Source organism: Shewanella sp. SR44-4 (assembly GCF_014163715.1).
GTDB lineage: Bacteria > Pseudomonadota > Gammaproteobacteria > Enterobacterales > Shewanellaceae > Shewanella.
This window is the reverse complement of sequence record NZ_JACJDU010000040.1, coordinates 1-47,576: the sequence shown is the minus strand read 5'-3', so window position 1 is coordinate 47,576 and position 47,576 is coordinate 1. Positions and strand designations below refer to the sequence as shown.

Genomic DNA, 47,576 nt, shown 5'->3' with positions numbered 1-47,576 from the left:
CAGCCAACGAATGCATTCATACCTTGACTACCAAAGTCCCAATGAATTTGAGCGTATGGATAAGCAGATAAAAGAAGTCGCTTAACGAACTTAACTAGGGTGACCGAATTCAGTTGACCAGGTCAGACACTAACCATAAGTTAAAAATCAAACGGGTCTAGTGCTGAGCAAAAAACAAATGACGAATTCAATTTTCTGGTTTCTCTTTAGTTATTTTATTTAATCGTCAGCAAACTTCTACGACTTTATTCTTAGCGATTAACACTTACAAACTACTTTTAGCGTTAAAAATCGATAAAAAACCACCAGTTTGCACATTAACTAGCCGAACGAGTAAAAACATTTGAAAAACCACTTGCACGATAAAAACCATCACTATACTATGTGCGCACTCCAGACGAGACGGGCATTGATTACCAAGTTAATACCTAGTCTGCAGTGATTAACTAACGCTTAGTTAGTTGCCCGAATAGCTCAGTCGGTAGAGCAGAGGATTGAAAATCCTCGTGTCCCTGGTTCGATTCCGGGTTCGGGCACCATATTTAGCCGGCATAGCTCAGTTGGTAGAGCAACTGACTTGTAATCAGTAGGTCCCGAGTTCGACTCTTGGTGCCGGCACCATAAAAACAAAAAAGCCACTCAATGAGTGGCTTTTTTGCATCTGCTATTTAGTCAAAGCTAAACATCTTAATTCAGATATTGTATTTAGCTTCCCCAAACAAAACAGGCACTCAATTGAGTGCCTGTTTTGTTTGGGGAAGCCCGAAGACTATCTACCGAGTACTTCAACACGGGCTAAACGATTAACTTGGTTTAAAGAACCCAAATGACCATAAATTGGGCCTAGTAGACCGCGCTTTTTAAGCTCGATAAACTCTTCGTCGCTTAGTGCATTTAATTTAGCTTCATCAATAAGGTATAAACCATTGATATTACGCTTCTCACCCGCTACATCAACAGTGAGAGTCTGATTAATCAACAGCCCTTTTTCATCTAGAAACCCTAAAATACCACGAGTAGCTTGATCTTGTTCATAGTGGCTAATCAAAGCTTGCTTACGCGCTTCTAAAAATGGAGTTTCTTTACCATCTTCAAATAATGCTTGGCCGTCTGTTTTAGTCACTTCTTTGGCATCTTCGCGTATACCAATCCATACTTTATCTTTAACGTCTGGATTAACCACTAAACCAAGGGGATAGTCACGAACAACAGCTGGAATATACAAACCTTGCCACTTACCATCTTTCACACTTAGATTTTGACCTGGTTTTAGGCCTAACATCGCAACTGACTGAAATTCGTTAGTGTCACTGTTTTTAACAAATACGATTGGATACTCAGTGGCAGCACGGTTAATTTCATGCAAGGTAACCGGCACGATGTGCTGCTCCGCCACGTGAGAAAAATCACTTGGAGTCAGTTTTAAATCACCATGCTTGGTTTGTTCTAATAATGTAATCTGGTTAGGCATCTTGGCTCCTTGAAGCACTGATTATCTTTTATGGTATAAGTACAACATCATTGTCATACGTTGTGTTAACAAATAATTAATAACTGAAACTACCAAGTTAAATCTTAAATTCAAGTAGATTTAAGTTAAATTGCGTCAATAAACGTCAAATGGCCAATTCTTGTGCAAAATAGGCTTTGTGTTTAACAAAGCCTATTCGTTTATATTGATAGTAGCTCAACTCTCTATGTGATTACTCGCCTAGTGTAACTTGAGCTTAGGGCGTTGCCAGCGCAGTAGCTTTTGGGCAATACGATATACAGAAGCCGAGAACCAGCCATACAAGCTGGCTAAATGACGCTGATACAGAGAGATGTACATCAAACGAGCAATGTGTCCTTCAACAAAAAAATCTCCTGAGCGGAGGCTTCCCATTAAGTTCCCAACCGCCGAAAAACGACTCAGTGATACTAGTGATCCATAGTCTTTATAAACGAAAGGCTTTTCTGGCTGCTGTTTCATCTTCAAACAAATATTGGCATAGAGACGATCTGCCATTTGAGCCGCTGCTTGGGCTCTTGGTGGTACCGGCTTACCTGATGGTAAGATTAATTGAGCACAGTCGCCTAAAGCATAAATATCATCAATGCCTTTTACACGCATGCAATCATCTACATCAATTTGATTACGTGGAGTGACGGGAAGTTGAGTGAAATTTTCAAATACTTTGGGACCTTTAACACCTGCCGCCCACACTTTGATATTGGCTTTTATCGTCTCCCCCGTCGCAGTAACAAAGCCTTCTTTGGTTACTTCTTTAACCTGCACACCTAAATGCAATTTAACCCCTAATTTTGACAGTACAGTTTGCGCTCTTGTACTGACTTGCTCTGGCAATTGAGGGAGTATTTTTGGGGATGCTTCTATTAAATTTATATCTAAATGATCTTTAGAGATGTTTTGATAACCGTACTCTCTTACTGATTCAATAACATGATGCAGTTCAGCGGCAAGCTCGACACCTGTAGCACCCGCACCAACAATGCCGATGCCTAATTGATCTTGGGTTTCATTAAGCTGTAACAGTGCATCCATCAGCTTATGATGAAACAGATTAGCACTGTCTAGACTGTCTAAAAAAATACAGTGTTTTTCGGCCCCTGGTGTATTAAAGCTATTTGATACGCCCCCTAAGGCTAGAACAAGAGTATCGTATTCAATATTACGCGCGGCAATGATCATCTCGCCTTCATCGTTATACACAGGAGCAAGTTGAATTTTCTTAGTCGTCGGATCGCATTGCTCAATGGCACCTCGAATATACCGGTAACCATTCTTTAATCCGTGATCTCGATATTGCAGGCCTTCGATTGATTGATCAATTACACCAACAGCGACTTCATGTAATTTAGGTTTCCATATGTGGACGGTATTTTTATCAATCAAACTAATATCGATTAACGGATTTTTACCAAATTTCCGGCCCAATTTTGAAGCCAATGCTAGCCCTGCAGCCCCACCACCCACGATAACAATTCGTTGCACCATACACTACCTCGGAATTACCTTATACCAACAACATAATCACACAATATTTACAGTTATAAAAAAAGGCCCTTATGGGCCTTATACTGCTTCTTCATTTTCTTCGCCAGTGCGAATACGAATCACGCGTTCGATATCAGTTACAAATATTTTACCGTCACCAATTTTACCTGTTCTGGCTATATCAACGATAACATCAATCGCACGTTCCAGAATGTCATCTTGGATCACTAATTCAATTTTTACCTTAGGTAAAAAATCAACCATATATTCTGCACCACGATAAAGCTCTGTGTGGCCTTTCTGACGCCCAAAGCCTTTAACCTCTGATACCGTCATACCCGTAATGCCAATTTCAGCAAGTGCCTCACGCACGTCATCAAGTTTAAACGGTTTAATAATCGCTTCGACTTTTTTCATTAAATACTCCTGTCATCGGCTAAGTTTTTGATTAACCTCAACTCGGGATAAGAGATGGGATAAATCGATAAGAAAATGGTTTATTTCAAATCTGCAATATCGAATTTGCCATTTGTTTTACTAACAAGTCACATTTGCACGTCAATATGGTGCCTATTGCAAGTCAATCCACTACAGCAAGCAGGAGCTATTTAATAACCATTTATAATTCCATACTGAAGTTGATTAAGCATATGTCCTCATTGCAATTTATATGCTTGCTAACATCATCCAAATATCTTACTTGAAAGCGAAGCTAATTGTCGCGGCTATTTTACGTATTTATGAAAAGATATTTCTCAGCAAAGCTGCTGGTTATTTTCTATACTAATTTAATCTTACTGCAGGACGCAGCTAACGACGTTTAAGGATGAACTAGTATGCCTAGCATTACTCACCTAAAAGGCTTTAGCCTTATCGAAGTTATCGTCACGACATTAATAGTGATGTTGATGTCACTTATTGCAGTCCCCTCTTTCACTGCGCTAAATGAACAAATTAGAGCAAATTGCAACATTAGGACAATTCAACAATCTATGCAATTTGCCAGAAATATGGCTATTAGCTACGGGATAAAGGTAACGGTATGTAATTTAGAAGCAAACAAATGCACTAATAAATGGCATAAGGGATATACCGTGTTTCTTGATACCTCAAAACTAAATGAACTATCAGCTTCCGATGTAATTCTACTTAATATCCCACCTTTTAACCAAAATGACACAGTTTACTACAACAGAAAATATGTACGATTTCAAACAGACGGGTTAGCTTCTGGAACAAATGGTACATTTAGATATTGTCCTGGTTTGATCAATAGCCCATATTCGAAAGCCATAATTATTAATCAATCAGGTAGAGTTCGATTTTCTAGGAAAAAAGTAACGTGTAAGTAAGAACATGTAAAATAAAAATGAGTAACATAGCCTGCTGACCATATCTATTTTCTGCCTGATGATTCAAAATAAAGGCATAGATAGACATGAGGATTAAAAATGAAAAACATGCATGGCTTTACTTTAATCGAACTAATGGTCACTGTTTCAGTTGCCGCTATTTTACTAGCAGTTGCTGTACCATCTTTAACATCTGTATATGAAAGAACTCGGAGCTCAACAGCAATCAACAATATTGAAAATTCAATCGCATTTGCAAGAAATCAAGCTATTAGCTATGGGAGAAAAATCGTTGTTTGTCCTGGTAGTGGATCAAGCTGTACTGGTGATTGGATTGATGGGTATTTTATTTTTATTGATGACGATAATGACAACAAAGTAGACAACAATACAAGCGTATTAAAAAAGGAACAACACCTTAATTTAAAAGATTTTATTAAAGTATCTCCAGATAAAGCAATAATATTTAATACTGATGGTATGTTATCTGGAGATAGCGAAATGAGTATTCACTACTGCCCATCGAGTAAAGATAGCGAATACTCAAAAGGAATTTCTATAAGTTTATCTGGAAAAATATCGACGATTACAACTAATGTCAATTGTGCGCCTAACTAGTTAGACCAGCAATCGCTGGGTGTTTTCTCTCCGTCAGAAGTAATCATTATCGATGTACATGCAGAATCTCTTGCCTTTTGGATATCATTAGCTTTAGCCTCAATAGTGTACCTATTATCATTAGCAACTGTTGCATCTATTTTATAAAATCCATTCTCGACAACAAAATTACCATCAACATCAACAGAAAAACCAAGTTTTTTCATATTTTTAGTGAACGTTTTATGATCTAAATAATATTGTTCTTGCCTGTTGGCCACATTCATCAAACCAGCTAGCGCATCAGCCCTAGCTCCCTTCGCAACAAATTTAGTATACGAGGGATATGCAATAGAAGCTAAAATCCCTACAATGACGACGGTAATCATTACCTCTATTAAGGTAAAACCAGAGTATGCTTTAGTGATTGTTACTTTCATTTTTAATTCTCTTTCATATGATAATAGATCTGATTAACGCCTAAGCCACCACCGACACATTTGTTATCGCCAGCAGCACAGCCATCATCACCCAAAAGATCTTTTTTGATCATATCATTTGCGGCATCGCCAATTCCGATTAAATACATATAGCTACTATCATCACCATTTTTAGGAATTACTAAGGTTGGAGTATCAGGAACCTGTTCGCTCATTTTAAAATAGTCTTGTGAGTTGCTGTAAACTTTCCCTCCTTTATGGAGATCTCGGCCGCGAAGACGTCCTTCACCTGGAACTAAACATGCATTTTCAGTTGCTCCGGTCTGAGGCACATAGGATGTAAAAAATACTTTTCCCTGCACAATTGTTGCGGCGGATAAAGATTTTTCACCAGCATCTGCGAAACGATAATACCAACCTCGCTTTAGGCCAAATGTGATTAATGCTGTTTCTTCGGTTGGGGACTCCGTAGTTACATCATATAAATCTGAAATAGTTAATGTATCTGGAACAGTATTCCCAGCAGCAGAGCTATAAGATTTAGAAATAATATTCCTATCTTGGAATACAAAAAACTTATCATTTCTACTTTTATTCAAAGGATTCGCTCTATGTCCACTCCCTACAACAACTGCATCGTAAGGGATGCTTTGGTATTGTTTTGAAGTGACACTATTATTGTTTATATCTGTATAAGTATGTTCAGCTACATTACTAAAAGCTGTTTGAGCTATTACTGGCTCAGAATAGAAACGAATATCAGATGCAAGATCCCCTCCTCCCATGCTCGCAAAATGATACGCACTCCATGGGTTTTGGGTGTCTGTCGGTAACCCCGGTAAATCTAAACGCCACACATTAGCACCAGTATCTGTTGCGTAAATGCGATCGGTTAATTGATCATTGTTACTATCTAATACTGCCACTTTGCTCGGAATACTATCAACAATGCCAGGCATAGATGTATCAGCTCCCGAACCGCCAAAGCTATGCAGTTTAGCTCCTGTTGCAGCATCCAAGATATAAATACCAGCACCTGTTGTGTCATTAGTACCAACACTGGCACCATCTTTTGTATTGGGGTTATATCCCGCACCCACAACTAGAACAGGTTTTGCCTTACCTTTAGAATCTTTCCAACCTGATATCTTCGTCACTACTGGCTCAGACCAAGACTGCCCTAATAACGAATAGTCACTGTTATTCTTAATCCACAGTAACGTTGGGGCTGCATCTTTATCTGTTACATCTAAGGCATAATATGAACTGCCTCCTCTTCGCATCCCCATAAATACCCAAGCTTTATTGATTTTACCATCTGCATCATATTCAAAATAAGGAACTGGAGAACCATCCATACCATAAACAGAATGAACACCTGTTTTAGGATTATCTCTTAAGCTTTTAATATTAGGTAATAATTCATGAGGAATAAAAGCCCATGATTCAGATACAGCACTGACACTTTCACCATTAACCTCTGACTCAGTGTCTTTAAACATATGAACAAAGCCATGGTTGGTTCCCATAATAATTCTTATATCAGGTGAAGCGGTTGTGCCATAATTTATGACCAGAGGTCTTGAATGAAGCGGGTCACCTAATATATCTTGTCTAAGATAGGGGGCTGTATCTAAATCATATTTTTCATTATCGACGTTCTGCCCCTTAGCCCAATTTAAAGTGCTTTCTATACTATCTTTATCGACATTTAAAAATGTTGCTAACTGTTGCTCTGTTAAACTGCCTTTAATTTGAGCATTAGTCTTAGTCAATGCTACAAGTTGACCTGAATTACCCGTGTTTGTAAGAACATTTCTTGTCGCTAATCCTGCAGAGTTTCGATAATTAGATCGTAATGCGGCAGCAACGCCACCGTCATTAACATCGTAACCTTCATAACTTGCGTTGGCGCAATCTGAGTCAGTTACCCACAAAGAGCATGCATCTTTAGCGATTCGACCATCGCTAGAGAAGGCTTTTACATCACGTTTATCTAAAATATCACCTGTTGAACTCACTTTAAATTTTTTAAGATTACCGGTCCACCTAGGACCTTCACCAGGTAAAAACATAGCAAAATAGGCAGAGTTACCAGTTTGAGTTTTATCAAGAACGACAGACGGCGAAGAAAAACTTGAGCTATCCAAGCTAATTGCTTCTATGGCGCTAATCAATGAAGCTTGTAACCCTGTGGTATCGGTCGCGTAGTATGCTTTCCCTTGACCTTGAGTTGCAGTTGCATTCAATAATGTTGTTGCGTTATTGACTCCCTCACTAAAACCAATGGTATATGTTTTAACTGTTTGTACACCAGGAGCATATGGATTAACGTCATTATTAGCTAACCAATTCGCGACTGAAGGTAATAAACTATAATGTTTATCGTAATTATAAGCTGTAACGTACTGGGATCCAGGAACATTTTCGTCATTTGTATTAGATGGTAAGCCTAACAAAGTTTTTATATTGCCATTTTCATGGGTATCATACTGTGGAGCACCATCTGTAATTAAAATAATAGATGCATTAGAGCCACATTCTTTGCCTATAAATGGACTTTTATAGGTTCCAGAAGGAGACTCTGCATTGGTGTCATAACTAGGATTAGTTGAAGAACCACTAGTTTTGTGGCCATTGACTACACTTTTTGCATGTAAATACTGAGCCGCTTCATATAACGTTTCACACAACGGTGTAGAGTTATTCTGAATTGAATTAGTATTGTTTACAGTATTAAGTAAACTATTTTTATTAGTTATATTCCCTGTTTTGATACTCGAAATAACACGACCACCATGTCGATCATAACCGTTTGAATTTACATTAAAAATCATCAAACCTAAATCAACACCCGGTGTATTCACGATAACTTCACTCAGCACTCGTTTAGCGACAGCCATACGGGTAGTCCAGCTATTTGAAGGCCTATTATGGTACCAATTAATATAATTTTCGGTAAATAAAGTAATAGGTTGTCCTAAACCAAAATCAGTTAATCTAGCATTACTTAAAGCATTTGAATCATTGCTATAAGCACTACTTAAACCATCAACAGGATAACCATTACTTTTACCACTGGCATTTTTATTATCAGATACGGCTATGTCCTCATAACAATCAACAGCAGAAATCCCGCTACCATCAGAGATTGGTAACGCTATCCATTTCCCATCTTGGTATTGTCTAAAATAACCAGTATAGATGCCGAAAGACTTGATAATACTTAACGACGAATTACAATTATTTTTGCTATATGTAAAGTAGTTCTGGCTTCCTGAGATCGGAACTTCATCGACACTTGTGGAATAATATAATTTGGTGCTAGTAGAAGGTGTAGGTTGGGTAAGAAATGGAGGGGAAAGCATATCGCCGCCATTTTTGTCCATACTACCTGAAGTATCTAAAATAATAAGAATCTGTGGATTATCATCACTACGCACAGATGACTCTAAAACATATAATTCGGTATCATCTGCAACGGCATTAGCTACAAAGCCCAATACAGAAAATAACATAATAAAAATCGGATACTTACTGAACATTTTAATTCTCCTTGAGCACTTCTTGCTCAACACCCATTGTCACAGACAGCTCTCCGTAACCACCTCGTCCGTAATTAACTGTGCTAGAAATTTCGACTCTTCGACAGTTAATTAAATTTGCAGCATTAGCCTTTTCAGTTCTTTGACAACTTACATTGATACCTGGATTATCTAGAGGCATAAGCGTAATATCTTGGCTACCGCTCAATTCCGCCACAGTTCTCTTTGGATCAGTAGTGGTACTAAATTGATACACCACACTTTTTGAAATAACAGTATTGAGTCCACCCAGAGCAAGCGATGTAGCAGCTAACCTATCACTACCAGCACCAGACATTCTTAAGGACTGTGTAGAACTAACCGCCAAAGCAACACCGATTATCGTCATTAATACTAAAACGATTAGAGAAAAAAACAGCACTATTCCTTGTTGATATTTATACGTCTTGATCATTTTCACACCTAAATTTGGTTTGACAACCTTACATTAATTTCTAATCAATACAGGATTCTCTAACACCACCGTTGTGGACAGCACCTTTCGTCGATAATGTTTATAATCAGTGTCGTTACTCTTATTTGGATTGACCGAACCCGATATTTCTTTATCACCTAATGTGTAGGTCACATCATTTTCATAACTACGATCAATCTGAATAGATCGAACCAATACGTACATTCTTAAAGCAACTAGACGTTGAAAACCTTGATTGTCCCACATAAAAGTTGACACATTTTTCGCGGGTATAAAGGTATCTGGTGTCGAGTCGCCATCATTATCAAAACCATATAAAAAGTGGATATTCTCTATACCCTCAACAAGTTGCTCTTCGTTTGACATGCCACCTGAAATATTAAGACTACGGCGTTTTAATACAGGGATACCTGAATCAGTTTCCACAAAATAGACTCTATGTTGATATTTCCACATACGACTATTTAATTTTACTGGCGGTGTAGCTACACTGCCATTAAAGAATTCAATTTCGTTAGCAGTAACTGAAGCATAATAACTGTTAGCATCTAACTGAGCGGCTAACACGGAAGGTCCAACAAGCCTCTTCACTTGTATAATGTCCGTTTTGCTGTCTGGAGTGAGAGGCGCACCACACACCATAGTTAACGCATTAGTATATTCATTTCCCCATAGCCTTCGAAAATGAGCAGGGACATTTTGAGGAAAAGTTGCATTATTAACCCCCTCACCAACACAGTCCGATGTTAAAACTGTCGCTGAGTTACTAGAATTAACATTCACAATAAGTTCTGTGCCAGTTATATCAGCAAAAAATCCCAGCTGGCTGATATCTCTTTCCATAATAGCCAGAGCTATACGCCCATTCTCTTGTAGCTGATTGAATTGACCGGTAGTTGTCACATTGCTTGACGACATATTAAACATAGTGAAGATACCCGCGGTTAAAAATAACCCAACAAGCATGGCTATCATTAATTCAACTAAAGACATTCCACGATGCTTTATAGAAATGTGATTCATCATATGTCTCATTAAAAAATTGCCGTTTTAATTTCAAAAACTCTTCGCGTTGCACCAGAGGAATCGCATGACTTTACTTCATCAGAATAATTCTCATTGGCACCATTAAATTTACGGACACTCTTCCACGTCATCACTATTACAACATCATTTGAATTAACATACACACATGCTGTTGGCGAAGGCAAACCTCCAATACTGCCATCACTATCAACTTCAGAATCGCCAATAAAAGCACTCTGCCACTCATATAAATCCCACGCCCTCAATTCAGTATTAGAACAGCGATAAACTCCAGAGCATTCTGTGGGTTTTGTTAATGATTCTCCACTATAGTGAGTACCGGAGGACGATCCATAATTGCTTAATTCACTTACGTTCAGGCGCATACGATTTATTATATCATTGGCAAAATATGACGCTTGAGTTTGCTGAAAAGACTCAAAACTACCCTGTTTCGACATAATATGAAGATTAAAAATCCCAATAAGGCCAATCACTAAGATAACCAGTGAGACCATTACTTCAATTAAGGAAAATCCATTCCTTTTGCATGACATGAGCGTAAAACCTCCAGATAAGATCAAAAGTAGATATTTTCACTCTTGAATATCGATTTTTTATACAGCACAACTATTAAACAAGTCTAAACATTCTGCATAGATAATAACTGACTTAAATGTAATCAGATAGTATCAATTTTGTATGATTAATAGAACAACATATTTTATCAGTATTATACTCGGTTTACTTTGTAAGCACAAAAAACCCGCAACTTAAATTAAGTTGCGGGTTAATATTTATAGATGATTGAAATTACTAACGTAATTCAGCTGGAACTGCAAATACAGTATCTTCTTTACGGCCTTCAACTTCAGTAATAATACTCGGTGCAAGTTTAGCTATCGCGTTAACAACTTGTTGCACTAAAACCTCAGGCGCTGAAGCACCAGCAGTTACTGCTACTTTTTTCACGCCATCAAACCACACAGCCTCAACGTCAGCAGCGGTATCAACGAGATAAGATTGCGTACCTGTTTTTTCAGCCAGCTCACGTAATCGATTTGAGTTAGAGCTATTTTTAGAACCGACAACAATCAATAAATCGACTTCTGAAGACATACTACGTACAGCATCTTGTCGATTTTGCGTCGCGTAGCAAATATCATCTTTACGCGGCCCCTCAATTGAAGGAAAGCGCTTTTGCAATGCAGTAATAATATCTAAGGTGTCATCAACAGAAAGTGTTGTTTGAGTGACAAAGCATAAGTTGTCTGGATTATTGACCTGAAGATTATTAACATCCTCTGGAGACTCAATAAGATAAACACCACCTTTAGGATTATCATATTGTCCCATAGTGCCTTCAACTTCTGGATGGCCTTCATGACCAATCAAAATGCACTCAATACCTTTACGACTTGCACGAGTCACTTGTAAATGTACTTTTGTCACTAAAGGACATGTCGCATCGAAGACTTTTAAACCACGATTTTTAGCTTCTTTACGCACAGCTTGTGATACACCGTGAGCACTAAAAATAACAATACTGTTGTCTGGTACTTGGTCAAGTTCATCAATAAAAAGAGCACCACGCTGTTTTAGGTTTTCAACCACATATCGGTTATGTACCACTTCATGGCGTACATAAATTGGTGGTTCAAATAACTCTAAAGCACGCTCAACAATACTGATAGCACGGTCAACACCGGCACAAAAACCACGAGGGTTGGCCAATAAAATACTCAGTTCTGGAGACGTCGGATCAACTTTTAGCATGTGCTACCTTTTTTACTCAGTTATGACACTAATCACTTCAAGTTCAAACGTAAGCGTGCGTCCTGCGAGTGGATGGTTTAAATCGACGGTAATTGAATCACCAGCAGTATCGCGAACGATACCCGGTATTTCACTGCCACCAGGACCCGCAAAACTCACAATAACACCGTCTTCAAGCTTCATATCTGCAGGAAATCGACTTCGGTCCATATAGTGAATCGCATCAGGGTTTGACTCACCAAAAGCGTCTTTTGCCGCTAAGGTAAATGTGTGCTTATCACCTTCTTTCAAGTCTTTTAGTTCGTCTTCAAAAGCCGGACTTAGACTACCGTCACCAATATTTAAACGTGAAGGTTTGCCAGATGATTTTGTACTGTCGGCTGTGGACCCGTCTTCCAGTACAATATTCATATGACATATTAATGAATGACTGTCTTGCTTATTTAAATCTGTCATAGTTAATCTTGCTCCTTCGATGGCTTTGCGTCGGGTCTAAATGATTCCCAAATGATCAGTACCGCACCAATAAAGATGCCTGCATCGGCAATATTAAATGCAGGGTAATGGCTGGTATTCCAGTAAAAATCGACAAAATCAATTACAAAACCATGCATTAAACGATCAACCAAATTACCTAATGCGCCGCCAATAACTAAGGTAAAGGCTAAATTACTGCGCCATAACGAATAAGATTGTTTACGCAACCATATTGTTAACAAGGTACTAAAACCAACCGCAATAATGGTAAACAACCAACGTTGCCAACCTCCTGCTTCACTTAAAAAACTGAACGCTGCACCGTAGTTTCGCACGTAAGTGAAGTTAAAAAACGGTAAAAGCTGTATAGACTCATACAATTCAAAATTGCTCAGGACCCATTGTTTAGACAGCTGATCGGCTAAAAACACCAATGCAGCTACCCAATACCAACGTAAGCCACTGTCTTTCCATGTTAATGGCACAGTACTCATTATCAATGTTTCCTTACGCGAATTCGCGTTGCTCGCCTTCACCTTCAATATTGGTCACACAACGCTGACACAATGTTGGGTGAGCTTCAATGGTGCCAACCTCTTCACGATAGTGCCAGCAACGCTCACACTTCTCGGCAGCACTTTTGGCAACCACTAGTTTAAGCGAACTTAATTCGGTTTCGATGGCATCGCTACCCGCTTGTGACATATCCGCCACGGCTGCTTTAGAGGTAATAAGAATAAATCGTAACTCATCACCCACTTTAGCTAACTCAGCAGCTAAATCAGCATCGGCGAACAATGTCACTTCAGCTTCTAATGAACCACCAATACGTTTATCACGACGCGCTTGTTCGAGTACTTTGTTAACTTCGTTACGGACTGTTAATAGTTTCTCCCAATAATCATCGCTTAAATCACTTTCAAGAGTGACGGCTTCTAAGCCTTGATACCATTCTTGGGTAAACACATACTTTTCACGTTTACCTGGTAACAATTGCCATACTTCATCAGCGGTAAAGCTTAAAATCGGTGTCATCCAACGAACCATCGCTTCGGCAATATGATAAAGAGCAGATTGACAGCTACGACGTGCATGTCCTTCTTGCTTAGCGGTGTACTGGCGATCTTTAATAATATCAAGATAGAAACTGCCTAGCTCTACAGAACAAAACTGCATCAGTTTTTGAGTCACTAAATGGAAGTTGTATTGATCATACGCTTCGATGATTTCTTGTTGCAGTACTGCTGCACGGCGAACAACCCAACGATCTAACGCGACCATATCTTCAGATGCGATCATATCCGTTTCTGGGTTAAAGCCATTCAAGTTAGCAAGCAAGAAACGGGCAGTATTACGAATACGACGATATGCATCAGCACTACGATTTAAAATCTCGTCAGATACCGTCATTTCGCCACTATAATCAGTTGCAGCAACCCACAGGCGTAAAATATCAGCACCTAGCTTATTAATTACTTGTAATGGAGCTATCACGTTACCAACAGATTTTGACATCTTACGGCCTTTACCATCAACGGTAAAACCATGAGTCAACACTTGCTTATAAGGTGCTTTACCATTCATAGCGGTTGAGATCATCAATGATGACATAAACCAACCACGATGCTGATCGCTTCCTTCTAGATACAAGTCAATGTCATGCCCATGAAACTCTGGACGCGCTGCGACAACAGATGAGAATGATGAACCTGAGTCAAACCATACATCCAATGTATCAGTCACTTTGCGGTATTGATCTGCCTCATCACCTAACAATTCACTGGCATCTAAATCCCACCAAGCTTGAATGCCTTGTTGTTCAATGCGATGCGCTACACGTTCCATTAATGAAACACTGTCTGGATGTAATTCATCCGTTTCACGATGCACAAACAACGTAATAGGTACGCCCCAAGTACGCTGACGTGAAATACACCAGTCTGGACGATTTTCTACCATTTTTTCAATACGGCTTTGGCCCCAATCAGGGATCCACTTCGTTTGTTCAATTTCTTTTAACGCTTGTGAACGCAAACCATGATTATCCATAGAGATAAACCATTGTGGCGTGGCACGGAAAATAATTGGTGTTTTGTGGCGCCAGCAATGTGGATAGCTATGGCGTATAGCAACATGCAGAAGTAATGCGCCCTTTTCTTCTAACAGCGCAACCACATTGGCGTTGGCTTTAAATACATGCTGACCAGCAAAAAACTCAGTGTCTGGCTTATAAACACCATTGTCGCCAACAGGGTTAGCGACTTCCAAACCGTATTTTTGGCCGACAATAAAATCGTCCTGACCGTGGCCTGGTGCTGTATGTACAATACCGGTACCTGCGTCAGTAGTAACGTGATCGGCTAAAATAGCAGGCACGTCAAACGCATAAAATGGGTGATTAAAACGCATTAACTCAAGTTCTGCGCCTTTTACTTCACCTAAAATAGTGTGTGACTCTGCACTGTAACGCTCAAGACATGACTCAACCAGAACTTGAGCTAATATCAAGGTAGTCGTTTCACCATTCTTAACAAATTCAACCAGGCTGTAATCTAACTCAGGGCTTAACGCTAATGCACGATTTGCAGGAATCGTCCATGGGGTCGTGGTCCAAATTGCCATTGCTACTGGTTTAGCATAATTTTCTACGCCAAATTTAGCTGCAACGGCTTGGCTATCAACCGCCACAAAAGCGACATCGATGGCTGGAGATGTTTTATCTTCGTATTCCACTTCAGCTTCAGCAAGTGCTGAACCACAGTCGGTACACCAATGCACAGGTTTAACACCTTTGTGTAAATGACCGCTTTCAATTACTTTTGCCAATGAACGGACAATATTCGCTTCGGTTGAAAAGTCCATGGTTAGGTAAGGGTTTTGCCAATCACCTAATACACCTAAACGAATGAAGTCATCACGTTGGCCATCAACTTGGATAGCGGCATATTTACGACATTCTTCACGAAACTCTGCCGCAGAAATTTTGACACCTGGCTTACCGACTTTTTGCTCAACTTTAAGCTCAATCGGTAATCCATGACAATCCCAGCCTGGAATATAAGGCGCGTCAAAACCTGACATGGTTTTAGACTTAATAATGATGTCTTTAAGGATTTTGTTTACCGAGTGACCAATATGAATGCTGCCATTGGCGTATGGAGGGCCATCATGAAGAATGAAAGGTTTACGGCCAGCACGGCTATCACGGATCTGTTGATACAGTCCGTCTTGCGTCCAGCTATTTAACATTTCTGGCTCGCGATTTGCCAAATTACCGCGCATCGGAAACTCTGTTTCCGGCAAGTTCAAAGTAAATTTATAGTCGCTCATTGATCCCATACCATTATTTAAAGCTGATTCATTTCAGCTAGCATCGTTGCTAAATAAAGCGCGAGCTTCATTTGCATCATTTAAAATCTGTTTTTTTAGCGCGTCCAATGACTCAAAAGGTTGTTCATCACGGATCTTTGCTACTAATTCTACTTCCACTCGTTTGCCGTATAAATCACCGCTAAAATCAAACAAATGGACTTCTAATCTGCAAGTTTGACCATTTACAGTGGGTCTAAAACCCACATTAGCCACACCGTCATAAATGTCACTGCCATCCCAGTACAAACGAACCGCAAACACCCCTCTTACAGGTACTACGTGTCGTTTTAAGGCAATATTTGCTGTTGGAAAACCAATTGTACGGCCTAATTTTTGCCCGTGTGCAACCTTACCACTTAAAATGAAAGGATGACCCAATAACCGCCTTGCTTGCTCTAAGTGCCCTAACGCTAGTTGTTCTCTCACTGCAGTAGAGCTTACTCGCAACGAACCAACAACAAAGCTTTGTGTACTGACCACAGTAAAGCCAAATTCTTTACCCGCAGCAACGAGCATATCGAAGTTGCCTAAGCGACCTTTACCAAAACAAAAATCATCTCCAACAACGAGATATTTAACCCCGAGTTTTTTAACCAGTAACTCTTCAATAAACGCTTCAGCAGGTTGACTAGCAAAGGCTTCAGTAAAATTGATACAAAGTAGCTGATCAATTTTAAGCTCATCTAACAATCTAATTTTATCACGTAGAAGACTCAAACGTGCCGGCGCATCTGTACCACGAAAACGTTCTTGCGGTTGCGGTTCAAAGGTCATTAACATTGCAGGCAGTTGAAAATGATGCGCTTTATTAACCAAGCTGCTGATCACCTGTGCATGGCCACGATGGACACCATCAAAATTCCCAATGGTCAAAACGCAACCATGATGAGAAGGTAAAATATTGTGTATACCGCGGATTAATTCCATTACGCTCAATACTGCCTATTGCAAATCGGCAGATTATATACCCAAACCAATGTCAGATGCGAGTTTCAACCTCAGATTATTACAGCGAATTTTGGATAATCAGCCGATATGCCTAAGTCTCTCACGTAGGATAAATTATCCCTGACGTTTAATTTTCCAAGGCCGTACACCCAATGCGAGTAAACTCAACAAATAAATAACCGCGCCACCAACAATGAGCTCAATCAACATAAACATCCGTTCAAAGGTGTGCCATTCGAGCCATGTACTTTGTTGCGGCATAAAATAAACAATGCCAATGGCCATTAAGGCTGTAGAAATAATCACTTTAAACGAGAAAAATAACGTTTGTCGGCTCATTTGATAAACGCCCGCTTTATGCAAACCTCGATATAACAAACCCGCATTTAATAGCGCAGACATTGAGGTCGCAATGGCTAAGCCCACATAACCAAATGGAATGGCAAAAATAAGGTTAAACACCATATTACTAACCATGGCAATAATGCCATATTTAACCGGCGTTTTAGTGTCTTGACGCGAATAATATCCTGGAGCTAACACTTTAATCATCATGAAACTTAACAAACCACAGCCATAAGCAACCAAGCTATACGAAGCCATTTCAACGTCATTTAGGCTAAATGCACCACGCATAAACAACACCATCAGCATTGGTTTAGCAAGAATAATCAGTCCTAACATAGCCGGTGTGCCTAAGAGTAAAATGGCTTTTACTCCCCAATCCATCGTTTGGTTAAAGCCACTGCCTTGGGCATTAACATGTTTTTGCGATAATGCAGGCAAAATCACTGTCGCGATGGCAATACCAAATAATCCTAAAGGGAACTCCAATAGGCGGTCTGCATAATACAACCAACTAATCGATCCGGTCATCAGGAAACTGGCTATAAAAGTGTCGAACAATAAATTAATTTGCGACACAGACACACCAAATAAAGCTGGGATCATCAAGGTTCTAATTTTTACCACACCAGGGTGATGCCATCCCCACGTAGGCCTAACAAGTGCTTTCTCACGAATTAAGAAAGGTATTTGGAATAAAAACTGAATCAATCCACCAACAAATACCCCCCAAGCCAAACCAATTTCAGGGTTTTCTAATGTGTGCGCATACCATAAAGCCACGGCAATAATCGCCACATTCAAAAATACTGGCGTAAAGGCTGAAACTGCAAAGCGTCCACGAGTATTAAGGATTGATCCTGCTAGGGCTGTGAAGGTGATAAACCATAAGTACGGAAAGGTAATTTTTAACATGACAGAAGCCAGTTCAAATTTTTCTGCATTAGGCCCGTCATTTAACCAATCGACAAACCAGCCACCACCAAAAAGAGCAGCTAATACTGGAGAACCAACAACACCAACCAAAGTAACAATTGTCACTAGTACACCTAAGGTACCAGCGACTTTACTTAATAACTCGCGTGTATCTTCTGGGGTCATTTTTTCCTGGTACTCGGTCAGTACCGGCACAAATGCCTGCGCAAAAGCCCCTTCGGCAAATAATCGCCTTAAAAAATTAGGTATCTTATTTGCAAAAAAGAACACGTCAGCACTACTGCCTGCTCCCATTAGGTTCGCAATCACTACATCTCGAACTAAACCTAATACTCGTGAAATCAGCGTCATAACGCTGACAATCAAGCCTGATTTAAATAATTTTTTGCTCAAACAGCCCCCCAGGCACAAACACACTTCAACGAAAATTAATGGGATATATTAATAAATATTCTATTATGGCCCTGTCACACAGACCAAAGAGCTGGTAGAATTGCGCCACATATTACACGAGTGGGTTGAAGTTAGGCATGTTAGGTTGGATTAATTTATCTTTATGATGATTATTCAACTGTAGTCGTTGACAAGACGACAAAAAGCAGGCATATTCCTCGGCCTTTAAAAGTATCAAATCCAGTTTTTAGGAGTTGCACCTTGGCTAATAGCAAGTCTGCAAAGAAGCGCGCGCTTCAGTCTGAAAAGCGTCGTCAGCATAATGCTAGTCGTCGCTCTATGTTACGTACATACGTTAAAAAAGTCATCGCTGCTATCAAAAGTGGTGACCATAAAGCGGCTACAGAAGCGTTCGCTATTGCACAACCAATTGTTGACCGTATGGCGACTAAAGGTCTTATTCATAAGAATAAAGCCGGTCGTCAGAAGGCTCGCTTAAATGCAAAAATCAAAGCTATCGCAGCTTAAGTTTTTGTAGATTAAGATTCAAAAAACCGGCTTAGGCCGGTTTTTTTATTACTAAATTTTACCTATCTATCTTTTTCATCTGCAACTTCCCCTATCTCAGCTCAACTCAACTCAACTCAACAGATTAGTATCAATATAATAATGTCAAAATTATTAATGATCTGACCCTGAAAAATAGTCTGATTAAAAGCAAGTTGCGCTTGAGAGCTGTTTTAACGTTTAATTTAATACTATTAATATTGGCGACTAACTAAGCCTGTAGAAAGACAGTATGAAAGCTTTCACTCATTTCAACGGGAGAACGATCAATTTTATGAAAGTTGAAAGTTGAAAGTTGATTGTTGGTGGTTTTGAAAATATTGATACATTGCAGGTTTGTGGTTTGAAGTGTCTTAATTGCGGCCAGTAAGCGGCATATGGCGTGTATATAATTTACAGAACTAAACGTCTTAACTTAAGACATCATCAATGAGATGCATCAGTTAAGACGTTTGTGGAGTCAATTTAATAACAATACATATTATTTAATACTTGAATTAACTCTTTTACCTCATTACTTTTTAATGAATAAAAAACGGTTTGTGCTTCTTTTCTAGTACAGACTAAATTGTCTTTACGAAGCCATGCCAAATGTTGAGATAATGCCGATTGACTCAACCCCAACTTCTTATTCATTTCACCAACACACATTTCACCTTCATTAAGAAGATGACACAAAATAAACAATCTACGTTCATTTGCTAATGCTTTTAGCAATACGACCGCATGATCTGCTTGCTGCTGCATTTTTTCTATATTCATCACGCGCTCTTCTCCTCATCTAACCCCGCTCTAATATAGCGTTCCCTTACAAATAGAGTCGGGACATAAAGCACACTTTTTGGTAGATTGTTGTAAAAAATGAGACTTAGCTAAAATAATCAAAGGAAACTCATGAAAAACTATCAAAGAGCCACTCTCGTCGGTGCCATTTTTGCAGCACTTATTGGCTGTCAAACAACGTCACCAACTAAAGCCACTGCACCACAATTAGTGATTAATGATTCTGATGATGCAAAAATCAGTCAACAATTAGCTAAACAAGCTTTATCGTCTCGCTTAAGTTATGACATAGTCGAATCACTCACCGTTGAAGTTGGACCAAGATTAGCTGGCACGGATAAAGATATAGTTGCGGTTGATTGGGCAATGGAAAAATTGTGGCTGCTCGGATTTGATAAAGTGTACAAGGAGTCTGTTCAAGTTCCTGCATGGTCAAGAGGTAGCGCCCACGCAAGTATCGTGGCGCCTTATGATCAGCCATTAGTCGTTACCGCCTTAGGTGGAAGCGTGGCAACACCGGTTAACGGTATTCAAGCATTAATTGTACGCTTTGACAGCTTAGAAGAGTTATCTAATGCATCACCTGGACGCATCGAAGGCAAAATTGTATTCATCGACCACAAAACTGAACGCCATATTACAGGTAAAGGTTATGGCGAAGCTGTAGGTGGTCGCTCTCAAGGAGCTATAGTGGCTGCACAAAAAGGAGCGGTTGCCATCGTTATCCGCTCTATTGGGACGGATCATGACAGAATGGCCCATACTGGTATGATGCGATATGAAGAAGGAACGCCTAAAATTCCTGCGGCAGCAATGTCGAATCCAGATGCCGATTTAATTAATGCGATGTTAAAGCGCGATCCAAACATCACACTATCATTAAATTTGACCTCAGAAAATCTAGGGATAGCCACATCTTATAATGTCATTGCAGAAGTCACAGGTAGCAGTAAGCCTGACGAAATCGTCCTTATTGGTGCTCATCTTGATTCGTGGGATGAAGGTACAGGTGCGATTGATGATGGCGCTGGTGTGGCGATTGTCACCACCGCTGCTAAACTTATCCAAGACTTACCACAAAAGCCAGCACGCACTATTCGAGTGGTATTATACGCTGCAGAAGAAGTCGGTTTAGTTGGCGGTAAAGCCTATGCGGCACAACATGCTGATGAATTAGATAAACACTATATTGCCGCAGAATCTGATTTTGGTGCAGGACCCGTATATAAAATTGATTTTAACGTTAATGCCGCGACATTTGAGCAGGTCAAACAAGAACATTCAGCTATGACCTTAAACGGCGTTGAGCTAGGCAATAATGAAGCGTCTGGTGGCCCAGATGTTTCAATTCTACCAGCATTAGGCGTTCCAGTTGCGTCGTTAAATCAAGATGGTTCAGATTATTTTGATTATCACCACACTCCTAACGACACCTTGGATAAAATTGATCCCAAGAAACTAGCGCAAAGTGCCGCTGCTTATGCACAATTTGCTTATATGATGGCGCAATCAGAAATCGATTTAAGGCCTGTTACTCAGCAAAAAGAACAACACTAATCGGTTTATCTCAATCGAGCTTAACACTCAGACATTAAAAAGCCCTTATTCAAGGGCTTTTTATCAAGCTGGTTTTATTATTTCAGAGAGCGTTATTTTTGTTCGTCTCGTAAAAACACTGGCGCTGTAGGGGTCGATTGCACTTCGTTATAATAATAACCTTCAAGATCAAACTCGGTTAATTGTTCAACACTAGTAGGTTTAGTATCCACAATGTAACGAGCCATCAATCCGCGCGCTTTTTTAGCATAAAAGCTAATCACTTTAAATTGACCTTTTTTACAGTCTTTAAATACTGGTGTAATCAACTGTCCTTCAAGCTGCTTAACGTTGACCGATTTAAAGTATTCATTCGACGCTAAATTGACAATGATATCGTCACCCTGCTCTTTCAAGGCCTTATTCACTTCAGCAGTGATAGTCTCGCCCCAAAAAGCATATAAATTGCTACCCTGTGAGTTTGTTAGTTTGGTACCCATTTCTAACCGGTACGGTTGAATTAAATCCAACGGTTTAAGTAAACCATACAAACCAGACAAAATACGCAGATGCTTTTGACTAGAAGCTATTTGTGACTCAGATAAATGATCGGCATCAAAACCGGTGTAGACATCACCTCGAAATGCGAATATAGCTTGTTTAGCATTATCAAGGCTAAACGGTGGCTGCCAGTCAGCAAAACGAGCAGCATTAAGCCCGGCAATTTTATCGCTTACTTTCATTAAACTGGCAATATCCATTGGTGTTAATTCACGGCATACATCAATCAATGCTTGGCTTTGTTTAAGTAAACACGGCTGAGAATGGGTGTTAGTTATAGGTGGATTTTCGAAATCTAATGTTTTCGCGGGTGAAACTAAAACCAGCATAAGTACGCTCCAGGTAAAATCATAATGTCATCATACTGAACTGATAAAAAAAAACCATGCTGCTGTAGCATGGTTTTTTCGATTACCCTAATAGGTAAATGCTATTTTTTTACAGGCTCTGCTGAGTTAGGCCAAATTTTTTCTTCTAATTGATCGGCTAGCTCCGGAAACTTACTAGTATCAAATACCGGATCAATACCAGCGTCTATCTGTTCACGGTAGTCATTGATCACTCTAACCGCCAAACCAGACAACAAGACTAATGCCACTAAGTTAACAATGGCCATTAGCCCCATCGACACATCCGCTAAATCCCAAACCAAACTAATTTTAGCGAGAGAACCAAACATCACCATACCTAAAACCACTAAACGAAATAAAGGTAAGGCTTTTTTACTATTGCCAGACAAGAACATTACATTGGTTTCTGCATAAGAATAGTTGGCAATAATAGACGTAAAGCAGAAGAGTAAAATGGCAAAAGCAATAAATGCTCCACCCCAATCACCCACATGACTGGTTAATGCACTAATGGTTTTGGCAATACCATCCGAGCTAGAAGCTGCATCTCCAGATAATAAAATAATCGCTGCGGTTGCGGTACAAATAACAATAGTATCAACAAACACGCCCATCATTTGCACAAAACCTTGCGATGCTGGATGGTTAGGATTTGGAGATGCACTTGCAGCAACATTTGCGGCACTCCCCATACCCGCTTCGTTTGAAAACAATCCTCGGGCAATACCAGCTTGCATTGCTTGCGAAACACTAAATGCAACACCACCAGCAGCAGCTTCTTGCCAACCAAATGCACTATTGATAACCAACATGAATATGTCGGGTAATTTTTCAATGTTCATACCCACAACGACAAAAGCAATGGCAATATAAGCAATAGCCATCACAGGCACAATTAACTCAGATGCTTTAGCAACCTTCTTAAGGCCTCCAACAATCACAAAGGCACTGCAAATAACAATACCAATTCCAATATAGACAGGCTCAAAACCAAACACCTGAGTCATAGCACCAGTTATGGTGTTAGCCTGGACTGCATTAAACACTAAACCAAAGGCTATAATTAAAAATATCGAGAACAGCACACCCATCCAGCGTTGACCAAGACCTTTCTCCATATAATAAGCAGGCCCGCCACGGTACTGACCATCACCATCTTTCACTTTATAAACTTGGGCAAGGGTCGACTCAATCATTGCGGTTGCCATACCAAGTACCGCAATAGCCCACATCCAGAACACGGCACCTGGTCCTGCGGTACCAATTGCAACAGCCACACCGGCCATGTTACCAGCACCTACACGTGCTGCCATACTGGTACAAAAAACCTGAAATGATGATAAACCATGCTTACCTGGACGACGGCTAATAGCCAATACTTTAATGCCATGAACAAAATGAGTGGCTTGAATAAAACCGAGACGAATGGTGAAAAATAATCCAGCGCCTACCAGTCCATAAACTAATAGCTTGCCCCAAAGTAGGCTATTCATAAAATTAATAATCGTTTCTAACATTGCCATATTGTCTAATCTTCCCCGTTATAAGGTTATTTTTTTGTATCAGGCTATTGCGCTGAATGTTAAAGCACATAATGGACAGACCTGGCACTTCATATGCGAGCTGCTATGTGTCAAACGGTAAAACAAATAAAAGTGCCAAATAAAGGCGCCATTATAAAAGCTAATGATGGTGGATTAATAGGTATAGATCACCAAGGGCTGTGAATGCTAAAACAACGTTACCTACCTGATACATTGCCTAAGTAAATGACACGTTGAAGCAACACAAATAAAACAAAAAGCAACAAGTGACATCCATCACACTTTATCACTTCTATTATTAATGCTCTATGCTTAAAGCACTGGCAAATCGTTATTAAATTTCAAGTAATTATCGACATATCAACCAAAAATGCGATCTGAACTAAAAGTGACTCGTCAAAAATTAGATAAAGGCCACATTATTGTAATAAAATTACAGATACAGTGTTCTCAAAGAAAGTTAAATAATTATTTTCACTTTTAATCGAGGTCACAATGACTAACTCAAATGAAATAACTGCACTAAAAAAATACGTACGAGCGACTAACTTCTTGGCGACATCGCAAATTTATCTGAAGCAAAACGTACTTTTTAAGCGTCCTTTACAACATACTGATATCAAGCCTCGTTTACTTGGTCACTGGGGAACGTGTCCTGGTATCAACTTTGTCTACGCTAACGTTAACCGTCTTATTGTTAAGCATAATCGTGAATTCATTTACCTTGTTGGCCCTGGCCACGGTTTCCCAGCAGTACAAGCTAACTTATTTGTAGAAGGTTCATTAAGCCATTTCTACCCAGAGACCATACCTTATACAGAAACGGGTATCGAAGATATCTGTAAAAAATTCTCAGCAGCTTACGGTTATCCATCACATGCGAATCCTGAAGCACCAGGCCAAATATTAGAAGGTGGTGAGCTTGGTTATTCACTTTCAGTTGCTTGGGGCTCTGTATTAGATAACCCAAATCTTATTGCCGCCTGTTTAATTGGTGACGGTGAAGCAGAAACAGGTCCATTAGCTGCATCTTGGTATGCCAACCGTTTAGTCTCACCAGATAACAACGGGGCAGTGCTACCAATCGTACATATTAACGGTTACAAAATTTCAGGCCCTACTCGTATGGGCCGAATGAGCCATGAAGAGCTAGATTTAGAATTCCGTGGTCTTGGTTATCACCCAATCATCGTTGATGATGCAATGGAAACCGATATTTTTGAACAAATGACCGTAGCAATGGACTTGTCATATGACATGATCAATGACATCCAACGTCGCGCACGTTCAGGTGAAGATGTCGTTAAACCACGCTGGCCAGTTATTTTAATGAGAACCGCAAAAGGTTGGACTGGTACTTCTGAATACGATGGTAAGAAACTTGCTGGTAACTGTGAATCTCATCAAGTAATAGTGAGCAACTGCGCCAAAGATAAAGGCCATCTTGAAGCTCTTGATAAGTGGTTGGCTAGCTATAAGTTTGACGAATTAGTGCAAACCACTGAAAGCGGTGAATTGATATTTGATAAAGACATTATGTCTTTGATGCCGCCAAAAGAGTTATGTTGTGGTCGTCAACGTCTGAGTTACGGCGGTGAAGTTGTACGTGCTTTAGCAAATCCAGATTTAAACAAATTGGGTTACGGTTCAGAAACAGCTCGTGGTCAACGTGGTTTCTCAATGTTGAAAATGGGTGAGTGGATGCGTGATGCTTTCAAACTAAACCGCGATCAACGTAACTTACGTATCTTCAGCCCTGATGAAACATACTCAAACCAACTACAAGCTGTGTTTGAAGAAACCGACCGCGCATGGCAGTGGCCAATCGAAAGCTGGGATCAAGATATGTCTCGCGATGGCCGCGTGATTGAGCTCCTATCTGAAAATTTACTTTTCGGTATGTTACACGGTTACACAGTAACAGGTCGTCACGGTATGTTCCCTACCTACGAATCTTTCTCTCAGGTAGTGTCATCAATGGCAGATCAATATTGTAAATATGTTCATGCAAGCCAAGGCATCCATTTCCGTAAGCCTATCCCTGCATGTAACGTCGTATTGTCTTCACTATTAGAACGTCAAGATCACAACGGTTATTCTCACCAGAATCCGTCTTTCCTAGGCGCTATGTTAGAGAAACATCCGAACATTATTTCTGCTTATTTACCTGCAGATGCTAACAGTACCTTGGTTTACACTGAACGTGCTTACGCTGATCGCGATAAACTGAATATTATCGTTGCGGGTAAAAAGTCGTTACCACAGTGGTTATCACTTGATGAAGCCCGTAAGCAAGCTAAAGACGGTATCATGGTGTGGGATTTCGCCTCTGATGACAAACCAGATGTAGTACTTGCAGGTTGTGGTGACTACGCGACGCAAGAATGTATGGCCTCACTGGTATTAATTCGTGAGATTTTACCAAGAGTGCGCATCCGCTTTGTAAGTGTCTCAGAACTTCACAGCAGCGGTTTAGGTAGTCTTAAATTCCAAAGCAAGCCTTGGATGATGGATGAAGTCTTCACTGAAGATAAAGGCGTGGTATTCAACTACCATGGATACCCAAACACCATCAAAAAGCTTGTATTTGATTATAAAGGTAACCGTCGCTTCCGTATTAAAGGTTATGAAGAAGAAGGTTCAACGACTACACCATTTGATATGGGTGTGCGTAATGGTACTTCTCGCTATCATTTAGTTATCGATATGGCATATAAGTTGTTCCAGCAAGGCGTAATTGATGAATCACAACATGTGACCATCACGACCGATATGTTACAACGCTTGGTAGACCACAAAAACTACATCAAAGCAAACGGTGTCGACCCTGAAGAGATCGAAAACTGGGTGTGGACACGTTAACAGCTACCACTCACGTAAAATACGTCCTAATTGGACGTATTTTTGTTTTTAACCCTCAAAAAAAATAACTAACCATGTTTCTTGAGTAACTCATTAAAAATATTAACAATATTTTTATAATAAATCTAATCGTTCAGAGCGTCAAACAATTAACATTACCTTCTGTTTTTATTCATATTTTTAAGATTTCACTTATATGGCAACGAGGTAGCATAGTGAACTATTACAAAATATTAATCCTTTTTACTATGGAAAAACATCTAATTACCGACCATAATTGCGCCGCTGACTAAAATACAAAGAAACACCACATTAAGCGTCAGTAATGCATGAAAATAACAACTCCGTTACATGCATATTTGGTGGAGTAAAATAACAATGGATGTATATATGATGAAGAACACATTAAAAGTAGTATTACTCACCTCTATGTTGCCTTTTGCTGCATCAGCTGCAGAAGAACTAACACCTTGGTATATCGGTGGTGGTGTAGGCGTCAATAACTATGAACCTAGCTGCGACCAAAAAACCATGAAAGTATGTGGTGAAGATGACCCATATGCTTGGGACTTGTTCGGCGGTTATTTATTCAACGAATACATTGGTATCGAATTAGGTTATCGTGACCTAGGCCGTGCTGAATGGACTAATTACGATACTAAAAGCTACGATGTCGGAGCTACCGGCGTTAGTCTAGGTTTAGTTGGTTTTTACCCACTTGCTGACAAGTGGAGCTTATCATCAGAAATAGGTACTTATAGTTACCTATTAGAAAACCAACAAACAGTTAATGGTCAGAAATTAAGTGATTCTGGCGTAGGATTATTTGCTGGCGCTGGTGTTGGTTATAACTTTACCGACAATCTTAAGTTAGAAGCGAAATATCGTCGTTACGAAAATTTAGACGCTGACGCATTAAACAACTTAAAAATGGAAAGTAACTATTGGGGTCTAGCTCTAAGCTACCGTTTTGGTACGATTACTCCAGCTCCAGTTGCTGCTCCAGTTGTTGTTGCACCCGTTGTTGTTGCTCTAGGTGATGATGACAAAGATGGCGTAACAAACAACATCGACAAATGTCCAGACACACCATCAACTCACAAAGTTGATGCGACTGGTTGTAGTGTTTATGAAAACGTTACAACTAAGTATGACTTAGGTGGTATTTTATTTGCTAATGATTCAGCTGAAATCCGTGCTGGTTCGTTTGCTGATTTAGAAAAACTTGCTGACCACTTAACTAAATACCCACAACACACTGTATCTGTTCAAGGCCATGCGTCTAACGTAGGTAAAGCAGAATACAACATGAAGCTTTCTGAGCGTCGTGCGATTTCTGTTGCTAGTGCACTAAATAAAAAGTATGGCATTAGCATGAGCCGTATCAATTCTGTTGGTTACGGTGTCACTAAACCAGTTATGCAAGGTAGCTCAGCTGAAGCTAACCGTGTTAACCGTCGTATCGAAGCTATCGTGACGGGTACTGAAAAGCGCGTAGTATTACGTTAATTGTAATATAGATACGCTATACTTTAGAAGTCGCTGCTTGCAGCGACTTTTTTATTTTCAGAACAACGTAAAAACTAGTACACCAGTGGCTGCCACTGACGTAGCGGTAATAGAATTGGAAGTATGTACCGTATAAACTGACCAATTCTGTCTATTTAGCAACAATAATGGCTTTAAATAAGCGAAAACAGCGGATAATTTCGTAATTTTTTTACAAATAAAGTTGGAATAATTCCTAAAATCGCTTCTAATAAAGGCATTGATCTATATTCATTGCTTAACGAGAGGAAATTTCCATGGCCAATGCACTCGCGCAACTCAAATCATTCACGACCATCGTTGCTGATACCGGCGACATAGAAGCTATTAAGCGTTACCAGCCTGAAGATGCAACAACCAATCCATCACTCATTTTAAAAGCTTCTCAGATCCCTGAATATGCTTTTCTTATCGAGAATGCAATTGAATGGGCTAAAACTCAAAGCCAAAGTATTGAACAACAGATTGAAGATGCAGGCGACAAACTTGCAGTCAATATTGGCGTAGAAATTTTAAAGCTAGTACCAGGTCGTATCTCAACAGAAGTCGATGCTCGCTTATCATTTGACAAGCAACGCTCAATCGACAAAGCTCATAAGCTAATCAAATTATATAAAGAAGCCGGAATTGATAAATCACGAATTTTGATCAAACTAGCTTCGACTTGGGAAGGTATTTGCGCAGCAAAAGTACTTGAACAAGAAGGCATCAACTGTAACCTAACATTGCTATTTAGCTTTGCTCAAGCAAGAGCCTGTGCAGAAGCTGGCGTATACCTTATTTCGCCTTTTGTGGGTCGCATCCTAGATTGGTATAAAAAAGACACAGGCCAAGATTACACTGCAGAAACCGATCCTGGTGTGGTCTCTGTTACTGAGATTTACAACTACTATAAGCAACATGGTTATAACACTGTTGTAATGGGTGCGAGTTTCAGAAATATTGGTGAGATTATTGAATTATCAGGTTGCGACCGTCTAACGATTGGCCCTGCATTACTAGAAGAATTAGCCAATACTGATGTAGAAATCATTCAGAAATTGGTTGCGACACCAGCAACACAGTCGGCTCCAACAGCACTCACTGAAGAACAATTCCGCTGGGCATTTAACGAAGACCCAATGGCAGTAGATAAGTTGGCAGAAGGCATTCGTAATTTTGCCATCGATCAAGGCAAACTAGAAGTTATGCTAAAAACAAACTTAAGCTAGTTGGAGGCTTTACTCGTGACTACACTGACTCAAAGCACGACTTGGAAGGCGCTACAAACCCATTCAAGTCAACTACCTCACATGCGCGAATTATTTGCCCAAAACCCACAACGTTTTGAGCAAATGAGCGTTGCGGCTTGTGGTCTGTTTTTAGATTACTCTAAAAACCGTGTGAACGATGAAACACTTAAGCTGCTATTCTCTCTCGCTAAAGAAGCAAAACTGAGTGAAAAAATTACTGCAATGTTTAATGGTGATGTGATTAACAACACCGAACAGCGCTCAGTATTGCACACTGCATTACGCAGTAAAGCAACTCAAACGATTATTGCTGAAGGAGCGAATATCGTTCCTGAAGTGCAACAAACATTAGCTAAAATGGCTAAGTTTGTTGGCACGGTGCAATCAGGCGAGTGGAAAGGTTATACCGGTAAAGCGATTACAGATATCGTCAGTATCGGCATTGGAGGTTCATTTCTTGGACCTAAAATTGTTTCACAAGCGCTTAGACCATATTGGCAAGCAGGGCTTAATTGCCATTTTGTCGCCAACGTTGATGCAACTTCAATCTGTGAAAAATTAAAAAATCTCAATGCTGAGACCACATTGTTTGTGATGTCGTCAAAATCATTCAGTACTCAAGAGACTCTTACCAATACCCTTAGCGCTAAAGATTGGTTTTTAGGCCAAGGTGCAAGTCAACAAGATGTGGCGAAACACTTTGTTGCTGTAACATCAAATGTGGCTAAGGCAACTGAGTTTGGTATGGACGCTAACAACATATTCCCAATGTGGGATTGGGTTGGCGGACGCTACTCATTATGGTCAGCCATTGGTTTACCAATCGCGCTACTTATTGGTATGGATAACTTTAAAGACTTGTTAGATGGCGCGCATCAAATGGATGAGCATTTTACTAACACGCTTATCGAACAAAATATGCCCGTCATCATGGCTATGTTGTCTGTATTGTATGGTAATTTTCATGGTGCTCAATCACATGTCATTTTAACCTACGATCATTACTTACGTGGTCTTCCGGCTTATTTTCAACAACTCGACATGGAAAGTAATGGTAAATCAGTGACACTCGATGGCACTGACGTCGATTACAGCACCGGTCCCGTCATTTGGGGCGGTGAAGGTACCAACGGTCAACATGCCTATCATCAGTTGCTACATCAAGGCACAGCACTTATTCCTGCCGACTTTATTATGCCGTTGCAAAGCCACAATCCGTTGGGTGAACATCATGACCAACTTGCATCAAACTGCTTTGGGCAAACCCAAGCCTTAATGCAAGGTCGTACCTACGATGAAGCACTGGCTGAACTAAGCAATAGCCAGCTTGATGAGCAACAAAAACCGCTTATAGCAAAACATAAGGTAATGGTTGGTAACAAGCCAAGTAATACCTTATTGATGGATAAGCTAACGCCAACAACATTAGGTGCGTTAATCGCGCTATATGAGCACAGAACCTTTGTTCAGGGTGCTATATGGCAGATAAACTCATTTGATCAATGGGGTGTAGAGCTAGGTAAGCAATTAGGCAATGATGTGCTTGAACGAATTGGTGCCGACCAAGATGCTACCGATTTAGATGCATCGAGCAATGCATTAGTGAACCTGTATCGTAAAGGTAAGCTATAGAACAAATACTAGCCTTAAATAAAAACCTCAGCTTGCTGAGGTTTTTTTATGCGTTTTTGATATCAAATTCACTAAACTGTGATTTATTAGTAACGTAAATGCAACACAACTATTGCACCCTATAGCTGAAATATGGTACTTATTTGTGCAGAGACATCATAATAACAAGGGAGGTTACCATGGATCGATTAGACTATGGTGGTGCGCTAGACGAAGTTGTTGAAAGACCAACCCGCTCAAAAAGCTCGTCAAAAAAACGCAAATGGCGTGAAATTGAAACCATTAAGGATAAACAGCGTTTACTCAAGGAATTGCAAGATATTGATGATTCATTCGATTTTGATGTTAATACATTAGTGCTTTAATTGAATCCCACCACATTTAACACTTAACGATAAAATCGATTAAAAGAGCGCATAGAGCGCATAGAGCGCTCTTTTTGTTTGCCAAAATTTATAGGTTGGTTATGAATGTACATCACAACCCTCTAGCCCAGAATAATCACATCATTTGTTATCTGAATGTTCAATATAGGTCCGTAAATCTTCAAAAATCGTTTTATCATTATCATTAAATAACGGATCTTCAATTAAGCGATTTTGACATAACACGTTGATTTTTTGCCAATCGTTATTGTCTAATGCCTTAACAAAATTAGGAAATACTTCCCGTTCTTCATACTGCATATGCAATTGTTGTAGGTCAATATATTCTTGCAGATCGTTAATCAACTTGTCGCGCGAGATAACCACATCCGAAAGAATCATATTCAAGCTATAAACTAAAGCACCCGATGCCTCAGCCAAACGATGATGTTCATTATAAAGTTGGCCACAATTCGCTAAACCCGTTTTATTACTGTAATAATCGAAAATAATATCTTCCAACGGGTGATGACTATGCTCAGCATAGCCTTGCATATACTCAACGATATCCCTAACCAGATTAAAATTAACTCCGTTACCTTCAGCCAATCGAGTCAATTTATTCGAAAGGATATTCAACAAAATGGCAATATGCTTATGATCGCGCATTAAACGTTGCAACATAACCTTCTCCCGTCATCTATCTACAAAACACCAATGTATAAATAATAGCCAATAATGCGTCTTTTACTAATCTACACTGTGATAAGCATTATGAGGTATGACCAAGATCATAATATTGAAATATAAAAAAACACCTAATGCCAATCTCATTGATATTAGGTGTTAGATATTTGAAGCTAAGGGGTTACTTTAACACAGCAAACATATGAGCCTTAAGCTGACCAAAATCAGCATCTAATTCTGCTGACAGAATCGTTTTGTGTGCCACTGCAGCTAATTCAGGAGGTAACGGCAAATTAATGGCCAACTCACGGTCAACCACATCTTTAAACTTCGCAGGATGCGCTGTACCTAGAAATACACCAGTTTCGTTACCTCTTAGGCCAAGCGTTAATGCATGAGCTGCAATCGCCGCATGAGGCTCTGATTGATAACCCAACTGATAAAGTTCTGCTAAAGCGCCAGCGGTATCATCTTCAGAAAGAGCCACGCCAGCTACCAATGATAACGGCCAGCCCATTTGCTCACAAATCGCTTCAACACGAGGCCAATTACTTGGCTCTGACACATCCATAGCATTTGACATAGTCGCTACCGTTTTATGTGGCTGCCATTCTCCACCAGTGAGATAACGCGGTACAGTGTCATTGCTATTGGTTGCTGCAATAAAACGTTTAATAGGTAACCCCATGGCTTTAGCAAATAACCCGGCCGTTAAGTTACCAAAATTACCGCTGGGTACAGACATCACAAGCTCATTATGTCCAGCTTGCTTTGCTTGCGCTACCGCTTCAAAGTAATAACATATCTGAGCTAATAAACGGCTGATATTAATCGAATTAGCAGAATTTAACGCTAAGCCATCGCGAACATCACTGTCATCAAAAGCTTGTTTTACCAGATGCTGACACGCATCAAAGTCAGACGTTACTGCCACAGTATGAATATTTTTACCTAAGGTGGTAAACATCTTCTCTTGTAGTTCGCTAATTTTACCTTTTGGGTATAACACCATTACATTAACGTTATCTAAACCATAGAATGCATCCGCTACTGCAGCGCCAGTATCACCCGATGTTGCGGTTAAAATGGTCAGTTTTTTATTGCCAGCAAGTAAATCAACACATTGGGCCATAAACCGTGCGCCAAAATCTTTAAACGCTAATGTAGGGCCATGAAAAAGCTCTAAACAAGCGCGTTTATCATCAACCTTAACGAGTGGTACATCGAAGGTAAATGCCTTATCAACGAGCTTATCAACACTTTCCTGCCCTAGTTCATCCGCTAACCAAGCACCCAAGACTTTTTTGCTTCGCTCAGCAAAGGGTAATGCCAGCAATGCATCTATATTGGATAGTACAGGAATGGACTTTGGGAAAAACAATCCTCTATCTTTACCTAAACCCAGCTGAACCGCTTGACTGAAGTTAACTACCTGCGATGGGTGTTTTAAGTTATATAATTCCATTGCGACTGCCTTTTAAATTTCAATATCAATAATGTGAAAGAGAGCGTTACACGCAGCGCGTGCCTAGTTTATCTAATTTACAAACGTGTGCAAAACCACCTTGCTCCGAAATATAATGCTGCATCAACCAGTTTTTGGCTTTTTCTGCAGTGGCTAAATCGTCGGTTACACTAAACAATGTTGGGCCGCTGCCAGAAATACCACTAGTCAGCATGCCTAATTCAGCTAATGCTGATCGCGCTTCGGTATAACCAGGAATTGCGGATGCACGATAAGGTTCAGCCAAAACATCTTTTAGCATCTCAATCGCTAATGCGGCATCTTGCTGATAACTCGCGTGAACAAATGCACTTAAGTAACGTCCAAAATCGATGGCTACAGACTTATCATATTGCTGCGGCAGCAATTCGCGCATTTTGGCAGTAGATAATGAAATTCCCGGGTAAGCGATAACCCAATACCAGCTATCAAAACTTGGAATAGCAGCGCATGCTTTGTTGCTGGCATTAAGCATTAGCTGCATGCCGCCTAAATAGCATGGCGCTACATTGTCATAATGCACGCTGCCAGATATCTTCCCTTCAAACTCGCCCATCAATGCTAATAAGGCTTGCTGGTTAAAAGGCTGTCCAAAATGTTCATTTAAGGCATATAACGCAGCGACTACAGAGCTGGCACTAGAGCCTAACCCACTGCCGACTGGCAGGTTTTTCTCTAGACAAACAGTGACACCATCTTGTCGTTGTAATTTATTTAAAAAAAACTCAGCACATTGGTAAACAATATTATCCTTACCATCGCTCGGTAATTTATGTGCCCATTCACCTGTTTGGCTATATTCAACCCCGCTGGCAGCAGCGCTAATCATCACTCTATCGCCCAATAATGAGCCATCAATTGGCGCTAATGCTGCGCCAAGCAAATCAAAGCCAACACCAACATTGCCCATAGACGCTGGAGCATACACAGTAAGCGTGTCTTGGCTTACTTTTAACGTTTGATTCATAACCCAACCTCACGAGTCCAGTTTAAGGTTCTTAATACGTCAGCAAAGGCCCCAGCAGCAGTAACATCGGTACCGGCACCATAGCCTCTTAATACAAAGGGAATTGGTTGATAATATCGGCTATAGAATGCCAGCGCATTCTCGCCACCTTTTACGCTGTATAATGGATCAGTTGCATCGACTTCAATAATTCTGACATGGCATTGCCCCTCTTCAATTTGGCCAACATAACGCAGTACTTTACCTTCGGTTTTAGCCGCCGCTACTCGAGCTGAGATAACCTCATCTAATGAAGCAAGATTGGCCATAAATTGATTAACATCGCCAGAGTCATCAAAATCAGCAGGCAATACCGATTCCACATTAATGTCGTCTAACTCCAAAGGTAAACCCACTTCGCGAGCAAGAATTAAGACTTTACGGGCGACATCCATACCACTTAAATCATCACGAGGATCAGGCTCAGTAAAACACTTATCACGGGCAATTGCTGTCGCTTGCGATAAACTCATACCGTCATCTAACATACCAAAAATGTAAGATAATGACCCAGATAAAATACCATTAAACTTATGTAGCTTATCACCGGCATACATTAATTTTTTCAAGTTATCGATAACCGGTAAACCAGCTCCTACCGTCGTTTCATACAAAAACTGTCGACGCTGAGTTAAAGCCGTTTTACGCAATGCTTGATAGTAAGCATAATCACGAGTGTTCGATTTTTTGTTTGGGGTGACGACATGGAAACCGGCATTCATCACATCAAGGTAACGGTCTGACACTAACTCGCTTGATGTACAATCAACCAGTACAGGATTAAGTAATTGCTGCTCTTGCCCCCACTCAAGTAGCTTAGCTAAATCATACGCTTGACCCTTCTCGGCCAACAATGACTGCCACTCACTAAGTTCAATGCCTTCACTATTCAACAACATTTGGCGTGAATTGGCGATACCACAAACTCTGACACTAATGTGCTGCTCTTTTAACATCGCACTTTGCTGTTTGATTTGATCGAGTAATCCAGCCCCCACATTACCGCTACCGACTAAAAAAACATCAAGATACTGCTGAACATCGAAAAATGCTTGATGACATGCTCCAATAGCATGCTTGGTTTTTTTCTGTTGAATAACAGTAGAAATAGAACGCTCAGATGACCCTTGCGCAATGGCAACGATGTTGACACTGGCTTTAGCTAGCGCAGTAAAAAACTTAGCCGCTACGCCCTTGTGGGTTTTCATGCCATCACCGATCAAAGACACAATCGACAGGTCATGACGTAACTCAATCGGTTCAAGTAATTCACTCTTAATTTCTAGCTCGAACTCCTGCTCTAATGCCCATTTCGCTTTATTGGCATCTGAAGTTGCCACACAAAAACTGATACTGTACTCAGATGAGCTTTGGGTAATAAGCGATACCGAGATACCACTACGAGAAATAACCGCTAATGTTCGGCTTGCCATACCGACCATGCCTTTCATACCAGGGCCCGATACGTTAAACATGGTTTGATTATCAAGATTGGAAATTGCTTTAACTTGTAAACCGGTTTTATCATCGTCATTAGACACTAGCGTGCCGGGAGCGGATGGATTAAAACTATTTTTGATGTAACAAGGAATATGATACTGAGCAATCGGCGCAATCGTTTTAGGATGCAATACTTTGGCACCAAAGTACGAGAGCTCCATCGCTTCTTGGTAGCTTAACTGTGATAACAATTTAGCATCAGCAACCACTCGAGGATCTGTGTTATAAACCCCATCAACGTCAGTCCAAATTTCACAACTTGATGCATCTAAACATGCCGCCAGTACCGCAGCTGAATAATCAGAACCATTGCGGCCTAATGTGACGATCTTGCCCTGAGCATCTGCAGCAGTAAAACCAGGCATCACCCATACTCGATATTGATCAAGCGGTAATAAGGTAAAGCGAGGTTTGCTCACCGCAATATCAACGACCGACTCCAACGGCTGACCATGAGCTAAAAATAACGCCACTGGATCTAATTGTGCTGAAGTGATGTCTTTCGCTAACATAACTTGTTCCATTAATACCGCAGATAAACGCTCACCCGTCACCACTATTTCAGCACGAACACTATCAGGGCATTCGCCTAGCAGTTTAATACCGTAAAGTTTATCTTTCCAAACTTGCATTTGTGCCGTTAATTTCCCAATCAGCAGCTCATGTTGAAGAGCCGTAATAAGTGATGCCGCCGCGTCAGAAAACAGCCCGCTATAGACCAAATGAATGTGATCTAATACCGGTTGATAATCATGTTGTTCAACTGCTATATCTACCATTTCTAAAAGCGCATTGGTCACTGTGGCAGGAGCTGAAAGCACTGTAGCAACAGATTCTGTCAAAGCCGTATCAGCAATAATATCTGCCGCCATCGAAAAACGAGGCCAATTCGCTAGCGATGTTCCACCAAATTTCATTACTTTCATGTCGCTCTCCTTGTCACTCATAAAGTGACAACATTAAATTAAAATCAAATGATTAGAATAAAAACAAAAAAGCCCGCTTCAGTTGTTAGAAGCGGGCTTTTTATGCAAAATCTTTTAGGGTGTAATCAGCCCGCCCCCACTATGGTAATAGTGGTGGTTGTAATGGTTGTAATTACAACGAGCATGAGGGTAAACATTTGATGATTCTCTTCGTTAAGTTAAATGTTAACTGCCGATAATATTTAATTAGATTAAATAGCTGATCCACGTTGGCTAACAGAATTGCTTTTTTAACCTAAGGTTGTCAACCCCTCATTACAGTTTATTTACTAGTTATTTTTTAAGTTGAGTTGATTTTTTTAATAATTAAGTTGTTAAAAATCGATAATGAGTAGTGATAACCATTATTGATTGCCTTATCCAACGTTAACGTAGACGTAAGAGTAATAAATAAAGTTAAGTAAATACAACAATTTCATAATGATAGAAGTAGTAACTTAATATGTATTCATAAAAAGATTGCCAATAAATGTGTAACCAAGATGATTTATCCGCCTTAGCTATTTCCTACACCAATTAAATGATTTATTTTCACCATCAGTCGATGTAAAACATGCAGCATAAGACAAAACAAAAAAAGCTGTGATTCAATAACCAAAAACTGATGTTAGTCATCGCAGCCTTATATCAAAATACGGTATGATACTCACATCACAATTGGAGGCGATATGAAAATTACAAAACATGCGGCGGTCACTATTCATTACCGCTTATCTGATGAGCAAGGTCTATTAGTAGAAAGTTCATTTGAAAGTGAACCAATGGTTTACTTACATGGCACTGAAAATTTAATTCCTGGACTTGAATCAGTTTTGGAAGGTAAAACTGTTGGTGAAAATATCGAGGCAAAGATCCCTGCGGAACAAGCCTATGGCGAATATCACCCAGGTTTAAAGCAAGAAGTTCCTGTCAGTGCATTTGGTGATGTCGAAGATATCGTTCCAGGTATGCGTTTTATCGCTGAAACTGAAATGGGTCAACGCCCTGTTCAAGTAATTGAAGTGAAAGATGATGTCATCGTTGTTGATGGTAATCACCCTCTAGCGGGTCAGTCACTGCATTTTAGTGTCGAAGTTATTGCTGTAAGAGAAGCAACAGCAGAAGAGCTATCTCATGGACATATCCATGCAGAAGGCGGCTGTGGTAGCCATGGACACGATCACGGACACGACCATGAATCATGTGGCACAGAGAAACCTGGCTGTGATGGGAATGGCGGCTGTGGCTGTCGTTAATTCATTATTGATTAAATAGATAAGTGACTCATTCTATTTTTAATGTCTATTTGTCAGTAAAAAGGTTGAAACATCGTAAGGCACTGTCTAGTTACTAGGCAGTGCCTTTTTGTTTAGGTTATAGTTAGTTCGTTAGTCACATCAATTAGTCAGATTTATTGTATCGACCGTTAAGGATAACTAGGCGGTACAATCCTCACTAATTGACAACCAATATAATAATTAATACCTAGCGACGGAGTGCTTATGTTAATTAAACCGCTGTATGAATTACTGCCGTTCACTTACATGCTTGTAGGCAGTGTCAGTATTTTTCTTCTTGAACCTAATTATGCACTTATTGCTTCAATTGTAGTGTATTTATATGGTGCACATATTTACAACTTACGTTCCAAGAACCGTAGAACCGATCCCAAACGTAAACGCAAATCAGGATTCATTCCCGAAACGATTTATGGTTTATTACCCTTTATTTACGTATTAAGTGCCGTGAGCCTTTATCGTTTTTACCCTAGAGATTCGAGCACACTTTTTGCTCTGTGCCTAACCACGTATGGTGGATACCTATTTTTAAGACGCTTAAGTTATCGTCATCACAGATTACCGCGTGGAGTTAGCCAATAGTCAGATTTATTATTGCAATGAGGATGAAAAAGGTTAACTGAACAAAACAGCATAATGAATTGATTAGCAAGTGTTAATAGTGAACCTAATTTAATTAAAATCGATGGGTGTCTATTTGATTTTATGAGCAATGCTTTAGGCTCGATAGGTAACAAAAGAGACCTATCGAGTCAGTTATATTGGTGATTTATCAGCACTGAATTATGAGCACTGAATTGTCAGCATTGAGGACTGAAATATTGTGTCGATGCGAATCGATGACCAATTGCTTAGCCTAAAATCAATTGTTAATCTAGAATCAATTGTTAATCTAGAATCAATTGTTAATCTAGAATCAATTTTTTAACTAAGTCCCTTTGATTTACTGGCATATTTTTTAAATAATTTGAACACCGTGTAATCGTTGCAATACTCACTTGATGTTCTGCAGCAATTTGTCTCTGACTCAATTCCCCTGCTAATAACGTTTGGAACACCTGTAAACGCCCAGAAACTGCACTCCGCTCTTCTTCGGTTAATAATAAATGAAACAACACCGACAAATCATCTTCATTTGCATGGGTTAATATTTTTTCTACCACTAAATTCCAATTGGCACGCATTATTTTTCTCTTTTTAGTAATGCCCAGACATTACAAGTGTACCAAGGAACGACGTCGATTAGCAAAATTGCTACCGATAAACTTGTAATGAAAAATGAAAAATAACTGCTGGATGCTATTGATGAAAGATATCGCAAAGTGCTTATAAAATTGTGTAGAATGAGATGTAATACCCTCATAACTAAGCGCTAAAAACTCGACTAAGCAGTAGGCTGAACATTTAATGGTTAGCACTTTAGTTAAAATTTAGCATAATTATGTGGATATCAGTGCTTATGGAACCGGTACCACCCACAAAAAAGTGAAGGATGACGATGAAAAAGATATTACTAACGGTTGCGGCAACCGCAATGATGATCCCTGCTGTGTTTGCGAATAATTTTGAAGAACCTGCAGATGCCATTGAATACCGCCAAGCTGCTTTCGGCTTAATTGCTTATAACTTTGGTGATATGGGCGCTATGCTAAAAGGTAAAAAACCTTTTGATGCTGCTGTATTTAGTGCTCGTGCAGATAATGTTGCAGCGCTATCAAAAATACCACATGAAGGTTTTATTGTTGGATCAGATAAAGGCGATACCGAAGCACTAGCTAAAATTTGGCAAGATAAAGCCGATTTTGATAGCAAAATGACTGCATTTCAAGATAATGCCGCGGCATTAGCTGTTGCAGCTAAATCAAGCGATAAAAATAGCATTAAACAAGCTTTTGCTAACACTGGTAAAAGCTGTAAAGGTTGTCACGACGTTTACAAAAAAGACTAATTTGATTCGTTAGCTCTGGTGAGTATAAGTAGCTCTACTCAATAGTGAAAATGATAAAAGCCCATCTTTATGGGCTTTTTTATTGGCTTTAATTAACCTGGAATTATAAAAAACTGACCACAGGTTCGAGTAACAACCACCAAATAGCAGCAAAAATAACTGACACGATAACTAACGCCATCCAAGGCGAACGCAATGTAGGTGAAGTGACCTGCTCGGTAACTTGTTTATAACCGCTGAACATGGCTTTAAGTACATTGTCACCCTTAAAAACATGCACTAACACGGCAATAATATGTACCGCAGCCAAAACCAAAATAAGATTGAAATTAGTTTTATGCAGCCAGGTTAGCCACCCCGCAGTATCTGACGAAACGAGATATATCAGCGGACCTTCAGTAAAAATATCATCTGTTGCAAATAAACCGGTACTTAACTGCAACACAAGCGATCCCAGCAACACAATCACCATATAACCACCTAGTGGATTATGCCCAAGTGACGAAGGTTTAGGCTGGGCTTTCGCGTAAGCGATAACTTTTTTAGGTGCAACAAAAAAATGTGTAAACTTAGCGGTGTCACTTCCGATAAAGCCCCAAATTAATCTAAATGTAATCAGAGTCATCAATAGATACGCCAATATCTGATGCCACTGCATTTCACCTATTTCGGCTGTCCACCATAATCCGCCAATTAAACACACCATAGCCCAATGGAAAAAACGTGTTGGAAAATCCCATACCTTTATTTTTTGTTGTTCTATACTCATTAATAACCTGCTTATTACTATTCTTTACTGACAAATTATAAACTCATCAGTAATAAATAAAACAAGAAGGTTTACAAACTAATACAAATAAACATGCTTACGCAGCTAAAAAAGACAACCAAAGAAGCTTTGCTTTATAAAGAGGATGAACCTAACCGAGAAATAATAAATCAATGTCAGCTAAGTAACCAGTAACATAGGATAAAGGAACATGTTTGTAGAGCGTTTATGAATAAGACAACCCCATACAAAATCGTGCTTGAAATTGTATGAAAAAACCTCAGTAAAGCTAATTAAGTATTAACTTATCCATACAAATATGAGCCTATATTGACAGTATTACAAGCATATTTAATGGCTTTTTTGTTTAAAACGTCTAAGAGATCAAATATGCAGCACTCGACATATAAAGCCGGTAAAAGTGTGATGTAGATCACGAATTTTATGGTTAACCTTGGTAATCTGGAGTTAAGCAAACAACAAGAAGGTTCTAAATATGCTGAAAATCACTAGCAAACAACTTGAAGTCACTGCCCTTATCCGTGAACGTATTGAAGGACGATTAGAAAAATTAAGTCGACATGATATTCAATTAATTAACCCGCACGTCATTATTACTCAAGAAAAGCAGTTGTTTAAAATAGAGGCATCAGTTGGATTACCTAGTGGAGATTTATTCGCCCAGGCAAAAAGTGAAAACCTATACGCAGCAATTACTGCAATGGGACAAAAGCTGGAAAAACAGCTAAATCGCCTGACCCACAAACCCCAGGCTCAACGCCATGTATCATTACCAAATGACACAGAAAGCGAATTTGAGTATGTTTATAAGGAGGAAAACGCCGCTTGATATTATTTATCTCTCACCAGCGCACCTTCGGGTGCGCTTTCTTTTGTCTATAATCCAATACTCAAGCCTTGATGAGTAAATTTACGTTGACAGTCGCCTGTCAGAGCTTTAGTTTTACTCCATGAACAAAAAAATATTCAGCCTTTTTATTTTCTTTTTTATTCAGCCCACCTCTGGAGGCGGATTTTCTGTGTAAAAACGAAAATGAAAATTCTAAAGCCTCCCAACTGGGAGGCTTTTTTGTCTTATAAACTCTGCCGTATCTAGTCATGCGCCAGTATGTAGCGTCACATTGAGGTCAATATGCAAAAACCACCTGAGTTAAGTCAAACTCGTGAACAGATAACTGCCTTGGATAAATCCTTATTAGCGTTATTATCTCAGCGCCGCCAATTGAGCCTAAATGTTGCACGCAGCAAAGAAGTTGATGTTAGACCTATACGAGATACACAACGAGAAAAAGAACTACTTGAAAGACTGGTACAGCAAGGGCGTGACCAAGGACTTGATGCACATTTTGTGATATCACTTTATCAAAGCATTATTGAAGACTCGGTTTTATTTCAACAAACGTATCTTCATGGTAGAGCTAACCCAGACACTCAAAAGCAGCAATATACTGTGGCTTATTTAGGTGCTAGGGGTTCTTACTCTTACTTAGCTGCAAGCCGTTACTGTTCACGCCGTCAAGTCGAAATGCTTGATTTCGGCTGCAAAAGTTTTGATGAAATTGTTAATGCCGTTGAATCTGGTCATGCCGATTATGGTTTTTTACCGATTGAAAATACCTCTTCAGGATCTATCAATGAAGTGTATGACGTACTGCAACATACAACGCTGTCAATTGTTGGCGAAACAACTATTGAAGTGAGTCATTGTTTACTCACTAAACCCAACAGTAAACTATCTGATATCAAGACTATTTACGCTCACCCGCAGCCGATCAGTCAATGCAGTCGCTATTTAAGTCAACATCCTCATATCAAACTTGAATATTGTTCTAGTAGTGCTGAAGCCATGACAAAAGTTGTCGAGGCGGACAGCAATACTGTCGCAGCCATAGGCAGTGCTGAAGGCGGAGCCCTGTATCAGTTAATTGCGATGGAGCAAGGTTTAGCTAACCAAAAAATCAATCAGAGTCGTTTTATTGTTGTCGCTCGAAAAGCCTCTGCGGTGCCTTCTCAGCTGCCAGCAAAAACCACCTTGATCATGGCGACAGGACAGAAGCCAGGAGCATTAGTAGAAGCATTATTGGTACTTAAAGCTCATAATTTGAATATGAGTAAATTAGAATCTCGTCCAATACCTGGAACACCATGGGAGGAGATGTTTTACCTCGATATTGATGGCAACTTGGCTACTACCGAAGTACAACAAGCGATTAAAGAGTTAGAGCGCCTTACTCGTTTTATCAAAGTATTAGGCTGTTATCCATGTGAAACCGTTAAACCTACACAACTATCGCAAGCTCAATTATTAATTGAACCCGGTAGCTCTAAACAAGAGCCAATCAAACCTATACCAAATAGCCAAGCTAAGCATTCACGCGACTATAAATCACAAGATACTCAATTGTTCTGTCAGCACTTACAAATAGGCGCCGGACAATTTAGCGCATTACAGCAAATTAACTTACCGATAGATAATACCGAACTGGCTACGCAAGCAAAGCACATCAAAGAATCAGGCTTTCAAGCCATTGTGCTCAATGATTTAAAACAACAACTCAATGAACAACAATTAAAACAGCATGCACAGGTCATCGAACAAGCTGGTTTATTATGTGTAATGCAAATAGATCAAGAACAGGAGTTTATCGTTGCTAGCCAATTAGCAGATATGCTGATATTAAGTGGTAAACAAATGTACAACCCGGACATGTTAACCTTAATTGGTTCCGTCAATTTGCCGGTAATATTAGAAAGAAACACCATGGCTAGTATCGATGATTGGCTACAAGCTGCCGATGCAGTCCTTAGTCACGGTAATCAACAACTCGGGCTATGCGAATCAGGTGTACGTAGTTTCACGCACCCAGAGCAGTTAAGCCTCGATTTAGCCGGATTGGTTGAAGTGAAATCCCGCAGTCATTTACCTGTAATCGTTAACACGAGCTTCTGTATTAATGCTGCACTGTTAACTACTCATGCAAATGCCGTTAAGCAACTTAATGCTGACGGAATTATATTGTTACATCAAGATGGTGTATCGCAAGCTGATATTATTCATGGTTTATACCAAGCAAAGTAACGATTAAATAACCGGGAATGACACACATAAAAATGCCGAGAATATTCTCGGCATTTTTATTACTCGTAATTGTAAAAGGTAATTAGTTATTCAAGGCTATTCAATAATCATACTGCTAGGCCATCATTTAAACTTATCCAGCCTTTAAAAATACGATAACTGAACCAACTAACACCCAGTAAGTACATGGGTAAACTCAGCCATAAAGGACTAAGCCAATATCCAGCAATAAAAAATGGACATAGGCCAATAATACTCATACGTTGCCAACGTAGATGACTACCCAACACAGAGTCTGGGTTGACGTTCTTTTGGATCAAATTAAGCCAAAAACTCAATAATACAGGCACAAAAAATAATGGAAAAGCACTCATTAAGCCGTAAAGAAAATGCCCTAAGGAATTATCTTCAACCTGTTGAACAGGTAGCATATTCGATGGCATCATCGACATGGGGTATCCTCCAAAGGTAACTAGGTTTACTGAGCTAACACAGCGTTATTTGGCTACCGTATTAACTAAACATAAGCTTTGTGTCACTATTTCGCAATAATTAGTTCAATTAATAATGCTTCATTTAGCGTTATCCAGCTTTCATATCATTAACAGATTGCAACATGGCGCGACTTTCATGTTGGAACTGCGGCGCAAAGTCACCAAACCATTTAGCGACACGCTGGAACTGCTCCACAAAGGCTTGCCTATTACCGGTTTGCAACATTGTTAATGCATCACGATAATTATCTAGATAATCACTAATCGCGTGTTGGCTGCCAGGTTGGGCAAAAATAATATCGGCATAAAGCTCGGGATCTTGAGCAAATAAACGACCAACCATGGCTAACTCTAAACGATAAATCGGTGAGCTAAACTGTAATAAGTTACCAATATCAGCTTCTTCTTTGCACAAGTTGACGCCATATACGAATGTTGAAAAGTGACGCATAGCCTGTACAAGTTGCATCGCTTTATCATGACGCTCTGCTTCAGCTTCAACTATTCGCGCCCCCCAAATTTCAATCTGTTGTAGTAACCATTGATACGCTTCTTGATGACGGCCATGACACACCACCACCACCTGTTTAGCGAGACTACCAACATCTGGGCCAAACATAGGATGCAGACCCACTACAGGGCCTTTATGCGCAGCTAACATTGCCGCTAAAGGTGCTTCTTTAATCGAGGTGAGATCAGCTAGAATACAATTTTCAGGTAGCTGGGTTAACTTGTCACGGATCACTTCGCAGGTCACATTTATGGGTACGGTAACAATCACTAATCCTGCACCATCAAAAATGGCAGCGGCATCTTGCCAATCATTTTTATCTATACTTTTAACTTCATAGCCAGAAAGAACCAACATTTGACTAAATAACTGTCCCAGTTTGCCCTGACCACCCACAACGACCACATGACCCAGATCTTGCTTAATCTGCTTAAACCCAACATCTTTTTCATTTAAGTAAGATTCGCGCATAAGTCGACGTAAAATATCTTCGATTAACTGTGGTGAGACATTCATTTTTTGTGCTTCGTCTCGACGTTTAGCTAACATCGATGCTTCACGCTGTGGGGCATAAATAGGTACTCCAGCCGCATGTTTTACGGCACCAACTTGCGCCACTAAATCGAGACGTTTACGTAATAAATGCAGTAATTGTTGATCCACGCCATCAATTAAATCACGAAGATGCTCTAAGCCTGCTGTGGTTTTTTCATTCATCTGTTTATCCATTAACCGTTAACAACCTGCAGCGTCTCAAAACGCGTTGGTAATACTGCAGACAACTGGTTAGCGCCTTGTCTTAAAATGGTTTCAGTAGTTTCCCAATCAATGCATGCGTCAGTGACAGAAACACCATATTTTAGCTCTGCTAACGGTTTATCTGAACTCTGATTACCTTCATTGAGGTTACTTTCAAGCATAACACCGATGATAGATTTATTACCTGCTTCAATTTGGTTAAATACATCTTCGCAAACGTTTTTTTGACGTTGATGATCTTTTGATGAATTACCATGACTGCAGTCAACGACTAAACGAGCACTGAGTTTCGCCTTATGAATTTGGGCTTCACTCTGAGCAACACTGTCTACATCATAGTTAGGTGCTAAACCTCCACGTAAAATAATGTGTCCATCTGGATTACCGGCCGTTTGCAACAAAGAAACTTGACCTTCTTGGTTAATGCCCATAAAGCGGTGGCTGCTGGCAGCTGATTTTAATGCATTAATAGCCACTTCCAACTTACCATCTGTGCCATTTTTAAAACCAACAGGCATCGACAAACCTGAAGCCATTTCTCGATGAGTTTGCGATTCTGTGGTTCTTGCGCCAATTGCAGACCAAGTAACTAGCTCGGACAAATATTGCGGACTGATCGGATCCAGCGCTTCTGTCGCGATAGGTAATTCAAGTTCAGCAAGCCAAATCATGAGTTCTCGAGCCATTCTGAGTCCTTTCTCGACATCAAATGACTCATCCATATCAGGGTCATTAATCAACCCTTTCCAACCGACAGTTGTGCGAGGCTTTTCAAAATACACGCGCATTAAAATGTAGAAATCATCACTGAGTTCATCATGTAACTTTTTCAGCTTTAATGCATACTCTTTTGCCGCGGCAATATCATGAATAGAACATGGCCCCGTCACCACAAGCACCCGATTATCACGTTTATGGACAATATCTGAGACTTGCTTACGAGCATTTAGAATATATTGATAAGCATGAGTTGATAATGGAAGTTCTTGCTTTAACTCTGCAGGAGTCACTAGCACTTGTTCTGAACTGATGTGCACATTATTAATGGTATCTTGTTGCATACTTATCACTCTCTTTTGACGACAGACCAAAGGTCACTAATAGATTTATTTTTTAGGTATTGGATAGTACAACCTGTATTTTTGTAACGCTACACCATTACACCTTAAAAGCAACTATGCCTGCGCAAAGGTCCTAGAGCAAGGCTTATTTACACAAAGTGTAAAAAATCATATAACCGATGATATTTCGTACAAAAAAATAACCCCAGTCATACATCTTGTACGCGCTCTACTCGTCGGTACCGCTCTACTCGTCGGTACCGCTCTACTCGTTGTTACCACTCTATTCGCTATTACCGCTCTATTCGTCGTTA

General features: G+C 39.9%; 40 protein-coding genes, 2 tRNA genes and 2 other annotated features. Of the genes, 16 read left to right on the top strand and 26 right to left on the bottom strand.

The features are described from left to right. The first annotated feature begins 463 nt into the window (after positions 1-463). Together H5125_RS16560 and H5125_RS16555 are read left to right on the top strand one after the other, a co-directional pair. A tRNA-Phe gene (locus H5125_RS16560) sits at positions 464-539 on the top strand. Between the two features lie 6 nt (positions 540-545). Next, positions 546-621, top strand: a tRNA-Thr gene (locus tag H5125_RS16555). A gap of 148 nt (positions 622-769) precedes the next feature. Here the strand turns inward: H5125_RS16555 and H5125_RS16550 are convergent. From H5125_RS16550 to glnB, 3 genes are all read right to left on the bottom strand, one after another. Beyond that, positions 770-1,471 (bottom strand): SapC family protein, encoded by a 702-nt coding sequence (locus H5125_RS16550; protein WP_011638325.1) that lies wholly within the window; start codon positions 1,469-1,471, stop codon positions 770-772. Positions 1,472-1,711: 240 nt separating this feature from the next. Beyond that, entirely contained in the window at positions 1,712-2,998 is a 1,287-nt protein-coding gene (locus tag H5125_RS16545) for an NAD(P)/FAD-dependent oxidoreductase (RefSeq protein ID WP_101086391.1), read from the bottom strand. Positions 2,999-3,076: 78 nt separating this feature from the next. Further along, positions 3,077-3,415: a nitrogen regulatory protein P-II gene (gene glnB, locus H5125_RS16540; RefSeq protein ID WP_101086390.1), complete on the bottom strand. Its 339-nt coding sequence runs from the start codon at positions 3,413-3,415 to the stop codon at positions 3,077-3,079. Between the two features lie 419 nt (positions 3,416-3,834). Here glnB and H5125_RS16535 point away from each other — a divergent pair, with 419 nt between their 5' ends. After that, the gene (locus H5125_RS16535; RefSeq protein WP_182744783.1) at positions 3,835-4,350 is read left to right on the top strand and encodes a GspH/FimT family pseudopilin; all 516 of its coding nucleotides are present in this window, start codon (positions 3,835-3,837) and stop codon (positions 4,348-4,350) included. Positions 4,351-4,449: 99 nt separating this feature from the next. Further along, on the top strand, positions 4,450-4,968 hold the full coding sequence (locus H5125_RS16530; RefSeq protein WP_182744782.1) for a GspH/FimT family pseudopilin: 519 nt from the start codon (positions 4,450-4,452) through the stop codon (positions 4,966-4,968). Here the strand turns inward: H5125_RS16530 and H5125_RS16525 are convergent. The 11 genes from H5125_RS16525 to murJ all read right to left on the bottom strand — a co-directional run bounded on the left by H5125_RS16525 (position 4,965) and on the right by murJ (position 18,680). Further along, positions 4,965-5,387 (bottom strand): type IV pilin protein, encoded by a 423-nt coding sequence (locus H5125_RS16525; protein ID WP_182744781.1) that lies wholly within the window; start codon positions 5,385-5,387, stop codon positions 4,965-4,967. The two genes, H5125_RS16530 and H5125_RS16525, sit on opposite strands and share 4 nt — an antisense overlap. Before the next feature lie 2 nt (positions 5,388-5,389). Beyond that, positions 5,390-8,932 (bottom strand): pilus assembly protein, encoded by a 3,543-nt coding sequence (locus H5125_RS16520; protein WP_162023666.1) that lies wholly within the window; start codon positions 8,930-8,932, stop codon positions 5,390-5,392. 1 nt (position 8,933) lies between these two features. Then, the gene (locus tag H5125_RS16515; RefSeq protein WP_162023667.1) at positions 8,934-9,386 is read right to left on the bottom strand and encodes a PilX N-terminal domain-containing pilus assembly protein; all 453 of its coding nucleotides are present in this window, start codon (positions 9,384-9,386) and stop codon (positions 8,934-8,936) included. A 33-nt stretch (positions 9,387-9,419) separates the two neighbouring features. After that, a complete protein-coding gene (locus H5125_RS16510) occupies positions 9,420-10,442 on the bottom strand; it encodes a PilW family protein (RefSeq protein ID WP_162023668.1) in 1,023 nt (340 codons plus the stop codon). After that, the gene (gene pilV, locus H5125_RS16505) at positions 10,442-10,990 is read right to left on the bottom strand and encodes a type IV pilus modification protein PilV (protein WP_182744780.1); all 549 of its coding nucleotides are present in this window, start codon (positions 10,988-10,990) and stop codon (positions 10,442-10,444) included. The genes H5125_RS16510 and pilV overlap by 1 nt, the downstream gene beginning before the upstream one ends. A gap of 259 nt (positions 10,991-11,249) precedes the next feature. Then, entirely contained in the window at positions 11,250-12,179 is a 930-nt protein-coding gene (ispH, locus tag H5125_RS16500) for a 4-hydroxy-3-methylbut-2-enyl diphosphate reductase (RefSeq protein WP_182744784.1), read from the bottom strand. Positions 12,180-12,221: 42 nt separating this feature from the next. Next, positions 12,222-12,665 (bottom strand): FKBP-type peptidyl-prolyl cis-trans isomerase, encoded by a 444-nt coding sequence (gene fkpB / locus H5125_RS16495; RefSeq protein ID WP_162023671.1) that lies wholly within the window; start codon positions 12,663-12,665, stop codon positions 12,222-12,224. A 2-nt stretch (positions 12,666-12,667) separates the two neighbouring features. Then, positions 12,668-13,171: a signal peptidase II gene (gene lspA / locus H5125_RS16490; RefSeq protein ID WP_041413659.1), complete on the bottom strand. Its 504-nt coding sequence runs from the start codon at positions 13,169-13,171 to the stop codon at positions 12,668-12,670. A gap of 22 nt (positions 13,172-13,193) precedes the next feature. Further along, the gene (gene ileS / locus H5125_RS16485) at positions 13,194-16,016 is read right to left on the bottom strand and encodes an isoleucine--tRNA ligase (protein ID WP_182744779.1); all 2,823 of its coding nucleotides are present in this window, start codon (positions 16,014-16,016) and stop codon (positions 13,194-13,196) included. Between the two features lie 33 nt (positions 16,017-16,049). Beyond that, positions 16,050-16,985, bottom strand: a complete 936-nt coding sequence (gene ribF / locus H5125_RS16480; protein ID WP_101086379.1) for a bifunctional riboflavin kinase/FAD synthetase — start codon at positions 16,983-16,985, stop codon at positions 16,050-16,052. A gap of 135 nt (positions 16,986-17,120) precedes the next feature. After that, positions 17,121-18,680 carry a murein biosynthesis integral membrane protein MurJ gene (gene murJ / locus H5125_RS16475; RefSeq protein WP_162023672.1) on the bottom strand — a complete coding sequence of 520 codons (1,560 nt, stop codon included), beginning with the start codon at positions 18,678-18,680 and terminating at the stop codon, positions 17,121-17,123. Positions 18,681-18,941: 261 nt separating this feature from the next. Between murJ and rpsT the strand changes: the two genes are divergently transcribed. Then, positions 18,942-19,208 carry a 30S ribosomal protein S20 gene (gene rpsT / locus H5125_RS16470; RefSeq protein WP_059744082.1) on the top strand — a complete coding sequence of 89 codons (267 nt, stop codon included), beginning with the start codon at positions 18,942-18,944 and terminating at the stop codon, positions 19,206-19,208. A 504-nt stretch (positions 19,209-19,712) separates the two neighbouring features. Here the strand turns inward: rpsT and H5125_RS16465 are convergent. Next, a complete protein-coding gene (locus tag H5125_RS16465) occupies positions 19,713-20,009 on the bottom strand; it encodes a metalloregulator ArsR/SmtB family transcription factor (protein ID WP_011638342.1) in 297 nt (98 codons plus the stop codon). A 132-nt stretch (positions 20,010-20,141) separates the two neighbouring features. Here H5125_RS16465 and H5125_RS16460 point away from each other — a divergent pair, with 132 nt between their 5' ends. After that, on the top strand, positions 20,142-21,587 hold the full coding sequence (locus H5125_RS16460) for a M20/M25/M40 family metallo-hydrolase (protein WP_182744778.1): 1,446 nt from the start codon (positions 20,142-20,144) through the stop codon (positions 21,585-21,587). Positions 21,588-21,679: 92 nt separating this feature from the next. Here H5125_RS16460 and yaaA read toward each other — a convergent pair whose 3' ends face one another. Both yaaA and H5125_RS16450 read right to left on the bottom strand, forming a co-directional pair. Beyond that, positions 21,680-22,456, bottom strand: a complete 777-nt coding sequence (gene yaaA / locus H5125_RS16455; protein WP_101086376.1) for a peroxide stress protein YaaA — start codon at positions 22,454-22,456, stop codon at positions 21,680-21,682. A gap of 101 nt (positions 22,457-22,557) precedes the next feature. Beyond that, on the bottom strand, positions 22,558-23,994 hold the full coding sequence (locus H5125_RS16450; RefSeq protein WP_101087192.1) for a sodium:alanine symporter family protein: 1,437 nt from the start codon (positions 23,992-23,994) through the stop codon (positions 22,558-22,560). Between the two features lie 522 nt (positions 23,995-24,516). On the opposite strand from H5125_RS16450, the gene H5125_RS16445 reads away from it, so the two are divergent. The 5 genes from H5125_RS16445 (at position 24,517) to H5125_RS16425 (ending at position 31,660) form a co-directional block, all read left to right on the top strand. Beyond that, positions 24,517-26,883, top strand: a complete 2,367-nt coding sequence (locus H5125_RS16445; protein ID WP_182744777.1) for a phosphoketolase family protein — start codon at positions 24,517-24,519, stop codon at positions 26,881-26,883. Positions 26,884-27,273: 390 nt separating this feature from the next. Next, a complete protein-coding gene (locus tag H5125_RS16440) occupies positions 27,274-28,392 on the top strand; it encodes an OmpA family protein (RefSeq protein ID WP_101086374.1) in 1,119 nt (372 codons plus the stop codon). A gap of 296 nt (positions 28,393-28,688) precedes the next feature. After that, positions 28,689-29,642 carry a transaldolase gene (gene tal, locus H5125_RS16435; RefSeq protein WP_101086373.1) on the top strand — a complete coding sequence of 318 codons (954 nt, stop codon included), beginning with the start codon at positions 28,689-28,691 and terminating at the stop codon, positions 29,640-29,642. Between the two features lie 15 nt (positions 29,643-29,657). Then, positions 29,658-31,295 carry a glucose-6-phosphate isomerase gene (pgi, locus tag H5125_RS16430; protein WP_101086372.1) on the top strand — a complete coding sequence of 546 codons (1,638 nt, stop codon included), beginning with the start codon at positions 29,658-29,660 and terminating at the stop codon, positions 31,293-31,295. A gap of 179 nt (positions 31,296-31,474) precedes the next feature. Beyond that, a complete protein-coding gene (locus H5125_RS16425; protein ID WP_101086371.1) occupies positions 31,475-31,660 on the top strand; it encodes a DUF3545 family protein in 186 nt (61 codons plus the stop codon). 141 nt (positions 31,661-31,801) lie between these two features. Here the strand turns inward: H5125_RS16425 and H5125_RS16420 are convergent, their stop codons facing one another. The 4 genes from H5125_RS16420 to thrA all read right to left on the bottom strand — a co-directional run bounded on the left by H5125_RS16420 (position 31,802) and on the right by thrA (position 37,283). Beyond that, entirely contained in the window at positions 31,802-32,344 is a 543-nt protein-coding gene (locus H5125_RS16420) for a hemerythrin domain-containing protein (protein WP_101086370.1), read from the bottom strand. 184 nt (positions 32,345-32,528) lie between these two features. Beyond that, entirely contained in the window at positions 32,529-33,812 is a 1,284-nt protein-coding gene (gene thrC, locus H5125_RS16415) for a threonine synthase (protein WP_101086369.1), read from the bottom strand. A gap of 46 nt (positions 33,813-33,858) precedes the next feature. Further along, positions 33,859-34,818, bottom strand: a complete 960-nt coding sequence (thrB, locus tag H5125_RS16410; protein ID WP_101086368.1) for a homoserine kinase — start codon at positions 34,816-34,818, stop codon at positions 33,859-33,861. Continuing rightward, entirely contained in the window at positions 34,815-37,283 is a 2,469-nt protein-coding gene (gene thrA / locus H5125_RS16405) for a bifunctional aspartate kinase/homoserine dehydrogenase I (RefSeq protein ID WP_182744775.1), read from the bottom strand. The genes thrB and thrA overlap by 4 nt, the downstream gene beginning before the upstream one ends. Before the next feature lie 62 nt (positions 37,284-37,345). Beyond that, positions 37,346-37,468: a sequence feature (Thr leader region), on the bottom strand. 543 nt (positions 37,469-38,011) lie between these two features. On the opposite strand from thrA, the gene slyD reads away from it, so the two are divergent. Further along, a complete protein-coding gene (slyD, locus tag H5125_RS16400; protein ID WP_011638355.1) occupies positions 38,012-38,578 on the top strand; it encodes a peptidylprolyl isomerase in 567 nt (188 codons plus the stop codon). 246 nt (positions 38,579-38,824) lie between these two features. Then, a complete protein-coding gene (locus H5125_RS16395) occupies positions 38,825-39,202 on the top strand; it encodes a hypothetical protein (protein ID WP_182744774.1) in 378 nt (125 codons plus the stop codon). 323 nt (positions 39,203-39,525) lie between these two features. On the opposite strand, the gene trpR is transcribed toward H5125_RS16395, so the two are convergent. Then, positions 39,526-39,804: a trp operon repressor gene (trpR, locus tag H5125_RS16390; protein ID WP_101086365.1), complete on the bottom strand. Its 279-nt coding sequence runs from the start codon at positions 39,802-39,804 to the stop codon at positions 39,526-39,528. A 314-nt stretch (positions 39,805-40,118) separates the two neighbouring features. On the opposite strand from trpR, the gene H5125_RS16385 reads away from it, so the two are divergent. Further along, positions 40,119-40,568 carry a cytochrome c gene (locus H5125_RS16385; RefSeq protein WP_182744773.1) on the top strand — a complete coding sequence of 150 codons (450 nt, stop codon included), beginning with the start codon at positions 40,119-40,121 and terminating at the stop codon, positions 40,566-40,568. A 103-nt stretch (positions 40,569-40,671) separates the two neighbouring features. On the opposite strand, the gene H5125_RS16380 is transcribed toward H5125_RS16385, so the two are convergent. Then, positions 40,672-41,337 (bottom strand): cytochrome b/b6 domain-containing protein, encoded by a 666-nt coding sequence (locus tag H5125_RS16380; RefSeq protein ID WP_182744772.1) that lies wholly within the window; start codon positions 41,335-41,337, stop codon positions 40,672-40,674. Positions 41,338-41,833: 496 nt separating this feature from the next. Here H5125_RS16380 and hpf point away from each other — a divergent pair, with 496 nt between their 5' ends. Continuing rightward, positions 41,834-42,187: a ribosome hibernation-promoting factor, HPF/YfiA family gene (hpf, locus tag H5125_RS16375; RefSeq protein ID WP_101086362.1), complete on the top strand. Its 354-nt coding sequence runs from the start codon at positions 41,834-41,836 to the stop codon at positions 42,185-42,187. A gap of 123 nt (positions 42,188-42,310) precedes the next feature. Next, positions 42,311-42,432, top strand: a sequence feature (Phe leader region). Positions 42,433-42,490: 58 nt separating this feature from the next. Continuing rightward, positions 42,491-44,437 carry a prephenate dehydratase gene (gene pheA / locus H5125_RS16370; RefSeq protein ID WP_182744771.1) on the top strand — a complete coding sequence of 649 codons (1,947 nt, stop codon included), beginning with the start codon at positions 42,491-42,493 and terminating at the stop codon, positions 44,435-44,437. A 107-nt stretch (positions 44,438-44,544) separates the two neighbouring features. Here the strand turns inward: pheA and H5125_RS16365 are convergent, their stop codons facing one another. The 3 genes from H5125_RS16365 to H5125_RS16355 all read right to left on the bottom strand — a co-directional run bounded on the left by H5125_RS16365 (position 44,545) and on the right by H5125_RS16355 (position 47,262). Beyond that, positions 44,545-44,889: a hypothetical protein gene (locus H5125_RS16365; RefSeq protein WP_011638362.1), complete on the bottom strand. Its 345-nt coding sequence runs from the start codon at positions 44,887-44,889 to the stop codon at positions 44,545-44,547. A gap of 130 nt (positions 44,890-45,019) precedes the next feature. Beyond that, positions 45,020-46,159: a bifunctional chorismate mutase/prephenate dehydrogenase gene (tyrA, locus tag H5125_RS16360; protein ID WP_162023684.1), complete on the bottom strand. Its 1,140-nt coding sequence runs from the start codon at positions 46,157-46,159 to the stop codon at positions 45,020-45,022. A gap of 11 nt (positions 46,160-46,170) precedes the next feature. Further along, positions 46,171-47,262, bottom strand: a complete 1,092-nt coding sequence (locus tag H5125_RS16355) for a 3-deoxy-7-phosphoheptulonate synthase (RefSeq protein WP_182744770.1) — start codon at positions 47,260-47,262, stop codon at positions 46,171-46,173. Positions 47,263-47,576: the final 314 nt, after the last annotated feature.

Excerpts from the sequence above, each read along its gene's own strand:
- H5125_RS16515 (WP_162023667.1), bottom strand. The coding sequence starts at position 9,386 with ATGATCAAGACGTATAAATATCAACAAGGAATAGTGCTGTTTTTTTCT.
- thrA (WP_182744775.1), bottom strand. The coding sequence starts at position 37,283 with ATGAAAGTAATGAAATTTGGTGGAACATCGCTAGCGAATTGGCCTCGT.
- slyD (WP_011638355.1), top strand. The coding sequence starts at position 38,012 with ATGAAAATTACAAAACATGCGGCGGTCACTATTCATTACCGCTTATCT.
- H5125_RS16520 (WP_162023666.1), bottom strand. The coding sequence starts at position 8,932 with ATGTTCAGTAAGTATCCGATTTTTATTATGTTATTTTCTGTATTGGGC.
- ileS (WP_182744779.1), bottom strand. The coding sequence starts at position 16,016 with ATGAGCGACTATAAATTTACTTTGAACTTGCCGGAAACAGAGTTTCCG.
- H5125_RS16385 (WP_182744773.1), top strand. The coding sequence starts at position 40,119 with ATGAAAAAGATATTACTAACGGTTGCGGCAACCGCAATGATGATCCCT.
- hpf (WP_101086362.1), top strand. The coding sequence starts at position 41,834 with ATGCTGAAAATCACTAGCAAACAACTTGAAGTCACTGCCCTTATCCGT.
- thrC (WP_101086369.1), bottom strand. The coding sequence starts at position 33,812 with ATGGAATTATATAACTTAAAACACCCATCGCAGGTAGTTAACTTCAGT.
- H5125_RS16445 (WP_182744777.1), top strand. The coding sequence starts at position 24,517 with ATGACTAACTCAAATGAAATAACTGCACTAAAAAAATACGTACGAGCG.
- H5125_RS16460 (WP_182744778.1), top strand. The coding sequence starts at position 20,142 with ATGAAAAACTATCAAAGAGCCACTCTCGTCGGTGCCATTTTTGCAGCA.
- H5125_RS16550 (WP_011638325.1), bottom strand. The coding sequence starts at position 1,471 with ATGCCTAACCAGATTACATTATTAGAACAAACCAAGCATGGTGATTTA.
- H5125_RS16355 (WP_182744770.1), bottom strand. The coding sequence starts at position 47,262 with ATGCAACAAGATACCATTAATAATGTGCACATCAGTTCAGAACAAGTG.
- H5125_RS16440 (WP_101086374.1), top strand. The coding sequence starts at position 27,274 with ATGATGAAGAACACATTAAAAGTAGTATTACTCACCTCTATGTTGCCT.
- tyrA (WP_162023684.1), bottom strand. The coding sequence starts at position 46,159 with ATGAATGAAAAAACCACAGCAGGCTTAGAGCATCTTCGTGATTTAATT.
- pheA (WP_182744771.1), top strand. The coding sequence starts at position 42,491 with ATGCAAAAACCACCTGAGTTAAGTCAAACTCGTGAACAGATAACTGCC.
- trpR (WP_101086365.1), bottom strand. The coding sequence starts at position 39,804 with ATGCGTGCCAATTGGAATTTAGTGGTAGAAAAAATATTAACCCATGCA.
- thrB (WP_101086368.1), bottom strand. The coding sequence starts at position 34,818 with ATGAATCAAACGTTAAAAGTAAGCCAAGACACGCTTACTGTGTATGCT.
- ribF (WP_101086379.1), bottom strand. The coding sequence starts at position 16,985 with ATGGAATTAATCCGCGGTATACACAATATTTTACCTTCTCATCATGGT.
- fkpB (WP_162023671.1), bottom strand. The coding sequence starts at position 12,665 with ATGACAGATTTAAATAAGCAAGACAGTCATTCATTAATATGTCATATG.
- H5125_RS16420 (WP_101086370.1), bottom strand. The coding sequence starts at position 32,344 with ATGTTGCAACGTTTAATGCGCGATCATAAGCATATTGCCATTTTGTTG.
- H5125_RS16450 (WP_101087192.1), bottom strand. The coding sequence starts at position 23,994 with ATGTTAGAAACGATTATTAATTTTATGAATAGCCTACTTTGGGGCAAG.
- H5125_RS16425 (WP_101086371.1), top strand. The coding sequence starts at position 31,475 with ATGGATCGATTAGACTATGGTGGTGCGCTAGACGAAGTTGTTGAAAGA.
- H5125_RS16530 (WP_182744782.1), top strand. The coding sequence starts at position 4,450 with ATGAAAAACATGCATGGCTTTACTTTAATCGAACTAATGGTCACTGTT.
- H5125_RS16545 (WP_101086391.1), bottom strand. The coding sequence starts at position 2,998 with ATGGTGCAACGAATTGTTATCGTGGGTGGTGGGGCTGCAGGGCTAGCA.
- pilV (WP_182744780.1), bottom strand. The coding sequence starts at position 10,990 with ATGTCATGCAAAAGGAATGGATTTTCCTTAATTGAAGTAATGGTCTCA.
- H5125_RS16395 (WP_182744774.1), top strand. The coding sequence starts at position 38,825 with ATGTTAATTAAACCGCTGTATGAATTACTGCCGTTCACTTACATGCTT.
- yaaA (WP_101086376.1), bottom strand. The coding sequence starts at position 22,456 with ATGCTGGTTTTAGTTTCACCCGCGAAAACATTAGATTTCGAAAATCCA.
- glnB (WP_101086390.1), bottom strand. The coding sequence starts at position 3,415 with ATGAAAAAAGTCGAAGCGATTATTAAACCGTTTAAACTTGATGACGTG.
- H5125_RS16525 (WP_182744781.1), bottom strand. The coding sequence starts at position 5,387 with ATGAAAGTAACAATCACTAAAGCATACTCTGGTTTTACCTTAATAGAG.
- H5125_RS16465 (WP_011638342.1), bottom strand. The coding sequence starts at position 20,009 with ATGAATATAGAAAAAATGCAGCAGCAAGCAGATCATGCGGTCGTATTG.
- tal (WP_101086373.1), top strand. The coding sequence starts at position 28,689 with ATGGCCAATGCACTCGCGCAACTCAAATCATTCACGACCATCGTTGCT.
- H5125_RS16535 (WP_182744783.1), top strand. The coding sequence starts at position 3,835 with ATGCCTAGCATTACTCACCTAAAAGGCTTTAGCCTTATCGAAGTTATC.
- H5125_RS16510 (WP_162023668.1), bottom strand. The coding sequence starts at position 10,442 with ATGAGACATATGATGAATCACATTTCTATAAAGCATCGTGGAATGTCT.
- H5125_RS16380 (WP_182744772.1), bottom strand. The coding sequence starts at position 41,337 with ATGAGTATAGAACAACAAAAAATAAAGGTATGGGATTTTCCAACACGT.
- H5125_RS16365 (WP_011638362.1), bottom strand. The coding sequence starts at position 44,889 with ATGTCGATGATGCCATCGAATATGCTACCTGTTCAACAGGTTGAAGAT.